The sequence below is a fragment of the Microbacterium sp. USHLN272 genome, from assembly GCF_037149655.1.
Classification (GTDB): Bacteria; Actinomycetota; Actinomycetes; order Actinomycetales; family Microbacteriaceae; genus Microbacterium; species Microbacterium galbinum.
This window is the reverse complement of the sequence record NZ_JBBCRA010000001.1, coordinates 2,707,597-2,762,025: the sequence shown is the minus strand read 5'-3', so window position 1 is coordinate 2,762,025 and position 54,429 is coordinate 2,707,597. Positions and strand designations below refer to the sequence as shown.

Here is a 54,429-nt window from a genome sequence, read left to right as displayed (position 1 = left end):
TACCGATCGCGCCGACCGAGGCGCCGATCACGGCGGACGGCTTGCCCGCGAAGCTGTTCTGGCCCCACGGGCGGCTCGCGGTGTCGAGCGCGTTCTTCAGCACGCCCGGCACCGAGCGGTTGTACTCGGGGGTGATGACGATGATCGCATCGGAGGCCTCGATCGCCTTCTTGAACGACGCGGCCTCGGCCGGGATCGCACCGTCGTTGTCGGCCGAGTAGAAGGGCAGGTCGACGAGCGGGATCTCGGTGAGGTTGAGGCCCGCCTGCGGCGCGAGCTTCACGAGCGCCTTCGACAGGCGGCGGTTGATCGAGGTCGAGGAGATGCTGCCGACGAGGAAGCCGACGTCGTACGTGGTGGTCATGAGGGGTCCTTCCCAATTACATGCAATTGCATGAACATGAAACCACGTCCGCGGCATCCGCATTCCCGAATCGTCCGAACAGGATCGCCCAGTAGATTTGCTCACATGCGCTCCCGCCCCACCTCCGCTCTCACGATCGCTGTGCTGACGGTCGCCGCGCTCACGGGGTGCACCACCACGGACGCTCCGGCATCCGGATCCTTCAGCGCGCCACCCGCCGGCGCCGCGCCCGACTACCAGCTGGGCGGCGCCTACGCACCGGCATCCGGGGTCGGGATCGTCGGGCGCGATCGCGCGGCCGAGCCCGCCGACGGCGTGTACTCGATCTGCTACGTCAACGGATTCCAGACGCAGCCCGGCGAACTCGACCTCTGGGACGACGACCTGCTGCTGCAGCGCGACGGCGCACCGGTCTTCGACCCGGACTGGCCCGATGAGGCTCTCGTCGACACCTCGACGCCCGCGCAGCGCGAGCGCATCGCCGCCCTCGTCACCCCGTGGATCGAGGGATGCGCGGATGCCGGGTTCGACGCGGTCGAGTTCGACAACCTCGACTCGTACACCCGGTCCGACGGCGCCCTCACCCTCGAGGGGAACCTCGCCCTCGCGGCGCTGCTCGTCGACGCCGCGCACGGCGCCGGTCTCGCCGCCGGGCAGAAGAACGCCGCCGAGGATGCCGCGATGCTGCGCGACGAGGCAGGATTCGACTTCGCCGTGACCGAGGAGTGCGCCGCCTACGAGGAGTGCTCGGCGTACACCGATGTCTACGGCGAGGCGGTGATCGACATCGAGTACAGCGACGAGCTGCCCCGCACCTTCGCCGAGATGTGCGCCGACGACGAGTCGCCCGCCTCGATGGTGCTGCGCGACCGGAACCTCGTGACCCCCGACGACGAGGCGTACGTGTTCGAGACCTGCGCCGGCTGATCTCTTCGGTGCGGGCGGACCTCTTCGGTGCCGGCTGATCTCTTCGCTGCGGGCCGCGCCGATACGGTGGGGGCATGCCCACGGATGCACGCGTGATCGCGATCCTCGAAGAACTGCCCGACCTCGCAGATGCCGGCGAACAGGACGGACGCCGGTGGTTCGCCCGCTGGAACGAGGGGGCGGTTCGGCTGCTCGACGATCAGCTGAGCGAGGTGAACGGCCGGGCTCTCGCGCTCACCGACGAGGTGCGTGTGCGCGCGGCATCCGCGCTCGATCGCCTGGTGCTCACCGCCGGTGGCGACACCGTCCTCGTCGGCGACGACACCGTCACGGTCGCGGGCCTCTCGATCGACGCCGCCGCGTTCGTCGGCGATCTCGTCGTCGCCACCGCGCCGGGTGACGACGGCGGGCATCGGGTGCTGCTGCTCGACCACGCGACGGGGGCGCTGCTCGATGAGCAGGCCGTCGACGCCGACGATGCGATGGCCGTCGTGCACCGGCATCCGATCGATCCGATCGCCGTGATCGAGCTGGCGATGGGGCAGGACGGATGCCTCGCCCTCCGCGTCGATGTCGATGTCGATGCCTCCGCTCCGACGGGGCCGCAGCTGCGGCTGACCGAGATCCTCTCAGGACACGACCCGGTGATCGCCGGCTTCCGCCCCGCCGGGGACCGGCTGCTGATGGCTCCGTACCCGAGCGATCCCGAGACCGCCCGGGTGTTCGCGTGGCCGTCACTCGACGAGATCGGTCAGGTGTCGGCCGCCGACATCGATGCGGAGTACGGTTTCGGACTCGCCGCCTGCTGGGTCGACGACGACCGGGCGGCGCTCGTCGCACCGGAGGACGCGCTCGTGCTCACCGGTCCGGCGCTCGACTCCGCCGTGCGGGTCGACCTGTCGCAGCTGCTCGGCGACGACGCGGAGATCGAATCGCTCACCCCTCTCGCCCCCGGCCGCATCGCCGCGGGTGTCTGGACCCCGGACGGGCGATCGACACGGGTGATCGAGTTCGCGGCCCCGCGCGAATGAGACGAGCGACACCCTTTCGTCCGCCTGTCAACGGGCGGGTGCCGATCGAGACGATGCGCGAGGCTGGGCATCCGCCCGGATCGACCGGCGGCCCGTCGACGAGAGGACACCCCATGAGCGACCCGAAAGCGTACCCCGACGACAGCGGCCCCTACGACGCCGCCGCGGATGCCGCCGCCGAACCCGCCGACGACGGCAAGGTCTTCACGGCCGACGAGGGCTCCGATCACGGCGCCCCGCACGACGGGGAGCAGGATCCGCTCGATCAGAGCGACAGCCTCGAGCGCTGAGACGCGCATCTCGCTGAACCCCGCGCCGCGCTGAACGCCGCGCCGCGCTGAGTCCCGCACCTCGTCGAAACCCACCGGACGCGACGAGACCCACCGAGCACGTCGGTGGGTCTCGATGCGTCCGAGCGGCACCGCGAGGGTGCCGAGGGTCAGATACGGTCGTCCTCGACGACCGTCGTCGTGCCACGGGTGCGACCGCGGCGGGAGACCATGACGATGATTCCGATGATGGCCGTGATCGCTCCGGCGGCCATGAGGATGTAGCCGACGAGGTCGAGGTTCACCCAGTCCAGCTGCACGTTCAGTGCGAACGCGAGGATCGCGCCGATCACGAAGAGGACGATTCCGGTTCCGATGCTCATGAGAGTGCTCCTTCCGGCATCCGACGATGCCGTCGCGCCTCATGCTCCCGGAATACCCCGGGCTCCGGAAAGGCCTTGACTTCGGCGCAGGCGTCGGGGTGCCCCGCGACGACGGCGCCGGATCCACGGAGACCGCGGCTCACCCGTCTTCGCGCCCGAGCATCCGGAAGTGCCGTTCCAGCATGGTCCGCGCGCGAGCACCCGCATCGGAGTCCGTGCTCCACAGCAGACGCAGCGCGAGCCCGTCGAGCAGCGCGTGGAGACGGTCGCCCTCGAAGGCGGCGTCGACCGACGCGGGCACCTCGCCCGCGCGCACGAGTTCTGCGATGGCGGCGTCGCACACCCGCCGCACCCCGCCGCTGAGCTCGCGCACCGAGGGAGCCAGCGAGCCGTCGGTCAGCGCCAGGCTGCCCAGCTGGAGCTGGACCATCAGCTCGGTGCGCCGCACCTCGTCGAGAGGGAGGAGTTCCTCCAGCATCGCGATCACGCGGCGCCCACCGTCGCCGTCGAGTCGCCGCAGGCGATCGGCGACAGCGGAGCGGATCCCGTCCAGGCAGAACGACCGCAGGGCCGCCTGCGTCGGGAAGGCGCGGCGGAGGGATGCCGTCGCGAGCCCCGCCTCCTCGGCGACCTTCCGCACCGAGAGCGCGACGAGGCCGTCCCGCGCGAGCACGCGCATCGCCGCCTCGCCGATCTCACGGTCGCGCTGGGCGTGGTCGATCAGCTTGGGCATGTCCTCACCGTACCGGGGCGGCCTCCGCGGGCGCCTTCTTCGGCCAGAGCGTGTAGCTGACGGCCCAGATCACGTCGACCGCCAGGACGATGCCGAGGATCCGGAAGAACCCGACCAACTCGGCCGTGCGGTCGGGAGCCGCCACGATGGCGATGAGTCCCCCGAGGATCGCGGCCGCGATGGCGACCGCGAGCACGGTGCGCGCCACGTCCTTCCAGCAGGCCACCGTGTACGCTGCCCCCGTGAGCGGAGCACGGCGCGGTGCCCCGCGGAACCGCGTCGCGAACTTCGCGTCCAGCCACGCGATCATCCGATGCCCGTAGGCGATCGAGATGCCGATGTAGAGGGCGGCGAGACCGTGGTGCCAGGATGCCGTCGCCCCGCCGAGGAGGTCGACCGTGACGAGCGTCAGGAGCACGAGATCGATGAGCGGTGCGGCGACGAGGAATCCGACGCCGAGCCTCGGCCGGCGCAGCGGGTACCGCGCGACGAGGCCGGCGACGATCGCGACCCAGAACGCGATCTCGCAGGCGATGATGGCGACGAGGATCACCGGCGCGGACCCGGGGTGCGTGTGCTCATGGCATTAAGTTAGCACAGTCGTACTAAAACGTCGGCAGGCAGGTGCCGGTGCCGCATCGACGCCTGACGCCTAGGCTCGGCGGGGCGCGGCGGTGGAGGCCCGCACGATGAGCTGCGAGCTGAGCGTCGCGGCCTCTCCGACCACGGCGCCCGCGATCGCCTGCAACAGCAGGTCGACGCCGAGGGCGCCGCTGCGCTCGATCGGCATCTGCACGGTGGTGAGGCCCGGGGTCACGGCGCCGGCGAGATCGATGTCGTCGATGCCGACCAGGCTCACGTCGTCGGGGCAGGTGAGCCCGAGGTCGAGGAGTCCCGCCTCGAGGCCGATCGCGACGAGGTCGTTGTAGGCGACGACGGCGGTCGCTCCGCTGGCCGCGGCGAGCGCGGCGGCGGCGCGGCCTCCCTGGATCGACGCCTCGTGGTGGCTGAGCCGGGTGAGACGGATGCCGTGGCGATCGCACGCGCGCTCGATGGTGTCGTATCGACGGGCGTCCGCCCACGAACCGCGGGGACCGGAGGCGTAGGCGATGTGCTCATGCCCGAGCGCGAAGAGGTGCTCGATCGCCTGCGCGGGGCCGTGCTCGGCATCCATGAGCACGCTGGGGATGCCGTCGATCTGCCGGTTGACGACGACCGACGGGGTGCCACCGATGAGGGCTGTGACATCGGCATCGGGGAGGCGGGGAGAGCAGAGCAGGATGCCGTCGAGCTTGCGGGCCTGCTCGATCTGCTCGCGCTCGCGGCGCAGGTCCTCGTCGGCGTCGAAGAGCACGATGCGATGCCGCCCGTGCCACGCCTGACCCTGGACGGCCTTGAGGAGCTTGCCGTAGACGGGGTTGGCGACGTCGGGCACGATCACACCGAAGGTGCGGGTGGCGGTGCCCGCCTGGGGGTTCGCGTAGCCCAGGTCGGCGGCCGCCTCGAGCACGCGTTCGCGGGTGGAGGGGGCGAGACGGTCGGGTTCTCCGAAGGCGCGCGATGCCGTGGCGATCGACACGCCTGCGCGCTTCGCCACGTCCGTCAATGTCGCTGCCACGTCCACCCCTCCGGTTGCCGCAATCCTATGGCACGATCCTCGTCATGAAACTGGCTTGACAAGTTTGTACAACTCATACACACTGCTTTACATGACGATCAACGCCGATCTCCGGATCCTGAGCCGCGCCACCCCCGCGGCCACCGCTCCGCTGGTCACCCCCTCCGGCACCGGCATCCTGCACCTGGGTCTCGGCAGCTTCCACCGGGCGCACCAGGCGATGTACACGGCCGCCGCCATCGCCCACGACGGCGGGGACTGGGGCATCATCGGCGCCGCCTCCCGCTCACGCACCGTCGTCGACGCGATGCACGCGCAGGACTTCCTCTACTCGGTCGCCACCATCTCTCCCGCGGGAACGAGCCTCGCGATCCCCGGTGTGCACACCGACGCCTTCGTCGCCGGCGACGAGCCCGAGCGCGTGGTCGGCCACATCGCCGACGCCGGCATCCGCATCGTCACGCTCACCGTCACCGAGAACGGCTACAGCTACTCCCCCGCCACCGAGCACCTCGACCTCGACGACGAGACCGTGCGCGCCGATCTGCGGGGCGGCGCGCCGCGGTCGACGATCGGCCAGCTCGCCCGCGGCCTCCAGGCCCGCGCCCGTGCCGGCGCCGAGCCGATCTCGATCCTCAGCTGCGACAACCTCGCCGCGAACGGCAAGCACACCGAGAAGCTCGTGCGCGAGTTCCTGCAGGCTCTGCCCGACGGCGAAGCGTCCGACGCCCTCGACTACATAGACCGCGCCGTCACCTTCCCCTCGAGCATGGTCGACCGGATCGTGCCGTCGACCACCGCGCGACTGCGCGACGAGGTCGCCGGCCTCCTCGGTGCGGTCGACGGCATCCCCGTGCCGGGCGAGCCGTTCACGATGTGGGCGATCGAAGACGCCTTCGCCGGCGGACGCCCCGCCTGGGAGGCCGGCGGTGCCGTCTTCACCTCCGAGGTCGCCCGCTACGAGCAGATGAAAGTGCGTCTGCTCAACGGCACGCACTCGCTCATCGCCTACCTCGGCGCGCTCCGCGGAGTCGGCACGATCCCCGAGGCGATCGGCATCGACCGGATCGCGGATGCCGCGCGCGGCGTCATGCGCAGCGAATACGAGCCGTCGGTCGACGTGCCCACCGGTGTCGACATCCGCGCCTACGAGGCCGAGCTGTTCGAGCGCTGGGGCAACAGCGCGCTCGGACACCAGACCCGCCAGGTCGGATCGGACGGCTCGGTGAAGCTGCGCCAGCGCATCCCGGAGCCCGCACTCCTCGCGCTCGGGCAGGGGCGGATGCCGCACCTCATCGCACTCACCGTCGCCGGCTACCTGTCGTGCCACGCCCCGCTCGGCGGTTTCGACCCCGGCGTGCACGCGGCCGCGATGACCGACCCCGCGCGCGAGCACCTCGCCGCGCTGGCCGCGGGCGCACGCGACGGCGTCGACCTCGCCCGCCGCGTGATCGTCGACCAGCGCCTGTTCGGCAGCGAACTCGCCCACCAGGAGGCCTTCGCCGCACGCGTCGGCGAACTGGTCGACACGATCCGCCGCAGCGGCGTCGACGCTGCGATCGCCGACGCCCTCTCCGCCGCGGAAGAGGGCAAGCTCGACAACGACACGAACGCCACGAAGGAGGCCCGCCGATGAAGTCGCTCGTCATCCACGGCAAGGAAGACATCCGCTGGGACGACCGGGAGATCCCGGAGCCCGGTGCGGGCGAGGTGCGACTGCGCGTCGGCTTCGTGGGCATCTGCGGATCCGACCTGCACTACTACTTCCACGGCGCCAACGGCGAGTACACGATCCGCGAGCCCCTGGTGCCCGGACACGAGCTCTCGGGCGTCGTCGACCTCGACCCCTCCGGTCGCCTCGCCCCGGGCACTCCGGTGACGGTGCACCCCGCCCGCTACGGAGCATCCGTCCCCGGCCTCGAGGACCGCCCGCACCTGCGCCCCGGCGGCGACTACCTCGGCAGCGCCGCGGCGAACCCGCACCGTCAGGGCGGGGCGTCCGAGTACCTGATCGTCGAGGAGCACATGATCCGCGTGCTGCCCGACGGCCTGCCGCTCGAGCGCGCCGCACTCGCCGAGCCCCTGGCCGTCGCGCTGCACGCCGTGGGTCTCGCGGGCGATGTCAGCGGCAAGCGCGTGCTCGTGATCGGCGCTGGGCCCATCGGGCTGCTGGTGGTCGCCGCGGCCGTGCACGCTGGTGCCGGCGTCGTCGGCGCGAGCGACGTGCGCACCGAGCCCCTCGACCGCGCGCAGGCGCTCGGCGCGACCGAGGTCGCCCTCGTCGGCCGCGACACGATCGAGAACGAGTCGTACGACGTCGTCTTCGAGTGCTCGGGCGTGGGCGTCGCCCTCACCCAGGCCGTGCGCGCCACCCGTCGCACCGGAACGATCGTGCAGGTCGGCATGCTCCCGAACTCCGACATCGGCGTGAACCTCGCGCCGCTGCTCGCCAAGGAGCTCACGATCCGCGGCGCGTTCCGCTTCTCGACCGAGATCGACGACGCCGTGCGCATGCTCGCGGAGTCGGATGCTCTCGACCCCGTGATCTCGCACGTGCTCCCGGCATCCGATGCCGTGAACGCGTTCACGATCGCCCGCGACTCCTCCGCCTCCGCGAAGGTGCTGCTCGCCCTCTAGCGCTCTCTCCCGTTACCCGCGGCTCCGCCGCATCCGACACCCCCCTTTCTGGTCCGAAGGAGTACCTCCCATGTCAGACGCCACCACGACGGCCCCGGCCGCCGATCCCACCGCGAAGAGGTCGGTGCGCGACCTCGTCCGCGCCGCCATCTCGGGGTGGCTCGGCACCGCGCTCGAGTTCATGGACTACCAGCTGTACTCGCTGGCAGCCGCGCTCGTCTTCGCCGATCTGTTCTTCTCGTCCGAGAACCCCGCCGTCGCGGTCGTCGCCGCGATGGCCACCTACGGCGTCGGCTACGTCGCCCGCCCCGTCGGCGCGTTCTTCTTCGCCCGCCTCGGCGACAAGACCGGCCGCACCAAGGTGCTCTTCTACACGATCCTGCTCATGGGTCTCGCGACGACGCTCATCGGTTTCCTGCCGACGTACTCGCAGGTGGGCGTGCTCGCGCCGATCCTGCTCGTGCTCCTGCGCATCGCCCAGGGCTTCGGTGCGGGAGCCGAGATCTCCGGCGCCGGCGTCATGCTCGCCGAGTACGCCCCGGCCAAACGCCGCGGCATCATCGCCTCGCTCGTCGCCCTCGGCACGAACTGCGGCACGCTGCTCGCGTCGGGCATCTGGGCGATCCTGCTCGTCGCCTACAGCGAGGACGAGGTCATCGACTGGGCTTGGCGCATCCCGTTCATCGCCAGCGCGGTCATCATGCTGTTCGCCATCTGGGTGCGCTTCAACCTCAAGGAGACCCCGGTCTTCGAGGAGCGCGACGACGTCGTCGACGGCAAGGCCCTGTCCCGCGAGGAGACGATCCAGCTCGCCACCGAGACCGGAGACATCCGCACGCTCGAGGCGATGCAGCGCAAGCCGTGGAAGGCCTTCTCGATCGCCCTGCTGCTGCGCTTCGGTCAGGCCGGCAACTCCGGCATGATCCAGACGTACCTCATCAGCTACATCACCGTCGTGCTGCTGCTCGACCGCTCGATCGGCGTCAACGCCGTGATCGTCTCGTCGCTCGTCGCCTTCATCACGGTGCCGCTGTCGGGCTGGCTCGGTGACCGCTTCGGCCGCAAGCGCATGTACATGGTGTGGGCGATCATCGCCCTGATCGTCATCGTTCCGACGATGCTCATGATCAGCAGCAAGGACACCACGCAGGTCTTCATCGGCTACGTGGTGCTGCACAACCTCGCGGTGATGAGCTTCGCCTCGCTCGAGAACCTCACGCTCCCCGAGCTGTTCGGAGCCCGCAACCGCTACACCTACACCGCGATGGCCCGTGAGATCGCGGCGATCATCGCGACCGGCGCCGGACCCGTCATCGCCGCCGCGTGGGTCTCGGCCGTCACCGGTTCGTTCATCCCGATCATCATCATGCTCGTGTTCTTCACGCTCTGCGCGCTCGTCGCGTCGATCTGGATGCCCGAGGTCGCCGGTCGCGATCTGACCGATCCGCGCGACGCGATCTGATCGCACCGCGCACCACGACCCGGGGTGCGGCCGAGACCTTCGGCCGCACCCCGCACCACACCTATCACGCCCCCGCACGACACCCCGCTTCACCAGGAGAACCGAGAACGCCATGACCATCGAGCTCGTCGACGTCAACATCACCAGCCCCGGACGCAACTTCGTCACGCTCAAGATCACGACCTCCGACGGCATCACCGGCCTCGGTGATGCGACCCTCAACGGGCGTGAGCTCGCGGTCGCCTCGTACCTCGCCGACCACGTCGCCTCGATGCTCGTCGGCCGCGACGAGGATCGCATCGAAGACACCTGGCAGTACCTCTACCGCGGGCCGTACTGGCGCCGCGGCCCGGTCACGATGGCCGCGATCGCCGCGGTCGACATGGCCCTGTGGGACATCAAGGCCAAGAAGGCCGGCATGCCCCTGTACCAGCTGCTCGGCGGAGCCAGCCGCGAGGGCGTGCGCGTCTACGCCCACGCCTCCGGCACCGACTACGCCGCCCTCAAGAACGCGATCACCGGCTACGAGGAGCTCGGCTACACGGCCGTGCGGGTGCAGACCGGTGTGCCCGGTCTCGGCCAGATCTACGGCGTCTCGTCGTCGGGCCCGGGCGTGCGCTACGACTACGAGCCCGCCAAGCGCTCGGGCGACCGCCCCAGCGAGGAGCGGTGGGACACCCGCAACTACCTGAACCACATGCCCGGCGTCTTCGCCAGCATCCGCGAGGACTTCGGCTCCGACCTGCGCATCCTGCACGACGGGCACCACCGCATGACCCCGATCGAGGCGGCGCGCTTCGCGAAGGACATCGAGCCCTACGACCTGTTCTGGCTCGAGGACTGCACCCCCGGTGAGGACCAGACAGCCCTGCGCCTGGTGCGCCAGCACTCCACGACGCCGCTCGCGATCGGCGAGGTCTTCAACTCGGTGTACGACTACCAGACCCTCATCACCGAGCGTCTGATCGACTACGTGCGCTCGGCCGTCACCCACACCGGCGGCATCACCGCCATGAAGAAGCTCCTCGACTTCGCCGCGATCTACGGCATCAAGTCCGGCATCCACGGCCCGACCGACATCTCGCCGGTCGGCATGGCCGCAGCGCTGCACCTCGACCTCGCGATCCACAACTTCGGGATCCAGGAGTACATGCCGCACAACGCCCAGACGCTCGAGGTCTTCCAGACCTCGTTCACCTTCGACAAGGGCTTCCTGCACCCGGGCGACAACCCCGGCCTGGGCGTCGAGCTCGACGAGGATGCCGCGGCGGGCCACGAGTACACCAAGGCGTACCTGCCGGTGAACCGTCTGCTCGACGGCACCGTCCACGACTGGTGACGCGTTCATGACGGGCGACGATCGCGGGGTGGTCACGCTCGGCGAGAGCATGGCGCTGATGCGCGCCACCGAGATCGGTTCGCTCCGGCACGCCAGCGCGATGGCGCTCGGCGTCGGAGGAGCCGAGAGCAACGTGGCCATCGGGCTGCGCCGGCTCGGGGCATCCGTCTCGTGGCTCGGTCGGGTCGGCGACGACTCGCTCGGCGACCGGGTGCTGCGCGAGATCCGCGCCGAGGGCGTCGACGTGCACGGCATCGTGGACGCGGATGCCCCGACCGGACTCATGGTGAAGGAACGGCCGTCCGCGGCATCCACCGCCGTGCACTACTACCGCGCGGGCTCGGCCGGATCGCGACTGCACCCCGACGACCTGCCCGCGGAGTGGGTCGAGCGCGCGGCGATCCTGCACGTCACCGGCATCACCCCGCTGCTGTCGAGCTCGGCGCGCGAGACGCTGCGGGTCGCGGTCGACCGCGCGACGGCCGCCGGGGTGGCCGTGAGCGTCGACATCAACTACCGCTCGGCTCTGGCCCCGGTCGCCGAGGCGGGTCCCCTCCTGCGGGAACTCGCGGAGCGCGCCGACCTCGTCTTCGGCGGCGCCGAGGAGTTCGCGGTGCTGTACCCCGAGGCATCCGAGACGGACGCGGCAGGACTGCTGCACGCCGCGGGCGTCGAGCACGTCGTGCTGAAGCAGGGCCCGGACGGCGCGACGGTCTTCACGCCCGACGGCACCTGCGCCGGCCCCGGCTTCACGATCGACGTGATCGACACGGTCGGTGCAGGTGACGCGTTCGTGGCGGGGTATCTCAGCGCGCGGCTCGAAGGACTCGACATCGCCGGCACTCTCCGGCGCGCCAATGCCTGCGGTGCGATCGCCTGCCTCGTGCCGGGCGATTGGGAGGCCGCCCCGACGATGCGCGACCTCGGGCGGTTCCTCGACGGCGGGGGCGACCCCGTCCGTCGCTGAGCAGACCTCAGCCCGCGGATTCCTCGGGCGTCTCGAGCATCTCGTCGACGAGGCTGATGCCGCCCGAGGAGTTCGCCGACATCATCAGCTGCTCGATCCACTTCAGGTTCAGCTGCGGCGCCTCGGAGTCGTCGAAAGTGAAGCGCAGCGGGATCGACGGGTGCAGCCAGATCGTCGACCGCCCGTTCTCGTCGCCGTCGCTGTGCCGCCACGACAGCGTGAAGCTCTCGTTGCGGCGCAGCTTCGTGGCGATCGCCACCTTGAGGTGCGCGAGCGCGCGGTCCTCGATGCGGATCGGGGAATCGGAGCCGCCGTAGTGCAATGAACCCATGGTCGAAACGATAGTCGCGGTCGCACGACGTCGGCCGGAGCGACGGCTACCAACGGCATCCGAGTCGCGCAACCCCCTCAGGATCGGCCGGGATCGGGTCTACCGTCGAGCGCATGGACGAGCCGAGGACGAACACGAGAGCACGCATCGACATCGATGGCCGCGAGTTCCTCCTGGACGGCGACCGCGACCTGTTGGAGCTCATGGGGCGTATCGAAGCCGCGGCCCGATCGGAGCCCACGTTCGTCGACATCTCCGATCGCAACGGGCTGGTGAGCGTGCTGGTCTCGCCGGGCGCTCGCGTCGTCATCTCGGTCGAGCACGTGAGCTCGGTCGCGCTCGTGGAGGAGGCTCCCGTGCACCCGATCGCCGACTGGGATCTCTGAGATCAGTTGATGATCTCGGCGCGCTCGTCGCCCTGCAGCGCCGCGAGCTTGCGCCGCCACTCGGCGAGCGCCTCGGGCGCCGACCGCACCCAGTCGTCGACCTCGCGCACGACCCGCAACGGGGCGGCGCTGCGATAGGAGCGAGTGGGGTTGCCCGGGAACTTCTTGTCGGTGACGTTGGGGTCGTTCTCGAACTCCCCGGTCGGCTCGACCTCGTACACACGGGGAGCACGGTCGCCGGGGGCGAGCTCGGCTGCAAGACCCGCGCCGTTCGGCATCGCCGTGAAGTAGATGTGGTTCATGACGATCTCGGGGCGATAGTTCGAGGGGAACCCCGCGGTCAGCAGATCGCCCGGCCGCAGATCGGCCTTCGTGCCGTGGAAGAACGGTCCGTCGTCGAGTGCGTCGCTCACGCCGACAGCCTATGCCGGAGCTCTCGCCCACCGATCGTGACAACCGTCAGCGCCCGACGGCGACGATGACGGCTCCGATCGCGACGGCCGCGCCGACGACGACCGCGCCGAGGGGGAGGACGTGCGAGAACCTCTCGCCGCGCCCGACCGAGCCCGGATAACGACGCGTCGCCTCGGATGGGGTGAGCGGATCCGCGATCGTGACGGGAGCCCATCCGCACCTCGCGAGGTCCGCGACGACGGCCGCATCACGCGGGGTGAACGTCGCGACCACCGCACCCTCCCTCCGCAGGACGACCCGTGGTCTCGGCGCCGTCGCCACGCGTGACGGCAGGATCAGGTCGGCGAGCACCACGACCTCGTCCACGTCCGCGATCTCCACGACCCTGCGACGGCCCCACACCCGCCGGATCACGAGGCCGTGCGCATCGACCGTCGCCTCGACGAAGGGCACGGTGAGGACGGCACCGACGACCCACAGCACGGCGGCGATGCCGCCGATCGCCAGAAGGATGCCCAGCCCACCGGCATCCGATCCCGTGCTCCGCCACGCCACACCTGCCCCGACGAGCGCGGCGACGCACACCGCCCCCGTGATCGCGAGGAAGACACGACCAGCCAGCACCGACACGGGCACCGTCCTCTCTGCGGACGACCCGATCGCCGAGGCATCCGTCCTCACCAGCATGACGGATGCCCCGCACTCATCGCTGCGGCAGCTCGACCGTCTCGTTCTCGCCCTCGTAGGGCTCGCCGGTGATCTTGGACTTCACGAAGCTGAACAGCGAGGCGATCTTCCCGCCCGGGCTGTCCCAGTACTCGGCGGATTCGGCGGTGAACTTCAGCAGGCCCACCTCGGGGTCGTCCGGCCCGTTCGTGAACCAGGCTTCGACCGTGGGGCTCCAGAGCTCGCGCACCTTCGCCGGGTCGTCGACCAGCTCCGCGGTGCCCGAGAGCGACACCCACGAGTCGTTCGAGCTGAGCGAGACGCCCACCCGCTCGTCGGCCTGCGCGTCGAGCACGAGCGTGGCGCTCTTCGACACGAGGAACCACAGGTCGCCGTCGAACTCGGCCTCCTGCACGGTGAGCGGATGCGAGACGAGTCGCCCCTCGGCGTTGCGCGTGGTGAACATCGCGAAGCGGAAGTCCTTGAGGAGCTCGGCGACCCGCTGGACGGGTGTGGTGTCGGTCATGAGAGTGTCCCTTCTGCGCTGTCCGCGGCCGGTTCCGGCGACGTCCCGCCATCATCGACCGAGGGGATGCCATGAGCGGAGGGGGTTGCGGCCGAACGTCGGGAGAGCTAGCCGCTCTGACAGAATGAAGGGGACGCATACGCGACCACGAGAGGACCGCCGGGCTGAGATGAGCGAGTCGGCAGCGGATGCTCTGCAGGAGAGTCTGGACGCGGCGCGTTCCCACGGCGACTGGACCGGGGTCGTCGGCCTCCTGGGCGCCCGATGGAGCGAGCTGTATCAAAGCCACCCGCAGCTGCTCATCGACACGATCACGTCTCTGCCTGCCGACGTGATGGACGCGAATCCACGCCTCCGCCTCGCCGAGGAGCATCTGCGTCGCTCGTCGACCCGGCAGCGGACGACCCGCGCGTACTCGGACATCCTGACCGACGATCCCAACGCGCCGCCGCTCGACCGACTCGCCGCGCTGACCGGCCGCCTCGCGGTCGCGCGCACCGAGGGACGACTGGCCGATGCGGCCGCTGCGGCCGACCTCGCCGTCGCCACTCTGCGCGGCGTGCCTGTCGAAGTCGTTCCCACGTTCGCCAACGCCCTGCCCGAGCTGCACTACCACTGGGGCCTGACGTACTTCCTCGCCAGCCGCTTCGACGAGGCACTCGAGCAGTTCGCGCGCAGCCACGACTGGGCGAGGTCGGTCGACAATCTGCTGGTGCGCACGACGGCCGGCGGTGTGAGCGCGCTCATCCACGCCCTGCACGGCCGCGATCGCGACGCGCAGCACTGGCTGGACCGGCTTCCCGAGACGCCGGACGACGCATGGTGGGCGACGGATGCCCCGACCGCGGCGCATCTCGCCGACGCCCTGCTGCACATCGACCGGCTCGACACCGACACCGCCCGCGAGATCCTCGACGGAATCGACATCCGCGTGGCCCCGTCGCTCGACCTCTGGGGACCGTACTTCGCGCTGCGCGCCTTCATCGTGACGGAACGACGCGACGAGGCCCAGGTGCTGCTCTCCGAGTTCGACTCGTTCGTCGCGGGGCTGGCTCCGGAGTACGCCCGGGTGCCCGTCAATGCCGAGTACACGCGCCTCGTGCGCTACCTGCTGCTCCAGCTCCTGCACCAGCCCGAGCGCGCGGCCCGCGAACTGGGCATCGACACTCTCGATGCGCGCGCGAGCATCGTCGTGCAGACGGGTGCGGCGTTGCACGCGCGCCGCGCACTGCGACACGAGAAGGCCGCCGCGGCACGGCGACTGATCACGCCCCTTCTGCAGGCGTCGAGCGCGCGACCGCGGGTCGTCATCGCCGCGCTCGCTCTGGCCGCGGAGACAGCGGGGGCTGCGCAGCGCACGGACCTGCTGCAGCGCGCGGTCGCCCTGGCGACGTGGAACTCGGTGTACTCCGCGTTCCCCCCGGCATCCGTCGAGGTGCGCCGTGAACTCGCCGACCTGCTCGACGAGAAGGGCGAGCCCGAGATCGCGGCCCGCCTGCGCGGGGTGTCCGAGACGCTGTCGGTCGCCGGGACCGATGCCCTCACAAGACGGGAAGCCGCCGTCGTGGCGTCGGCGCTGGCCGGGCTCTCGAACACCGAGATCGCCGCGAAGCAGCACGTGAGCGTCAACACGGTCAAGTCGCAGCTGCGCGGCGCGTTCCGCAAGCTCGAGGTCTCGAGCCGTCAGGAGCTGATCGAGCTGTTCCAGCTCGGACGCTGAGCCGGGACGAACGCTGAGCCGGGACGGATGCTGAGCCGGGACGGATGCTGAGCCGGGGCGGACGCTGAGCCGGGACTCAGGTGCACGGGATAGCGTCGACGGGTACGACCACCGCGATCCCCGACACCTGAGGACACGATGAGCCGCATCGCCCCCGCCCTGGAAGCATCCGCCCCCGCCTACGACGGTTTCGTCGGGTGGGTGCTGAGCCTCATCGAATCGCTTGGGGAGGTGGGCGTCGGCATCGCGATCCTCATCGAGACGTTCGTGCCACCGATCCCCTCGGAGGCGATCCTGCCGGTCGCCGGGTTCCTCGCGTACGAGGGCCGGATGAGCGCGTGGGGCGCGTGGGCGGCGGCCACTCTCGGCGTGCTCGTCGGCGCACTGATCTGGTACGCGATCGGCGCCGCGGTCGGGCGCGACCGCACGCGTCGGATCGTCGGGCGCATCCCGCTGCTCGACTACGACGACTTCGACAAGGCCGAGGCGTTCTTCGCCCGCTGGGGCGGCGGGGCGGTGCTCTTCGGACGCTGCGTGCCGCTCGTGCGATCGTTCATCTCGATCCCCGCGGGCATCGAGCGCATGCCGCTGTGGAAGTTCACGCTCTACACGCTGATCGGTTCAGGCGTCTGGAACGCGATCTGGATCGGTCTCGGCTTCGCGTTCGGCCCGGCCATCAAGCCGGTGCTCGAGGAGTGGAGCGGCCTCATCTCGAACATCGCCGTCGGGGCGATCGCGATGCTGGTGCTGGCCTTCATCGCCGTGCGCATCCGGCGGCGGCTGCGCGAGGGCGCGACGCGACGGATGCCGCAGCCCGACGCCGACTGAGCCCTCCCCGAGTGAGCCCTCCCCGAGCGCACCCTCCCCGAGTGCATCGATCGGTGCGAAATGTCGGTCATGGCGCCTCTTCGCCGACGTTTCGCACCGATCGATGCACTGCGGGTCAGGCCTCGGCGGTGCGGGCGGCGCGCTTCGCGTCCTGGAACACCCGGATCGCCTCGTAGCGCTCCGCCGAACGCGCCTGGCGCTTGGCGGCCTGCTCCTGACGGTTCTTCGGGGGCGCCGAGGTGACGAGTCCGTCGAGCAGATTCCGCACCGAGCGCTCGATCTCGGCGATCGCCCGGTCGAACACCTCCCGGTTCGCCCGCGACGGGGCGTTCGTCCCCGAGATCTTGCGCACGAACTGCAGCGCGGCGTCGTGGCATTCGTCGTCGGATGCCGGGGGCTCGAGGTTGTTCAGGGGGATGATGTTGCGGCACATGCCAGCCAGGCTAGATCGCTGAGCGGCGGAGTCAAGGGGTGGCGGCGCGGCCACGGCATCCCGCGCATCCGACGCGCCCACCCGTTCGCACGGGTCTACCCCTCCGAACGGGTGGTTAGCCGCGCGCGATCGCCGCGAGCTCGACCCGCGAGGTGGCCCCGGACTTGCGCAGCAGGTTCGAGACGTGGAACTTCACGGTGTTCTCGCTGACGCTGAGCGTGTGAGCGATCTCGCGGTTGCGTCGACCGGCGGCGATCAGCCGCAGAACGTCGCGCTCACGGGGACTGGCGTCGATCGCGGCGGGCAGGTCGCCGGCATCCGCGGGTGGGTCGAGGGGCAGGCGGATGCCGACCTCCGACCCCCAGCCCGGGGTCGCCGACACCGAGAAATCGCCGGCGAGGGCCGACACCTGCTCGCCGATCGAGCGCAGCGTGTCGTCGTGGGTGGTGAGGTCGCCGCGGCCGTCGTCACGGATGCCGATGAGCAGGTTGAGGCCGTCGCAGTCCCACTGGATGCGCACGCGCCGGGTGTCGCCGCGGTCGACGATCGCCAGCACGGTGCTGCGCACGATGGCTCGTGCGGAGTGCGCGATGTCGCCGGGGAGAGCACGCCCGTTGGCGGGCGGTTCGACGAACTGCACGTCGAGCTCGCTGTACCGCACGAGTGGGCGCAGGTCTCCACGCAGCCGTTCGAACGCCCCGGTGACCGGCTCGAGGCCCGCCCCCTGCTCGTCGTTCAGAGTGCGCAGCCCCACGAGGGCACCGGCGGCGACATCGACAGCGATCGTGCGCGCCGCCCGGTCGTCGAGGCGGGTCGAGCGCAGCGTCGCGAGCAGGGACTCGAGCGTGAGCGCGTACCGGTCGCGCTGCTCGGCGAGCGCGCGGGAGTGATCGGCGGTCAGGCGGCGCGACGTGGACTGCGCGGTGCGGTCGGTGCGGTCGGTGGCGCTCATGGGCACCCACTCTATCCCGCCCCCTCCTTTCAGGTAGGGGGAACGGTCCCGAGGCAGGAGCGCCCGACGATCGGATGCTGGCGAGGCTGGGTACATGCCCCTCACCGCCACCATCTCCCCGGGAGCGGCGATCTCCCTCGTCGCCAACGAGCTCCTGCACGCCGCCGAGCGCACGAGCGTCGCGAACGCACGACAGCTCGACGACCTCGCCGCCCTCCTCACCGACGCCGACCGCGTCTTCGTGATGGGCGCGGGCCGCTCGGGACTCGCTCTGCGCATGACGGCGATGCGCCTCATGCACCTCGGCCTCGAGGTGCACGTGGTCGGCGACACCACCACGCCGGCCATCGCGGCGGGCGACGTGCTGCTCACCGCGAGCGGCTCGGGCACCACGGAGTCCATCGTGCGCGCGGCCACCCGCGCCTCCGAGATCGGCGCACGCGTCGGCGTGATCACCACCGCCGAGTCGTCGCCCCTCTCCGACCTCGCCGACGTGCGCGTGCGGGTGCCTGCGGCGCAGAAGCTCGACCGCAGCGCCGAGGCGTCCGCTCAGTACGCGGGCGGCCTGTTCGAGCAGATCGTCGTCGTGATCGGCGACGGGCTCTTCCACGCGCTCTGGCAGCGCCAGGGATCGAGCGCCGACGAGCTGTGGCCGCGGCACGCGAACCTCGAGTGACCCGCACCGCCCCTCACCCCTCGAACCATCCCCAGAAGAACGGAACACCCATGAAACTGCAGTTCGCCATCGACACCCTCAGCACCGAGAAGGCCCTGGAGCTGGCCGCGGCCGCCGCGGCGCACGTCGACATCCTCGAGCTCGGCACGCCCCTCATCAAGAGCGAGGGCCTGTCGGCGATCACCGCGCTCAAGGAGGCGCACCCCGACAAGGTCATCTTCGCCGACCTCAAGACGATGGATGCCGGCGAGCTCGAGGCCGACATCGCCTTCGGCGCGGGCGCCGACCTCGTGACCGTGCTCGGCGCCGCCGACGACAGCACCATCGCCGGCGCCGTGAAGGCCGCGAAGAAGCACGGAAAGGGCATCGTCGTGGACCTGATCGGCGTCGCCGACAAGGCCGCCCGCGCCCAGCAGGTCATCGGCCTCGGCGCGGAGTTCGTCGAGATGCACGCCGGCCTCGACGAGCAGGCGCAGGAGGGCTACTCCCTCGACAGCCTCCTCACCGACGGCGCGGCATCCGGCGTCGCGTTCTCGGTCGCGGGTGGCGTGAATGCGTCGAGCATCGCCGCGGTGCAGGCATCCGGTGCGCAGGTCGCCGTCGCCGGCAGCGCGATCTACAGCGCCGACAACGTCGGCGACGCGGCGGCAGCGCTGCGCGCGGCGATCGTCTGACGGTCTCCCCACCCCTCGCGCGCCCTCTTCCGAGCGCATCGATCGGTGCGAAATGTCGACTTCCAGTCCCCAGAATCGACGTTTCGCACCGATCGATGCATTTCCGGATGCCGTCGGGCCAAGAAACAGCGCCGGATGCCGTCGGGCCTCGAAACAGCGAGCGGGATGCCGCCGGGCCTCGACGTGCGCGCGTCAGGCCTCCGAGCGCGAGTCCTCGAGCGACGGGTAGTCGGTGTAGCCCTCGGCGGTCGAACCGTAGAACAGCTCGGGGCGGGGCTCGTTGAGCTCGGCGCGCGTGCGCCAGCGCTCGACGAGATCGGGGTTGGCGATCACGGGGCGCCCGGCGGCCACGGCATCCGCCCATCCCTCGTCGACGAGTTCCACGGCCTCCTCGCGCGTGGTCGGGGTCGCGAAACCGGAGTTGACGATGAGCGGGGCCTTCGACGCCGCCCGGATCGCCTGCACCAGATCGGCGCGCGGGTCGGCGTTGAGCACGTCGACGAACGCGAGTCCGAGGGCGGCGAGACCGTTCGCGACGGCGGTGTAGGTCGCCCGCACGTCGGCGTCGTCCTCTTCGAGCACGCCCTGGATGTTGTGCTGGGGAGAGAGACGGATGCCGGTGCGCTCCGCGCCCACCGCCGCGGCGACGGCGCGGGTCACCTCGACGGCGAAGCGCGCACGGTTCTCGGGGGATCCGCCGTAGGAGTCGTCGCGCACGTTCGACACCGGCGAGAGGAACTCGTGCACGAGGTAGCCGTTGGCGCCGTGCACCTCGACCCCGTCGAAGCCGGCCGCGATCGCGTTGCGCGCCGCCTGGGCGAACTGCTCGATGACCACGGGGATCTCGTCGAGGGTCAGCGCGTGCGCGACGGGCAGGTCGACCTTGCCCTCGGGCGTGCGGGTCTGGCCCGGAGCGGCGAGCGCACTGGGGCCGACGACACGGTCCTCGCCCGAGATGAGCGGGTGCGAGACGCGTCCGCCGTGCATGAGCTGCATGACGATCGTGCCGCCGGCCGCGTGCACGGCGTCGGCGACCCGACGCCAGCCCTCGATCTGGGCGGGCGTCACGACGCCCGGCTGACCGGGGTACGACTTGCCCTCGGCCGCGGGCCACACACCCTCACTGATGATCAGGCCCTGGCCCGCGCGCTGGCGGTAGTACTCCACCATCGTGTCGGTGGGCACGCCGGCGTCATCTGCGCGCGTGCGGGTCAGCGGCGCCATGACGACGCGGTTGGACAGGTTCAGGGCACCGAAGACGGCGGGATCGAAAAGACTCACACCGGGAGTCAAGAGGCGTCGGCCCCTCCGTATTCCCGATGGCGGTTCCCGATGGCGGTGCCCGATAGCGGCGGGATCGGCGGGCGTCAACCCGATGCGCCACTCCGCGCCGCCCGCCTACCGTGGGACGAGACGATCACGCCGAGGATCTCGACGACGATCGGCACCACGGGAGACGGGAACCGATGCAACCGCCGCGCACGCTGACCACCTCGATCGTGATCCCGGTGAAGGACGACGCGGATCTCCTCGCCCTCTGCCTCGCCGCCCTCGCCGGTCAGACGACGCAGGCGGACGAGATCGTCGTGGTCGACAACGCATCCAGCGACGCATCCGCCGTCGTCGCCCGCGCGGCCGGTGCCCGCGTGATCACCTGCGCCGACCCCGGCATCGGCGCCGCCGCGGCCGCCGGGTACGACGCGGCGACCGGCGATCTGATCCTTCGCCTGGATGCCGACTGCGTCCCGGGCGCGGGATGGGTGGACGAGGTCTCGCGCGCTTTCGCCGCCGCGCACGACGTCGCCGCGTTCACCGGTCGGGCGCACTTCACCGACGGCCCGAGCGCTCTCCGCGCTCCCCTGGCCGCGCTGTACCTCGGCGCCTACGCGGCCGTGACCGGGCTGGCGCTCGGACACCGCCCCCTGTTCGGTTCGAACCTCGCATTCCGCCGCGACGCCTGGCTCGCGGTGCGCGACGAGGTGCACCGCCAGGACCCCGAGGTGCACGATGACCTCGACCTCGCCTTCCACCTCGGCGAGAGACACCGCATCCGCGCGCTCCCCGGACTGTCGATGGGCATGTCGATGCGCCCGTTCACCGGCGGCCACTTCGGCCGGCGCGTGCACCGCGGCATGCGCAGCGTGCTCGTGCACTGGCCGCACGACTTCCCGCCGCTGCGGTGGGGACGGATGCTCGCCCATCGCACCCGCCGACGCACGTCGTCGCTCCGCGGGAGCCGCCGATGAACGCCGACGCGACGCTCATCGGCCCGACCGCCCCGCCGGAGCTGCACGTGATGACGCTCAACGTGCGCCGCGCGATGGAGGGGCCGCTGATCGCGCGCGCCGATCGCTGGAGCACGCGTGCTCCCGCCGTGCATGCGCTCCTCGCCTCGGAGCGCCCGACGCTACTGGGGCTGCAGGAGGCGCTGCCCCGCGTGATGCCGTCGATCCGGAGAGCGCTCGGCGACGGCTACCGGTCGCTGGGACGCGGACGCGGACGCGGGGGAACGGGAGAGGGCACGCCGCTGCTCTACGACGGCACGCGCCTGCAGCTCGTCGACGGCGGCCAGCGGGCGCTGTCCGACCGCCCCGACGTGCCGGGGTCGACCGGGTGGGGCAACGCCATCCCGCGCATCGCCGTGTGGGCCGAGTTCGTCGACCGCTCGACCGGAGCGCGCCTGCTCGCCGTGAACACGCACCTCGACCCGTTCTCGCGGCGATCGCGGCGCCGATCGGCCGCGGACATCGCCGCCTTCGTCCAGGAGCGGGGCATCCCCGCCGTCGTGACGGGCGATCTCAACGCCGATGTCCGCTCGGCCTCGGTGCGCGCGCTGTTCGACGGAGAACGGCTGACCGATGCCCGGGCCGTCGCCGACGTGCACCTCTCCCCGCAGTGGGGGACCTACACGCATTACCGACGCCCCCGGGTCGGGCGCCGCATCGACGCGATCGCGGTCACACCCGGCGTGCAGGTGCGCGCGGTGGGGGCGAACGCGTGCACCTTCGACGGGGTGCATCCGTCCGACCACCTCGCGGTGCAGGCGGTGATCCGCGTCGGCGCCGTCGACGCGAGCAGTGCGAGGAGAACGACACGATGAAGGAAGACTTCCTACGCCCGCCGCGCACCGCGGCGGAATGGGCGGCCGACGGCCTGCGCGTCGTGGGGGTGCTGGCGGTGATCGCCGCGGCGGTGTGGCTGAAGCCCACCGATGCGGGCATCGCCGCCCTCACGCTGCCCGCCCTCATGCTGCCGCGGATGCTCGGACTGCGGCCCTGGTTCGACGTCGTGACGTGCGTCGTGGTGCTGGTCGCCGCGTGGAGCAACGTCCTCGACCTCTACCGCACGATCACGGGGTGGGATCTGCTCCTGCATGGCGTGTGCACCGGCGTGCTCGCGATCGTGCTGGCCGTCGTGATCGAGCGCACCGGGGTCGCCGCACTCACCCGCGACGCCGGGGTGCGACCGCGCACGCCGCTCGTGATGCTGCCCCTGCTCGCCCTCGCCATCAGCGCGGTGTGGGAGATGATCGAGTGGGTGGGATGGGCCTTCCTCAGCGACGACATCTTCGTCACCTACCAGGACACGATCGGCGACATGGTCCTCGGCGGAGTCGGCGGCGTCCTCGCCGGTGCGCTTCTCGCCTGGACTCGGGTGGAGCGGAGGGGCGCGCCGACCGTCGCAGCGTGAGGAACCACCGCAGCGTCCTCAGGACCCCCCGCACCGCGCCGCTGCGCACGTGAGGATCGTCCCCTCGAACGAGCTCGGCGCGGTCGACGCCGACCGACGCGCACCGACCGCGAGGAGCGGACGATCCCGGTCGTCGACGGAGAGAGCGAATCCGCCGGTGGATCCGGCACCCGAGGGACCGAGGCCCGTGAGCGGGACCGCCGTGCGATCGCGGCACGCCTCGTCGTCGCACGAGACGAGCGCGACGTTCGCGTCGCGGTCGATCGTGCCGATGAGCGGGCGCCCGCTCGTGTCGATCACGAAGGCGGGAATGTGCAGGAAGGCGAGGTGCTGCGCGACTTCCGTGACCACGGCATCGGCGCACACTTCGTCTGCGCACGAGAAGAGCCGCAACACGTCACTCCCCCGGGCACGCGACAGGATCACGGGGGATCCATCGGCTCCGCGCTCCACCTGGGCGCCGTAGGCGAAGTCGAAGTCGTGCTGGGCCTGGTCCGCCGTCGCATCCCCACCCGACGCATCCCCACCCGACGCATCCAGCGTCTCGACGGTCCACGCGCCGTCGACCGTCGCGGTCAGGAGACGGAGCGGACTCCCGTATCCGTCGGCCTCGCGCTGCACGAGCGTCACGGCGGCGGATCCGCCGTCCTCCGCGGCCACGACGTCGAGCGTGGTCGCATTCGTCGTGCTCAGGGCCCACTCGACCGAGAGCTCGGTGCGGGCACTGCTCGAGCATTCGGCATCCGCGCAGAAGTCCAGCGCCAGCGTGGCGTCGTCGCCACTCCCCGGCGGGCGGATGACCGAGGCGATCACGGGCAGCGCACCGCGAGAGTCGACGGCCACCGCCATGCGGGACTCGTTGCTGCGCGCGAAGACGGAGTCCCCACCCTCGAACACGGCCTCGACGCTCGAGAGCGTCCGCACCTCACCCGGCAGACCGCGCTCCGGTGCGTCGTCCGATCCGCTCGCCCCGGACATCGTCGACCATTCCGCGAGTTGCTCCGTGGAGCTGTGGGTCACGCGCAGTTCGAAGCTGCCGGAGGAATCGCCGGCACCCTCGACCGGTATCCACGACGCCGAGAGCACCCCGCCGTCGTCGGCGCTCGCGATCGCGGACGGGAGGATCGACGCCATCTCCCGAACGGGACCGCACGCGTCGTCGTCGCACGCACGCACCGTCGCGTCCTCGCCGCCGAGACGCGAGAGCAGCACGCTGCCGCCCTGCCACCCGACGATCTGCGGCGACGTCCACACACGGTGCACGTCGGCGGCGGCGAACGCCGGGACCTGCCACGGATTCAGCGCGACCAGCGCACCCGCGAGGACCGCGGGAGCCAGGAGGACGGCCACGCCGGGCAGCATCCCGCCGCGGCCGGTGCGCGCGGGTGACCGCTCCGCACCCACCGCCCCCTCGTCCGGGGTGAGTGGCGCGTCGGAGCGCAGCGCGGCCCCGCGCACCGCGACCGCAGACAGGAGCACCTGGACCACGGCGGTGGAGACCAGCGCCAGCCCCGCGGTCACGACCGGAGTCCACCAGCCGGGCGGGAGCGTCGACGCCAGCCACCCGGTGACCAGCACGATGATCCCGGTCGACACGGCGGTGAAGACGAGGGCGAAGCGCGGACTACCGAGCGGCTCGGCCGCGCGCCCCTGGAACGCCCGCGGTGACCGCCATCCTGCCGCGAGCGCGGCGCCGATCGGATGCGTGCCCGCGACGAGCAGCGGCCACGCGAGCGCCAGCGGGGCGAGCACGATGACGGCGATGAGCAGCACGATCGCGGCGACGATGCCCAGCACGGGCTGGACGCTCAGGAGGATCGAGACCAGCAGGAGCACGCTCGCCGCGACGAGGGAGACCGCCGCTGCGATCGCCACGGCGCCCGGACGCCGAGCGGCGCGAGCCCACGCTGCTCGCGCCGAGAGACGGCGACCGTCGACGCGGGCGAGAAGCGCGGAGGTCGCGGCGGTGAGGCCGAAGGCCTGGGCGAGAGCCAGGACGACGGTGAACGCGGCAGCGCCCACGAACGCACTCGGGCTCGCGGCCACGAGGGCGGGAGCGTGGTTCACGATCGACAGGTCATCGGCCGCCACCGTGGTCGCGACGCCTCCGGCGACCACGGCGGCCAGTGCCGACGGTACGGCGTATGCGAGCAGCGGAGAGGGATCTCCGAACGCGAGAGACACCGCCCGCGCGGGCCCGAACATCCGCCGCGTCGTCGATGAATCCTGCATGTCGCCCCCGCTTCGTCACCGCTCACCGCGTCCGGCGAGCCTCCGAGAACCGTATCGGGGGGCCGATTCCCGCGCGATGGAGAGGAATGCCCATACGCCGGAAGATTCGGGAGGCCTCCGGAAGATCCAGGAGGCCTCCCGAACGGATGCCGCGGCTACGGCACGAGCGTGAACCTCACCTCCGTCGCGTTGCCCGCCACGTCGTGCACGGTGAGCACGTTCTCGCCGAGCACCGCTCCGAACGACCCGGGCTTCACGTTGTTCAGATCCGACCAGACGTTGTCGCTCAGGTCGGTGCCGGTGTCGTTCACCGTCACGCGGTCGATCTTGAAGGCGTCGTTCAGTTTGAACGACACCTTCGAGAAGACGCCGTCGGCGCCGATCGTGAACGCGGAGCCGGTCTTGGCCGTGACGGTGGGCGGCGTGACGTCGAGCGTGAACCGCACGGTCGTCTCGTTGCCCGCCGCGTCGCGCACGACCAGGGTGTTCGCGCCCTCCACCGCGCCGAACACCCCGGGCTTCACACCGTTGAGGTCGGACCAGGCGGCATCCGTCACGTCCTTCTCGACGCCGTTGAGCGCGAGGCCTGCGACCAGCCCCTCGTCGTGCAGCTTGAACGAGACCTTCGAGTAGACGCCGTCACGGCCCACCGTCGCCCCGGCATCCGTCTTGACCGTCACGGCCGGAGCCGTGGTGTCGGTCGCAGCCGCCGTGACCGTCAGGTCGCGCAGGCGCCCGAAGTTGTCGAACGAGCCGAAGCCCACCCGCCCCTCGGGGAACGTGGTGTCGGTCGCGGTGAGCAGCGGGGTGTCGAGTCCGTCGAGGTAGACGGCCACCTCACCCGTGTCGCAGCGCACCACGCGCACGTCGTGCCACTCCTCGTCGGTGATCGCCGGCGGGGCGCCGACCGTGCCGTCCCACTGATCGTCGACCCGCACGCGGTCGGCGTTGTTCACGGTGAAGATGCCGTTGTGCGGGTAGATCGTGTTGTCCTTCGACAGGTGCACGTACGAGTACTCCGTGTCGGACTTCCACCCGAACACGATGATGACGTCGCGGTTGTTGACCGACGCCTTCTCGTCGATGCGCACCTGGGCCGAGAGGTCGAACGACCCGAGCTCGGGCCCCTCATTCAGCACGGCGTACTCGAAGGGACGACGGATGCCGTCGTTCGGGTTCGTGCCCGCCTCGGTGAGCACGATCTGATCGCCGGGGAAGTCCCACTTCGCCGGCGTGCGCGGTGCCCAGTTCTCCTCACCCATCACGTCGGTGATCACCTGCCCGTCCGGCGTGCAGGCGGCGGGTGCCGGAGGTTCGACGGGCGGAACCGCGTAGAGCGCGTACTGCGCCGCGATCTGCTCGGCGGTCGGCACCGTGTCGAGCAGCATCACGTCGTCCATGCGACCGTGGAACGGGTTGGCCTCGCGCGTGTTCTGCGGGAAGCTGCCGCCGATCTTGATGCCCGCGGGCGTGGTGTCGCTCGTCGCGCCCCCACCCCACGGGTTCGCCGCGGTGTACCGCCCGGCGAGTTCCTCGCCGTTCATGTACAGCTTCATCTCGCCGCCGGCGAAGTCGAAGGTGGCGGCGAGATGCACCCACTGCCCCTTCTTCAGGATCTCGTCCCACGGCAGGTCGGCCGCGAACGTCCACGACCCCGCCCCGTCGACCCGGCGACCGAGGGCGACGAGCTTGAGCTCGCCGTCGACCGTGATGACCTCGAGCAGCGCGCGCACCGCATGGCCGTCGGAAGTGCCGGTGAGCACGCCCGCGAGACCGATCGCGTTGTAGACGTCGTCGGGGTTGGCGGTGCCGGAGTTCAGCGCCGGATGATCGCCGGTGGGCTTGAACCAGCCCATCACCGAGATCTCCTCGGCACCGGCGAAGTCACCGAGCGTGTCGACGCCCGCGGCGTCGTAGACCCCGGCCTTCCAGTCGTCGTTCGAGGCCGTGGTCGGGCTCATCTGCTGCGTCTGCAGCGCCTTGCCCGCCCCCGGGTACGCCCGGTCGGCGACTCGCTGCTCGACGCCGCCGTTGATCAGCGCGATGTCGGTGCCCGAGCGCCCCTGGTCGACCTCGACCGTCGGGTCGGCGCCCGGGTGATCGAAGTCGTGGTGGGTGACGACGTTCGGCGCCAGCTCCGGCAGCACGAACGGCGACGACGGGCCCGCCTCGCGGGCACCGGTGACCTTCCAGATCTTGCCGTTCGCCTTCGAGACGAGGTACAGCTCCCCGTCGGCATCCGATCCGAAGCGCAGATCGACGCGCGTGTCGCCCACCAGCTCCTGGAAGGTGGTCTCCTCGCCGTCCTCGAACACGCGCAGCTGCTCGATCGTGGCGAGATCGTCGATGTCGCCCGCGTTGCGGACCATCTCGTCGGCCTGCGTCGAGAGCACCCATCCGCGCACCAGATCGGTGAACAGGTACCGGCCCTGCAGCGCCTCGATGTCACCGTGGTAGACGAAGCCGCCGTTCACGGCCACGCCCGCGTCACCGGTCTGGCCGGGGTCGCGGTTGTGGTCGTAGGCGGCGACCGGGTAGGTGAAGCCGAACTCGGCGTCGTTCTCGGGCAGCGGGAAGATCTGCCGGTTCTCGGCGAGGAACGAGCCCTCGCGCACCGACCAGCCGAAGTTGTCGCCCGGCTCGACGGCGTAGATCGACTCGACCTGCCACTCGCCGATGTGGGCGAGGTACATGGTGTGGTCGCCCTCGGGATCCCAGCTGATGCGGTGCGGGTCGCGCAGACCCACCGCGTAGATCTCGGGCAGCGCGTCCGCGTCGTCGAGGAACGGATTGTCGGCGGGGATGCCGTATGCGCCGTTCTCGCTGTCGTCACCGGTCGGGTCGATGCGCAGCACCTTGCCCTGCGGGGTGGCGAGATCCTGCGGGTTGCCGTTTCCGACGCCGTTACCGCCGTCGCCGACGAGGATGTACAGGATGCCGTGCTCGGCGGTGCCCTCGGCGGCCGTCGGGTTGAACGCGATCTGCTGCACCGTGTGCACGCGTCCGCCGAAGGGGATGCGCATGACCTCGCGGTGCGTGCCGGAGAACGTCTCCGCCGAGGGGTCGGATGCCGTCCACTCGGTGATCACGCTGTGGAACTGCGTGTTTCCGTAGGCCGGGAAGTCCGGGGTGTCCTCGGTGAGCGCCGTGCCGCCCTCGGTGTGCACGGTGTAGAAGAGTCCGTTCTCGGCGAAGTCCGGGTGGAACTCGGCCGCGCCGAGTCCGGTGCCCAGCCCTGCGCTGTTGTGGAAGTTGTCGACGAACTCGTCACGCACGTTGAGGTACGGCACGTACTCGCCCGTCGCCTTGTCGACGAGGTACAGGATCGCGTTGTTGTCCGGCACCATCAGGCGGCCCGAGTCGTCGGGGACCTCGTCGAGGTGCGTGATGCGGTTGTGCCGAACCAGACGCGGGTCCTGCGTGGCCGGGGTCGTCGTCGACTCGGGCAGCTGGGCGAGCTCGGTGACCTCGATGCCCAGGCTCGAGAGCTCGGGGTCGGGCAGCGGGTTCAGCAGCGGCTCGGCGGGCGTCTCCCCGGGAGCACAGTCGCCCTCGTTCCCGGTGGCGATCGCGAGGTTCTCCCCCGTCGTGTCGACCGCGACGTCGTCGAGCAGCAGTCGCCCGGTGCTGGTGGCGCCGTTCTTCCAGAAGAACCGGTCGAGGTCGCCGTTCACGGCCTGACGGAAGCCGAACTGCTGCTCGGTACCCTCGGGCAGGCGGGTGATCTCGTCGTAGGCGCCGCCCTGGCTGTAGACGGCGACCTTGTCGGTGGCGTTGTCGGCGACGATCCAGACGCACTGCCAGGCGTCACGCGACCAGACGCCGGCGGACTTGAACGCGTTGCCGTCGCGGACGCGCAGCACGTCGTCGTTCTGGTTGTTCACGTATGCGCGGCTGTGCGTGTAGTCGTTCGGGGCGTCGACGTCGGTCAGGCCGAACGAGGTGTCGACGCTGCCCGTGCGCAGGAAGCGGAAGAACAGGGTGCCGGTCGTTCCGTCGGCGATCGCCGGGATCTCGCGGAACGCCTGCTGCCCGCCGCCGACCGACTCGACGACCTGGTTGTTGCCGTTGAGCGGATCGGCGACGACGCGGGGAGCAGCGGATGCCGTCCACCCGTCCTGCCCGTTCAGCGCCGTGCGCTCGTAGCCCTCGAAGTCGATCACCTCGGGGAACGTGGCATCGGCCGTCGCGGGGGTGGCGGCGAGCAGCGTGCCGATCATGGCCGCGGCGATGGCGGCCGCCCCGGCTCTCCGGTGGCGCCTCCCGCCCGGTGGTACGGCATCCGTTCGCCGGTGCGCGCTCGTCGACCGTGTGTTTCGCTTCTGCATCAGAGACCTCTCAACGTCATCGTCGTGTGGTGTCGTGCCGGTGTGGTGTCGCGCTCCTCCCCGGGGCGGCACTGCAGAGGGGAGGGCGATCAGCGGTACGGAAGCGCATGCGTAAGCGCTTTCGCAACCGCTTTCGTCGAGGCTAGCGCGCAGGCGTGGGGGAGGCAAGGGTCATCTGTGCCGAGGGCGGGGACGCTTCGACAGGCTCAGCGACCCGGCTTCACGCCACTGGGTCCCCGAGCCTGTCGAAGGGCCCCACCCCGACGCACCTACTGGGTCCCTGAGCCTGTCGAAGGGCCCACCCCGAGGTCAGCCCAGCGAGCGCGCGAGCAACGCCCCGGCGGCGTGCAGCCAGCGCGCCGGGTCCTGCATCGCGGCCTCGCCCGACCCCGCGAGCTCGGTCAGCGAGGCATGCGCGGCGAACGCCGAGGTGTCGGCATCCGCATCGATCCGCCCGGCCACGAGGAGAGCATCGACCCCGGCGTCGACCGCAGTGGCCGCGACGTACGAGGGCACCTTGCCGGCTCCCGACTGCCCGTCGAACGCGCCCTCGCCGGTGATCACGAGGGTAGGACCGACAGCGGATGCCTCGGCCAGCGCACCCGGGAGCCCCACCAGTTCGCCGACCTCGGCCGAACCGGCCACGAGTCGTGCACCCCAGGCCAGCAGGCCGAAGCCGGTGCCCCCGGCCGCGCCGGCACCCGGGGTCTCGGGATCGACGGGCAGCAGGGAGGCGAGTCGCGCGAGCGCCGCATCAGCGCGCTCGATTGCATCGCCCGCGAGCCCCTTCTGCGGGCCGAACACCGCCGCCGCCCCGAGCGGACCCACCAGTGGATTCGTCACGTCGCTGAGCACGAGAACGCCACCCGGGGGCAGAGCGCGCAGCCCGGTCAGATCGAGGGACGCGAGCTCGGCGAGCCCGCGGGCACCGACCGCGATCGGCGCCCCGGACGCATCCAGGAACCGCGCGCCCAGCGCCGTCAGCATCCCGGTCCCGCCATCGGTCGACGCACTCGACCCGATCCCGAGCACGAGGCGCGAGACCCCGGCGTCGAGGGCGGCGGCGATCGCCTGTCCGAAGCCGAGCGTGTGCGCCTCCTCCCCGATGCGCCGCTCGCCGAGCAGTTCGATGCCGCTCGTCGAGGCGAGTTCGACGACGCCCGTGCCTCCCGGGGCGTCGGGCGTCGCCGGCAGCCTCAGCCACGCGGCATCCGTGGGCGCACCGTCCGGACCCGTCACCCGCACCGGCACGCGCACCGCACCGTCGACCGCGGCGGCGAAGGCATCGACCGTGCCCTCTCCCCCGTCGGCCATCGGCCGCAGCACCACACGATCGCCGGGGCGCACCGAGCCCCACCCCGCGGCGAGCGCGGCGGCGACGTCGGCGGCACCGATCGTGCCCTTGAAGCTGTCGGGGGCGAAGACGACGGTGTGCACGCTCTCGACCCTATGCCGGTCGAGAAGGGGCCGGTCGAGAAGGGGCGGCGCGAGAGTCCGCCGGCGCGAGGAACGGCGAGACGCTGCGCCCGAACGTCTCGGCCGTGCGCCGCACGACGGCGGCCGGATCGTCGGCCCAGATGTCGGCGTGGAAGATCTCGACCTCGACGTCGCGGTCGTACCCGGTGGCGACCACGGCCTCGGTGAGGGTGCGCAGGTCGATCACGCCCTCGCCCGGATAGTGCCGGCTGAGCAGCACGTCGGCGGGCAGCGGGGTCTTCCAGTCGCACACCTGATAGGTCGCGATGCGCCCCTCGCGGCCCGCGCGGGCGATCTGGGCGAGCACGTCGGGGTCCCAGAAGATGTGGAACGTGTCGACGGCGGCGCCCACCACCTGCGCGTCGAAGTCGGCGGCGATGTCGAGCGCCAGTCCGAGCGTCGAGACCACGCAGCGGTCGGTCGCGTACATCGGATGCAGCGGCTCGATCGCGAGCGTCACTCCCGCTTCTGCGGCATAGGGCGCGAGATCACCGATCGCGTCACGCACCCGTTCGCGGGCGCCCGCGATGTCACGCGACCCCTCGGGCAGACCGCCGGCGACGAGCACCAGCACGGCGGTCGATCCGGCAGCACCGGCGGCGGCGAGCGCCGCGGTCTCGTCGATCGCGACGCGGTTGTCGTCGAGCGAAGCACGCCGGGCGTCGCCATCGGGCACCGTGAAGAACCCGCCGCGGCAGTGCGTCGTGAAGCGCAGTCCCGAGTCGGCGAGCATCGCCGCCGCGGTCTCGAGCCCCACGGCCTGCACGGGCTCGCGCCACAGGCCGATCGCCTCGATGCCGGCGTCGCGCGTGACGTCGAGGGCGGTGCGGAGGTCGGCGTGCTTGATGGTGGCCTGGTTGATCGACAGACGGGGATCGGGCGCGGTCATGCGAGCACTCCATTCATGCGAGAACACCGTTCAGATTCAGCAGCGCGTGCCAGCGGCCGGCCGCGAGGTCGGGGTTCTCCAACGCGCGCGCCTCGTTCGCGAGCTCGACGATGCGCGACAGGTGCGGCAGGCTGCGCGCGGAGTGCAGGCCGCCGACCATCTGAAACGCGGGCTGGTGACCGTTCAACCACGACATGAACGCGACCCCCGTCTTGTAGTAGAAGGTGGGTGCGGCGAAGATCTGCCGGCTCAGCGCCTCGGTCGGGCCGAGGATCTCGAGGTAGCGGCCGGGGTCGCCGGCATCCAGCGCCTGGATCGCCGCCGAGGCCGACGTCGTCAGCGCCGCGAAGGCTCCGAGCAGCGCGTCGGAGTGCCGACGCGGCTCGGCCGCCTCGCTCACGGGCTGCGCGGCGTCCGGCACGTCCGCTCCGCCGATGAGGCCGACGTAGTTGAAGTCGTCGCCGGTGAACATGCGCACGCCGTTCGGCAGGCGGTCGCGCACGGCGACCTCGGATGCCGCGTCGAGCAGGCTCATCTTGACGCCCGACACCTTGTCGGGGTTCTCGCCGATGATCTCGATCAGCACATCGGATGCCGCGCGCCAGTCGTCCGAGCCGAAATACCCCTGCAGTACGGGGTCGAAGGCGGTGCCGAGCCAGTGCAGCACGACCGGGGTCGTCGCGGCCCCCAGCACCTCGCGGTACACCCGGCGGTAGTCGTCGGCCGACCGGGCGGCGCGGGCCAGGTGGCGCGACGCCATGATCACGGGGCCGGCGCCCTGCTCCTCGGTGAAGTGCAGCTGCGTCTTGTAGGCGTCGATGACGGCATCCACCGTGATCTGCTCGTCGTCGACGTGGTCGGTGTTGACCCCGACGACGACGGCGCCGCCCTCCTCGCGGGCGACCGCGGCCGAGCGCGAGATCAGCTCTCGGGTGGCCGCGGCATCCAGTCCCATGTTGCGCTGGGCGGTGTCCATCGCGTCGGCCACGCCCAGCCCCCACGCGTAGGCGTGGCGGCGGAAGGCGAGCGTCGCATCCCAGTCGATCTCGGCGGGACGCCCCGGGGTGTTGTCTCCCGCGACCTTCGGCACGACGTGCGCCGCGGCGTAGGCCACGCGGCTCCGCAACGGGCCGTCGGGGCGGGTGTAGGCGGGCGCCTCGGACAGCTCGACCTGCGAGGTCGAGCCGTCCGGGGCGAGCAGGGTGAGCGCGCCCATGGTCGTCACCCCTCGGTGAGCGGGGTCAGTTCGATCTTGCGCCCCTCGCGCGACGACGCGAGTCCGGCCTCGGCCAGCTGCACGCCGCGGGCACCCGCCAGCAGGTCGAACGCGTAGTCGGTGCCGAGAACGTACGACTCCAGGAACTCCTCCCACTGCTGCCGGAAGCCGTTCTGGAAGACCTCGTTCGTCGGCACGCCGGCCCAGTCGGCCGCGTAGTCGTGGTCGTCGGCGAGGTCGGGGTTCCACACCGGCTTCGGGGTCGCGTTGCGGTGCTGGATCTTGGCACCGAAGAGCCCGACGACCGCCGAGCCGAGCGTGCCGTCGACGTGGAACTCGACGAGTTCGTCGCGGTTGACGCGCACGGTCCACGAGGAGTTGATCTGCGCGATCGCCCCACCCTCGAGCTCGAAGATGCCGTAGGCCGCGTCCTCCGCGGTGGCGATGTAGCGCTCGCCGTGCTCGTCCCAGCGGTCGGGGATGTGCACGGCCGCCTGCGCGTAGACGCTCTCGACCGTGCCGAACAGGTTCTCGAGCACGTAGTTCCAGTGCGGGAACATGTCGACGATGATGCCGCCGCCGTCCTCGGTGCGGTAGTTCCAGCTCGGGCGCTGCGCGGGCTGCCAGTCGCCCTCGAAGACCCAGTAGCCGAACTCGCCGCGCACCGAGAGGATGCGCCCGAAGAAGCCCGAGTCGATCAGTCGCTTGAGCTTCTGCAGACCGGGGAGGTAGAGCTTGTCGTGCACGACACCGGTCTTGACGCCGGCCTCGCGGGCGAGGCGGGCGAGTTCGAGCGACTCCTCGAGCGACTCGGCGGTCGGCTTCTCGGTGTAGATCGTCTTGCCGGCCGCGATCGCCTTGCGCAGCGCCGTGGCGCGCGCCTTCGTCACGAGGAAGTCGGCGTAGATCTCCCACTGCGGATCGGCGAGCGCCGCATCGAGATCCGTCGTGTAGTCGGCGATGCCGTGGCGCTCCGCGAGCTCGGCGAGCTTCGTCTCGCTGCGGCCGACGAGGAGCGGCCGCACCGTCACCCTCGTGCCGTCGGAGAGTTCGATGCCGCCCTCGTCGCGGATCGCGAGGATCGAGCGCACGAGGTGCTGGCGGTAGCCCATGCGTCCCGAGACGCCGTTCATGATGATGCCGATCTCGCGCGTCTTCGCGGGAGCGGATGCGGGAGCCTCGGGAGAGGCGGTGGTGGTGAGTGACATCTCGTTCCGTTCTTCCGTCAGGGTGCTGTTCATGCGAGTCAGTTGCCGGCCGCGGCGGGCTTGCCGCCGAGGTAGAGCGCGGCGAGGGTGGGGTCGGCGAGCAGTTCGGATGCCGGGCCAGAGATGTGCACGCGACCGAGGTCGAGCACACAGCCGATGTCGGCGGTCTCGAGCGCCCGTCGCGCGTTCTGCTCGACGAGCAGCACCGCGGTTCCGGCATCGCGCATGCGCACGATCTGCTCGAACACCTTCTCGGTGGTCTTGGGGTCGAGGCCCATCGACGGCTCGTCGAGGAGCACGACCTTGGGGCTCACCATGAGCGACCGGGCGAACTCGACCTGCTTCTGCTGGCCGCCCGAGAGGAGCCCGGCGAGCTGCTTCCACCGCTCCCCCACGATGGGGAAGAGGTTCTGCACGAACTCCACGCGCTCCTGGATCACCTTCTGGTCCTTGAGGGTGAAGGCGCCGAGCATCACGTTCTCGCCGACCGTCATCTCGCGGAAGACGCTGTGGCCCTGCAGCACGTGGGCGAGGCCGTGGCGCAGCATCGACTGCGGGCCCTCGCCGGTGATGTCGCGGCCGTCGACCTCGATCTTCCCCGAGCGCGGCTTGAGCATGCCGCTCGCGACCTTCAGCACGGTCGACTTGCCGGCGCCGTTCGGCCCCACGAGGCAGACCACCGATCCCGGCGGCACCTCGACGGTGAGACCGCGCAGCACGAGCGCCGCCCGGCCGTACCCGGCCTCGATGTCGCGCAGCTCGAGCAGGTTCTTCGCTTCAGACTCCAAGGTAGGCCTCCAGGACTCGCGGGTCTTGCTGGATGATCTCGGGGGTGCCCGCGGCGATCGGACGCCCGCGGTCGAACACGATCACGTGGTCGCACAGGCTCATGACCATCTCCATGTTGTGCTCGACGATGATGAAGGTCTTGCCCTCCTCATTGAGCTCGCGCACGAGGGTCGCGATGCGCCCGATGAGGGCGGGGTTCACGCCACCGGCGGGCTCGTCGAGCATGATCGTGTCGGGCTCGCCCATGAGCACTCCCGCCAACTCCAACAGCTTCTGCTGGCCGTAGCTGAGGTTGCGGGCCTCGGCGTGCTCGAGGTGATCGATGCCGACGCGCCGCAGCCAACCGCGGGCCCGCTCCAGCTCCTCCGGATCGTGCGCCGAGCGCAGCTGCTGGCGGATGCTCGTGCTGCGCACCGCGACCAGCAGGTTCTCCATCACTGTCATGCGCGGGAACACCCGGCACAGCTGGAAGCTGCGGCCGATGCCCGCACGGGCGATGCGGTCGGGCGACTTGCGGGTGATCGCCTGCCCCCGGTACCGCACCTCGCCGGAGTCCGGCTTGATCATGCCGGTCACGCAGTTGAAGAAGGTCGTCTTGCCCGAGCCGTTCGGCCCGATCAGCCCGTTGACCTTGCCCTCCTGGAAGGTGACCGTGGCGGCGTCGACCGCGGTCACGCCGCCGAACCTCTTGGTCATCTCGACGGTGCTGAGGCTGTCGAGCGTGGTGGTGGCGGCGTTCATGCTGACGTCTCCTTCGCCGCGGCATCCGCTGTTCGCTTCTCGTTCTGCTCGAGGAGCTCGCCGGCGGTCACCTCGCGGATCGAGGCCTGGTCGGATTTGCGGGTGACGAGGTTGCGCACCGCGGGGATGACGCCGTCGGGCATGAAGAGCACGACGATGCCGAGCAGGATGCCGGTGGCGATGAGGTGGAACTGCGTGTCACCGAACTCGAGCTTGAAGTACTCGAGGGCGACACCCACGACGACGGCTCCGAGGAGCGGGCCGAAGAGGTTGCGCACCCCGCCGAGCAGCGCCATGAGCACCATGTACGAACCGATGAGGATCGAGAACTGGAAGATCGGGTCGAGGTCGCCGAACCACAGGGCGTAGAGCCCGCCGCCCAGCGACACGAACAGCGCCGAGAGGATGTAGGCGATGAGCTTGTAGCGGGTGGTCGGCACGCCCAGCGACTGCGCCTTGTCCTCGTCCTCGCGGATGGACTTGAGCGCGGTGCCGAACTTCGACCGGTCGATGATCCACCACACCAGCAGCGCGAACGCGAGCAGGGCGACGAACAGGTAGAAGAACACGCGGTGGTGCTCGGGGCGCAGCATGCCGGGGAACGGACGGGGGACGTTGAGTCCCTCGGAGCCGCCGGTCACCTCGCGCCAGCTCTGGAAGACCAGCAGCATGATGAGCACGAAGGCGATCGAGACGATCACGAACGACGCTCCGCGCACCCGGAGGGCGGCGATGCCGATCGGGATCGCGATGACCGCGACGAGCAGAGCGGCGAGGATCCAGGCGACGAAGCCCGGCAGCGCCAGGTACTTGATCAGGAGCGCGGTGCCGTAGGCCCCGAGCCCGAAGTACGCGGCGTGCCCCAGGGAGATGTACCCCGTGAACCCGCCCATGAAGTTCCACCCCGTCGACAGCACGGCGTAGTTGAGGATGACGACGCCCGCCGACAGGATGTACGGGTTCGGGGCGATGGTCGGGAACGAGAGGATGAGCGCCGCGCCGATGACGAGAGCGGCGAGCTTGATCCACGTCGTCGAACGACGACGGGTGGGAGCGGGCGGAGCGATGACGACCGTCTCGGTCGCGATCGGTTCGCGGCTAGAAACGCTGGGCAAGACGACCTCCGAAGAATCCTTGCGGGCGGAACATCAGCGTGGCGAACAGGGCGACGTAGAAGATCGTCTGCGCCCACGTGGGTCCGAGGGGGAGCTGCAGCAGGCTCTGCGCGACTCCGAGGACGAGCGCCGCGATGGCCGCGCCCGGGATGCTGCCGAGACCGCCGACGACGATGATCGCCATGAGCGGTCCGATCCAGTGCCAGTGCAGCGACGGGTAGATCGTGGCGTCGAGCGAGAGCGCCGTGCCGCCGATCGCGGCGGTCGCGAGGCCGAGGCCGAAGCCGTAGCCCGCGACGCGGTCGGTGTTGATGCCGACCAGTCGCGCCGCCTCCGGATGCTGGATCGTGGCGCGCAGCGCCTGCCCGAACCGCGTGTACTTCAGCAGCACGAAGAGGCCGGCGAGCGCCACGGCCGCGAGACCGAACGCGATGAGCTTGACGACCGGCACCTGGGCGCCGAAGAAGTCGAGGCTCGCGCTGGCGTACGGCAGCGGGATGCGCCGCTGGGTGCCCGAGAAGAAGAACCCGAGCGCCCCCTCGATGATCAGCGCCACCGCGAAGGTGAGCAGCACCGACATCATGGTGAGCGTCAGGGGCTTGAGCCGCGACACCAGCAGACGCTGCATCACGACGCCGGTCACGAAGAACAGCGGCACGGTGACGACCAGGGAGATGAGCGGGTCGAGCCCGGTCTCGCGGTTGAACCACCAGGCGAGGTACGCGGCGAGGATGAGGAACGCGGAGTGCGCGATCATCACGACGCGCATGATGCCGAAGTAGAGGGTGAGGCCTGCGGCCAGGAGGGCGTAGAGCCCTCCCAGCAGCACGCCGAGGATCAGGCTTTGAAGTAGCAGTGCTCCACTCACGATGTGCGGATCACCACGTCGGCTTCGGGAAGAGGAAGTCGGTCTCCTTGACGTCCTCGGGGAGGACGATGCGGATCTCGCCGCCGACCCACTGCTGGATGAGGTGGGCGCCGGTGGGCTTGCCCGTCTCGTCCCAGCTCAGGGGGCCGACCACGGTCTCCACCTCGTTGTCACGGAGCCAGTCGATGAGCTGCTGCTGGCACTCGCCCTGTTCGGCGCAGCCGACGGCCTCGACGGCCGCGGCCACGACCTGGCCGGTCGTGTAGGCGTTCGCCTCGTCCTCGGCCGGCGGGTTGCCGTGCATCTCGGTGTACTTCTCGACGAACTCGATGTTGCTGGGGAACTGCGAGTCGGGCGAGTAGCCGGTGGGAGCGAGGATGCCCTCGGTCGCCCCGCCGATCGCCGCGGCGAACTCGGGGTTGGTCGGAGCGGTCGAGAACGCGGCGAGCTCGGGCTGGTAGTTCAGCTGCTGCAGCGCGATGATCAGGTTGACCGCGTCCTGGTACTGGGTGCCGCCGATCACGATGTCGGCATCCGACTGCGCGATCTTCGCCGCGATCGTCGAGAAGTCGGTCGTGTTGGGCGGGTAGACCTCGTCGACGAGGATCTCGACGCCGGCCTCCTCGAGCTTGTCGCGGAGACCGTAGGCGGTGCCCTGCGCGAAGGGGTCGTCCATCGCGGCGACGGCCGCCGTCTCGGGACGCTGGTCCTCGGGAAGGGCGAGCAGGTAGTCGGCGAGGTTGTTGTAGTGATCGTTCGCGATCGCGGGGGCGGCGTAGAAGAGGTTGTCGAAGCCCTGCTCGAACACCTCGGCCGCGGCTCCCGCCGGCTCGACGAAGAGCATGCCGTACTCCTGCGCGACACGCGCCGAGGGCACGACCAGGCGGGTCGAGAACGGGCCGAAGACCAGGTCGACGCCGTCCTGCGCGATGAGCGACTCGTAGTCCGAGACGACGCGGTCGGCGTTGGACTGGTCGTCGAGGATCTTCAGCTCGACCTGGCGACCGAGCAGTCCGCCGTTCTCGTTGATGATGTCTCGCCAGGCCTCGTAGCCCCGCTCGACGCCCTTGCCCGGCTCCGAGAAGTCGCCGGTGAGCGGCAGCGAGATGCCGATGACGATGGGGTCGTCCGATCCACCCCCTTCCGACTGGTCACCGGTTCCGGAACAGGCCGAAACCGTGAGGGCGGCGATCGTCAACGATCCGATCGCTGCGGCAATCCGTCGACCTTGGCGGCGTGCAGTCATGCGGGTGTCTCCTACGTCATCGTAAGCGAAAGCGCTTTCGTAAGCGCTTCCGCCACTATACTTGCGTGGAAGAACGAGAGCAACCCACAGCGCGATCAGCGTCGATTTTGCTCCAGGGGGAGGTTTTCGTGAAGCGTACAGGTACGCCGCGACTCGTGGACGTCGCCGAGGCGGCCGGGGTCTCCCTGGCGAGCGCCTCCCGCGCCATGAGCGGGGGTTCGGGCATCTCACCCGAGGTCGCCGCCCACGTGCGACGCGTCGCGCAGGAGCTCGGCTACGAACCCAACCTGCACGCTCGCGGCCTCGCGGGCGGGCTCGTGCCGACCATCGGACTGCTGGTGCACGAGATCGGCGACCCCTACTTCTCCGAGATCGCCAGCGGCGTCATCCGCAGCGCCACCCTCGAGAACCGCTCCGTGCAGATCGCCCAGGCCGACCGTACCCCCGAGAGCGAGCTCGCCCAGGTGCAGGCGCTGCTCCGGCAGAGAGTGGGGTCGATCATCATCGCCGGCTCCGGGTACGCCGACCCCGAGCACGAGCAGAAGATGACCGCCGCCCTCGCCGAGTTCGCGCTCGCCGGCGGCCGCGCCGCCGTCATCGGCCGCCACTACCTGCCGATCGACGCCGTGCTGCCCGACAACCACCGCGCCGGCGTCTCGGTCGGCGCGCACCTCGCCGCGCTCGGGCACCGCCGCATCGGCGTCGTCGCCGGCCCGCTCGAGCTCAACACCGTCGCCGATCGCATCGCCGGGCTCCGCGAGGGCATCGCGGATGCCGAGGTCGAACTCACCGTGGTGTCGAAGGAGTTCACGCGCGAGGGCGGTATCGCCGGCGCCCGCGAACTCGTCGACGGCGAATTCCGGGACCGCGACCTCACCGCGATCGTCGGCCTCAACGACGCCATGGCCATCGGCATCCTGAGCGAACTGCGCCAGCAGGGCATCCGCGTTCCCGACGATCTGTCGGTCGTCGGCTTCGACGACATCGCGGTCGCCGCCGACGTCGCCCCCGCGCTCACCACCGCTCGCATCCCGATGTTCGAGATGGGGCAGCACGCCGTCGCGCTGATCCTGCGCCCCGCGAGCGACGAAGCCCGCACCGTCAGCACCTCGCACGAGCTGATCGTGCGCGCGTCGACGGCGCCGCCGCGCGGCTGACGCCCCTCGCGCCCCGGAACTCAGCCGTGCGGCCAGCGCGGCACGACCAGCGGGCTCCCCGACTCGGGATCGGCGATCACCCGGGCGTCGAGCCCGAACACGTCGGCGACGAGCGCCTCGGTGATCACCTCACCGGGGGCGCCGGTCGCGACGACCTCGCCATCCTTCATCGCGATCACGTGATCGGCGTAGCGCGCGGCCTGGTTGAGGTCGTGCAGCACGGCGACGAGCGTGTGCCCCTGCGTGCGGTTGAGCGTGCGGCACAGTTCGAGCAGCTCGATCTGATGACTGACGTCGAGGTAGGTCGTCGGCTCGTCGAGCAGCAGGATCGGCGTCTGCTGCGCCAGCGCCACCGCCATCCACACGCGCTGCCGCTGCCCGCCCGAGAGCTCGTCGACCATCCGACCCGACAGATGACGGATGCCGGTGGCGTCCATCGCCTCGACCACGGCGGCCTCGTCCTCGGGCGACCACGGCGCGAACAGGCGCTGGTGCGGGTACCGCCCCCGCGTGACCAGATCGACGACGCGGATGCCGTCCGGCGCCACCGGTCCCTGCGGGAGGAGGCCGACCTCGCGCGCCACGTGCTTGGTGGGCAGATCGTGCAGGCTCTTGCCGTCGAGCAGCACGCTCCCCCGGGTCGGGGGCAGGAGCCGCGTCAGGCTCTTGAGCAGCGTCGACTTGCCGCAGGCGTTCGGCCCCACGATCACGGTGAACGCGCCGTCAGGGATCTCGACGGACACATCGGCGCACACGAGCTTGTCGGCGTAGCCGAGTGCGGCGCCATCGACCATCAGTCGGGTCATCTCTTCTTTCCCTCTCGCAGGAGCAGCCACAGGAAGTACAGTCCGCCGATCGACACCGTGACGATGCCGACGGGCAGGGGGGAATCGGGATGGATGCGCTGCGCCACGACATCGGCGAGGAGCAGCAGCAGCGCCCCCACGGCGGCGGTCGGGCCGAGCGCGAGGCCGTCGGAGCGCACCACCCGGCGCGCGATCTGCGGGGCCGCGAGCGCGATGAACGAGATCGGTCCGACGGTCGCCGTGGCGAGGGCGGTGAGTCCGACGCCGATCACGATCGCCGCCACCTGCACCGCGCGCACGTTCTGGCCGAGGGCGGTGGCGAACGGCATCCCGATCTGCATCAATCGCATCGGCCTGCTCAACGCCATCGCGGCGATCAGGAAGACCGCCGATCCGCCGAACGCCCCCAGGAACGTCGCCCACGAGACGCCCGACAGGTTGCCGGCACCCCACAGGCTCGCCATGATCGCGTCTTCGACGGTCGCCGTCAGCAGGATCCACACGTTCACCGAGGCGAGCATCGCGCTGACCGCGATCCCCACGATGATGAGCCGCACCCCGCGCACCGCCCCGCGCTTCGACGAGAGCAGGAACACGAGGAACGCGGTCGCCACACCCCCGGCGAGCGCCCCGGCCATGGTCTCGACCGAGCCGCCGCCGAGCAGCAGCATCACGACGATCGCGCCGGTGTACGACCCGGTCTGGAATCCGATCACGTCCGGCGAGCCCAGCGGGTTGCCGGTGAGGTTCTGGAAGATCGCGCCGCTCATCGCCAGGCACGCGCCGAGCAGCACCGCCATGAGGATGCGCGGCGCGCGCCACTCGAGCACGACCATCGAGGTGTAGGCGTCGCCCTGGCCGACGAGCGCCGTGAGCGCCTCGATCGGGGTGATCTGCGCGGAGCCCGAGAACACGGCGAAGACGGCGAGCAGCACGATCGCGATCCAGAGTCCTGCGCAGATGCGGGCCGAGCGCGCGTCGACGAGCAGGAACGGGCGGGAGCGCGGACCGATGCGGTGCACGCGTCGGCCGAAGTCGAGGTCGGTCATCGCCTCACACCTCCGAGACGCGGAAGCGCCGCACCATGTAGATGAGCACGGGTGCTCCGATGAACGCGGTCACGACACCCACCGGCACCTCACCCGCGGTGATGACGCGGCCGAGCACATCGGCGAACCCCATGACGGTCGGCGCGATGAGCACCGAGTACGCGAGGATCCACCCCTGGTGCGGGCCGACGATCATGCGCGCGAGATGCGGGGCGAGCAGCCCGAGGAAGCCGATGGGCCCGGCCGCGGCCGTCGCGCCGCCCGCGAGCAGGGCGATCGCGACGAGCACGACGAGACGGATGCGGTTCGGATGCGCACCCATCGCCACGGCGGATGCCTCGCCCAACGACAGCACGTCGAGGGAGCGCGAGCTGAGCAGGGCGATGACGAGGCCCACGACGATGAACGGCACGATCGCGAGCGTCGCCTCGAGCGGCTGCGAGGCCGTGGTGCCCGCCGACCACCCGCGCATCTTCTCGAGGATCTCGGAGTGCGTCAGCAGCACGGCCGACGAGAACCCCATGAGCACCGCGCCGAGCGCGACGCCCGACAGGGTCATGCGCACGGGGTTGCCGCGGGCGGTGCCGGTGTTGCCGATCACGAAGACGAGCACCGAGGTGATCATCGCCCCCGCGAACGACCACCACATGTACTGCGAGATGTCGGTCGTGCCGAAGAACGCGAGCCCCACGACGACGGCGAGCGAGGCGCCCGCGTTCACACCCAGGATGCCGGGGTCGGTCATGGGGTTGCGGGTGACGGCCTGCATGAGCGCTCCGGCGACGCCGAGCGCCGCCCCCGCGACGAGGATGAGCACGGTGCGCGGAACGCGCGAGAACCAGACGGTCTGCGAGATCGCGTCGGCGGGGTCGGGATGCAGGAGGGCCTGGATCACCTCGGCCGGCGGAACGGCACGAGAGCCGACGAGCATGCTGGCGGCGAGGGCTGCGACGCAGAGGATCGCGAGCGGTACGAGCCCGACCCAGCGCCGCCCGGCGGAGGAGCGGGCGGCGGAGAGGGGCGAGGAGCGGGGCGAGGGCGGGCGCGGGTCCGCCCCGGACACGAGGGTGTTCGGGGCGGGCCCGGATGCCGCGGGCTGCGGGTTCATCCGGCGGTCAGGAGACCTTCGTCGACGACGATACGAGGTCGGCGACGTCGTTCAGCCAGGCCGCGTACGTCGTGGCCGTCATGGCGCCCTTCGAGCTCCAGGCGCCGAGCTGGTCGGCCTGCACGGCGGGCAGCGCGTCCCAGAGGTCGGCGGTGAAGGAGAAGTCGTCGCCGTAGCCCTCGATGAGCAGGATGTCGGCCGGGTAGGTCGAGGCATCCTCCCAGGCGACCTGCCCCCACGGGTTGCCGGTCTCGGGGGCGTCGGCGCCGACGATGGTCGCGCCGAGTTCTTCGAGCAGTTCGGCCTGGGCGAAGCCGACGCCGGTGTACAGCATCTCCTTCGCGGGGCTGGTGAGCATGATGTTCAGACCGCTGCCGGTGATCGCCGCACTGAAGGCCTCCTTGGCGTCTTCCAGGTCGGCGTCGGACTGCACGATGGCGTCGGAGGTGACGTCGGCACCGAAGAACGCGGCGATCGTGCGGGTGTCGGCGATGCGACCGTCGATCGTCTCACTGCCAGGCAGCGGCACGAACGGGGCGACGCGAGTGATCTGCGCGTTCACGTCCTCGTCGAACCACTGCCAGCCGTCGGCGGTGCCCTGGCCGATGATCGCGTCGGGGCGCAGCTCGGCGAGCTTCTCGACGTCGATCTCGCCGTCGGTCCCGATCTTCGGGATGTCGGAGATGTCGGCATCGCCCATCACGAAGGGGTTGTCGCACTCGTAGCCGAAGAGGGCGACGGGCTCGATGCCGTACTCGTGCAGCGAGCTGTAGGCGTAGCAGTCCATCACGATGCTCTCGGGCTGCGCGGCGAAGTCGATCGACAGCCCCTCGAGCGAGGGGTGTTCGAGGGTGACGCCCTCCCCCGATTCCGGTTGTTCCGCGGTGTCTCCGGTCGAGGCGCAGGAGGCGAGGAGTAGGGCGGAGGCGGCGACGAGGGCAGCGAGAGAGGACCGGCGGAGCACGGCGAAGACCAATCTGTCGGTGGAAGGGGGAGCCCTTCGACCGTAACAAGGATTTAGTTAGGGTAGGTAATCCTAACTAAATCCTCGGGCGTGTCCCCTCGGCATCGCGCAGGCGGCCGTCCCGCCCGGGAGGCGGTGCCGGAAGCGGGCGACGAGTGCGTAGCCGAGCGCCGCCGCCCACGCGAACGGCGGGGTCACCAGCATCCGTCCGAGGAATCGCATCCACCGGCCGGGCTGCATCCGCAGCAGTGCAGCGAAGGCCCTGTGCCCGCGGAACCGCTGCTCCCCCACGACCAGCCAGACGTAGCGCGTGACGTCGTGGTTGCTCAGGCGGAGCGCATCGAGGTCGAGCCACTGCCAGGGCTCGGCGTCGGGGAAACGCGCGAGCCGTTTCTCGAGCACGCTCACCGCGGTCGTGCAGAACCCGCAGTCGCCGTCGAAGACGAGCAGGGGTCGCGAGCGCATGCCTCCGACCCCATCACAGCCCCCGCGGGTTCTCAACCCCCTGGCCTGCGAACCACCGGGCAGCGGATGGTGAGGTATGAGCCACAACCCCGATGACATCAAGCAGCCCCTCGACCATCTGCCCCCGCTCGATGAGCGCGATAAGGCCGTCGAGATCGACGAGCCCAGCTACCCGACTTCGAGCGAGCCCGCCGAGCACGGGAGCGTGTCGCCCGACACGGCCGCCGAGCCCGGCAAACCGAACCGGCACGGCGTCGACAAACTGCCGCCGACCTCGCGCTGAGACCCCCGCGATGGGCGGAGTTCTCGGCGTCGGGCGGATGTTTGTTCCCGGAATCTCCGCCCCTCACGGAGTTCTCCGCCCATCGCGGAGGCAGCGGGGAGGCGGGGCGGAGGCGAGCAGCTCCGCCTCAGGCGTCGATCACGAGCGTCGGCGACAGCGCCCGCGAGACGCACGGGTACATCGTCATCGACGCGTCGTCACCGGTGAGCGAGTCCCGATGCTCGGGGATGCCGTCGAGCACGGTCACCGCGCAGGAGCCGCAGATGCCCCGCAGACACGAGCCCTCGACCGGCACGCCCGCACTCTGCAGCGCGCCGAGCATCGAACGCTCGGCCGGCACCTCGACCGTGACGTCACTGCCCGCGCAGACCACGGTGAACGCCTCGTTCGGCCGGAACTCGCGCGGCTTCGGCTCGAAGCGCTCCACGTGCAGACTCGCACCGCCGGGCAGGGCACCCGCGAGGTCGTCGAGCGCATCGACGAAGCGCTGCGGTCCGCAGGCGTAGACCGCGGTGCCGGGCGCGAGGCCCGCGTAGAGCTCGGCCAGATCCATCCGCCCGGCTTCGGCGCCGACATGGATCGTGACGCGATCGCCGAGGGCAGCGAGATCGTCCGCGAAAGCCACGTCCTCGCGCCGACGCACCAGATACGTCATCCGCCAGTCGGCATCCTCGGCGGCCAGATGCCGCGCCATCGCCAGGATCGGCGTGATGCCGATGCCCGCCGCGAGCAGGTGGTACGCCGGAGCATCCGACAGGGTGAAGAGGTTGCGGGGCGGGCGCACCCACACCCGGCTCCCCACCCGCAGGAACGAGTGGATGTAGTGCGAGCCCCCGCGCGAGAACTCCTCGCGCAGCACGGCGATCCGATAGCCGTGCGCATCGGCGGGGTCGCCGCACAGCGAGTACTGGCGCTCGTGCCGCGTGATGAGCTGCACGTCGACGTGCGCCCCCGGCTGCCACGGCGGCAGCGCGGTGCCGTCGGGCGCGGCGAGACGGAGGCTGACGATCGAGGGCGTCTCACGGACGATCTCGCTCACGACGAGGGGGAGCATCCCCGCACGGGACCGCATTCAGTACAGGTTCCGGTAGGCGCCGGCCATCGCGTCGTCGATCACGTCGCCGACCGAGGGATCGAAGCCCGACATGCTCGCCCAGATCGTGCCCGAGGTCGGCACCTCCTCGGCGAGGTCCTGCATCTCGGCGTCCCAGAGACCCGCCCGCACGAGCGCGCGCCCGCAGTGCAGGTACACCTGCTCGGTGCGCACGACGATCGCGAGATCGGGAACCGCATGGTCCTGCTCGAGCATCGCCAGCAGCGAGGGGTCGTTCGTGACGGTCGCCGTGCCGTTGATGCGCAGCGTCTCGGTCATGCCCGGCACGAAGCACAGCAGTCCGATGTGCCCGTTGTCGATGATGTTGGTCATCGAGTCGGCGATCTTGTTGCCGAGCCGGTCGGGGATCACCAGGGTGCGCGGATCGAGCGCCCGCACGAAACCGGGATAGTCTCCGCGCGGCGAGCTGTCGCAATTGCCCGCGGCATCCGCGGTCGCCAGGCTGCAGAACGGCGAGTGCGCGAGGAAGGTCAGGCAGTTCTCGTCGAGGAAGTTCGTGATCTTCTGCGTGGTCGGCGCCTCGGGTTCACCGAGCGTCGACCTGAGGTACGCCAGATCGACGGAGGGGAAGTCGAAGCTCTCCATTCCTCCAGGCTAGCCAGGCGGATGCCGGTCGTCACCGTCGCGACGCCACAGCGTCGCCCCCACCGGCTGTGCTGAGCGCCCACCCCGATAGCGGACGAGACGGGCCTCAATCGCCGAAGGCGGCCAGCAGTTCCGAGAAGCGATCGAGGTCTTCGGCCGACCAGCGGCTCAACCGCTCGGCGAGGCGCGCCTCGTAGCGAGAGCGGGCGAGCGCGACCCGCTCCTGCGCGAGATCGGTGGCGACCAGCACACGGGCCCGGCGATCGTCGGGGTCGGGAACGCTCTCGACCAGTCCCAGCTGCTCGAGCTGGCGCACGTGACGGCTGACGGCCGACTTGTCGGTCTGCAGGCGCTCGATGATCGCGCCGGCCGAGGTCGCCTTGCCCGTCGCGATCGACGTGAGCACCTGGTATCCGAGGGGCTGCAGATCCGGATGCACGGTGGTCGCCGCCTCGCGCCAGCTCACCCGGATGCGCGCGAACAGCCGACCCAGCTCGTGCTCGACGCGCGAGACCGCCTGGTCGATGTCGACGCTCCCGGGCTGCGTGCCGGGCTGCGCCGCGGACTGCGCGGCGGGCGCGCCCTCGCGGGCGGGTTCGTCGGTCGAGGCGCTCATGATCGCCAGCCTAACGGCGGCGCACGACGAAGCCCCGCCGTCGACCGCCCGGCGGGGCTTCGTGCGTCACACCTCCGACAGCAGCCGGAAGACCTTGGATGCCGCGTGGATCTCCTCGGGCGTGAGCTCGGCGACCACCGCGCGCAGCCGCACGCCGTGGTCGCGGCGCAGCTCGGCGAGCGCCGCACAGGCCGACGGCGTCGCCGTCAGCACCCGCAGGCGCCCGTCGCGCTCGTCCGGACGGGACTCGATCAGACCGAGATCTTCGAGCATCCGCACCTGGCGGCTCACCACCGACTTGTCCATCTCGAACCGCTCCGCCAACTCGTGCGCGCTGACGGAGCCGGCTCGATCGATGAAGGTCAGCAGCTTGTACCCACCCACCTGCAGCTCGGGCGATATGCGGGCGGCGGACTCCCGCCACAGCGTCCGCGTGCGGGCGAAGATGAGGTTGAGGTGCGTCTGCAGGTCACCCAGCGCGGTCTCCGCGTCGGGCGATGCGACGGCATCCGAGCCGATCATCTCAGCCCCTCGACTCCCGGCCGTCGCGTTCGAGAACGGTCGTCACCGAACCGGTCGACGGAGCAGACGGAGAGGAGGGAGAAGCGGATGCCGTGCCCGCGATGCGGATCGCACCGGTCGACATCGTCGCACCGACCTCGGCCTCGGAGACCTCGAGCACCGACTCCTCGGCCTGCTCGCGCAGCTGCTCGGCGGCATTCTTGGTCGACAGCGGCTTGTTCTTGAGGAACGCGATCGCGATGACGGCGATGACCGCGAGCGGGATGGCGATGATGAAGGCATCCGCGATGCCGTGGCCGTAGGCCCCCTCGACGATCGCGCGGATCGTGTCGGGCAGCTGACCGACCTTCGGCACGTCACCCGAGGCGAGGTGCTGCAGCGCGTCGATCTCGCCCTGCGTCGACGGCACGAAGTCCTTCAGCGAGTCGGTCATGTACCCGGCGACGCTCGTCGAGAGCAGCGAGCCCATGACGGTGACGCCGATGGTGCCGGCGATCGTGCGGAAGAAGTTCACGTTCGACGAGGCCGCACCCAGCTGCTGCGGGGCGGTGTCGTTCTGCACGATGAGCGTGAGGTTCTGCATGACCATGCCGAGACCCGCGCCGAGCACGAACATGTACACGGCCACCAGCGGGAACGGGGTGTCGTAGCGCAGCGTCGACATCAGGCTCACGCCGATCGTGGTGAGCACGGAGCCCGTGAGCATCCATCCCTTCCACTTGCCGAAGCGGCTGACGAGCTGGCCGATGATGATCGACGCGCCCATCTGGCCGATGATCATCGGGATCGTCATGAGACCCGACTCGGTCGGCGTGGCGCCACGGGCCAGCTGGAAGTACTGGGCGAGGAACACCGAGGTGGCGAACATGGAGACGCCGATCGCGATGGACGCGATGACCGAGAGCGTGAAGGTGCGGTTGCGGAAGAGCGACATCGGCACGATCGGTTCCTTGACGAAGAACTCGACGGTGATGAACGCGGCGATCGCGACGCCGGCGATGACGGCGAGCATGATGCTGGTCGACGAGTCCCACTCGAACTGGCTGCCGCCCATCGAGACCCAGATGAGGAGGGTCGAGACGCCGACCGCGAGCAGCACGATTCCGAAGTAGTCGATCGAGACCTTGCTGTCTCGCTGCGGCTTGGGCAGGTGCAGCGTGAACTGCAGGAGCACGAGGGCGAGGAGGGCGAACGGCACGCCGACGAAGAAGTTCGAGCGCCAGCCCCACACGTCGGTGAGGAGTCCGCCGAGCAGCGGGCCGCCGATGGTGCCGAGGGCCATGATGCCGCCGACGACGCCCATGTACTTGCCGCGCTCACGCGGCGAGATGATGAGGGCGACCGCGATCATGACGAGCGACATGAGGCCGCCGACGCCGATGCCCTGGATGACGCGCACCGCGATGAGCATGTTCGTGTCGGTCGAGAATCCGGCGATCACGGTGCCGGCCGTGAAGAGGATGAGTGAGATCTGCACAAGGATCTTGCGGTCGACGAGGTCGGCCAGCTTGCCCCAGATCGGCGTGGAGACGGCGGTGGCGAGCAGGCTCGCGGTGATGACCCAGGTGTACTGGGACTGCGTGCCGCCGAGGTCGGCGATGATGACCGGCATCGAGGTCGACACGACGGTGCCCGAGAGCACGGCGACGAACATGCCGACGACGAGCCCGGAGATCGCGGTGAAGACCTCGCGCGGTGAGCGCACGGTGTCGTGCGCGGGTGAAGAGATGGTTGTCACAGGGGAACGCTCCAGCGTAGAAAGTTGATAAGTGTCAACCATACGCCGTTAGTTGCAAAAGTGCAACTGTTGACGGGAGGCAACCACCCGCCCTGCGATCTACCCCGCGGCCACCCCCAGGATCCGCTGCAGGGTGTCGGCGGTGACCCGACGCCGTACCGGGCCGTCCTCCACGGCGAGCTCCGCGATCGTCGTGCGTCCGCACCCCGTCGCCGCCGCGATCCGCCGCAACGACCAGCCGCGCGAGCGCAGGTCGCGGATGCGCGCGGCCGCCGCCCCGGAGTCGAGGGTCTCGGCCCGCGGCGCGACTCCGGCCGCGCGGGCGAGGCTGCGTCGATGCTCGGCCCGGGCCTCGGCGCACGAGACGCCGTCATCGCCGCGCGGGCACAGCCGCCGGTCGCGGCACCCCATGAAGTAACCGTTCGGGGTGCCGTGATCGATCGGCGCCCCCTCCCCCGCCGCCCGGCGCGAGACGTAGTCGTGCACGTAGCGACGACGCGACTCTGCGCAGGTCACCGCGCCCAGACGCCGGTTCGGGCACGGCTGCGGGTCGCGGCATCCGCGGGCATAGCCCCAGGGCGTGCCGTGCACCTCGCGCACACCGCCCGGCGAGACGACCACCTCGTCGACGTCGCCCGAGCGCGGCACGGGCTGATCGAGCGGCATGCGCGCCAACCGGTAGTCGCCGCGCCGCCGCAGCGCCGCCTCGGCGCACGTGAGGATGTCGGAGTCGGGCCCCATCGGGCACATCGCCCGGGTGCGGCATCCCGCTTCGTAACCGGCGACGCTGCCGTGCGGCGCCGACACCCAGACCGCGCGCCCGCTCATGACCGTCGGGCGGCCGGTTCGGCTCGGAGCACCCGTTCTGCCGCACCGATGATCTCGTCGACGCTGCGCCGCGCGTCGATCGCGAATCCGTTCTCATCGCCCGCGAGAGGCTCGAGGGTGTCGAGCTGCGAGTCGAGGAGCGCGAGCGGCATGAAGTGCTCGGAGCGCACCAGCATCCGCTGGGCGAGCACGCGCTTGGTGGTCTCGAGGTGCAGGAAGAACACCTCGGGCGCGTGCGCGCGCAGCACGTCGCGGTAGGCGACCTTGAGCGCGGAGCAGGCGATCACGAGCCCCGGCACGCGATGCCGGGCGATCTCCTCGCCGACGGCGTCGAGCCAGGGGGCGCGATCCTCGTCGGTGAGCGGGATGCCCTGCGACATCTTCTCGACGTTGGCAGACGGATGCAGGTCGTCGGCGTCTCCGAACGGCAGCCGCAGCCGGTCGGCCAGGGCGGCACCGACGGTCGACTTGCCGGAGCCGGCGACGCCCATCACCACGACGAGCGGACGGGAGGCGCTCAGCACGCTCATCACGCTCATCACGCCTTCCCGAACTGCAGCAGCACCTTGCTCGACACCGTCGGATCGGCGGCGGTCGCGAAGGCGTCGGCGGCGGAGCGCCAGCGCTTGACGTGACTGATCACGGGCGCGATGCGCAGCGTGCCGTCGGCGAGCGCCGCGATCACCTCGTCGATCTCGTCGTTGAAGCGGAAGGAGCCGAGCAGATCGAGCTCGCGGGCGATCGCGAGCGCGACCTGCACGGGCTGCGGACCGCTGGGCAACAGCCCCACCATCGCGACCACGCCGCCACGGGCGGCACCACGGATCGCGGTGTCGAGTCCCTGCGGACTGCCGGACGACTCGATCACCACGTCGGCGTCGATCGCCGCGACGTCGGCGGTATCGGGCTGTTGCAGGACGACATCGGCCCCGAGCTCCCGGGCGATGCGCAACGGGCGCTCGTGCAGATCGACGGCGGTGATGTGCCGCGCGCCTCGGGCCCGGAGCACCGCGACCGCGAGCAGTCCGATCGGACCGCATCCGACGACGAGCGCCGAGAGGTCGGAGACGTCGCCGATCCGGTTGACGGCGTGCCAGGCGACGCTGGCGGGCTCGATGAGCGCCGCCTCCCGCAGGTCGATCCCCTCGGGGAGGGTGCGCAGCATCCGCGTGGGCATCGCGACCCGGTGGGCGAACGCGCCGTCGCGGTGCGGGAAGCGCGCGGCCGAGCCGAGGTACCCGCCGCCCGCGATGTTGGGGCGGTCGATCGGATGCCGGACGTGCTCCTGCGCCGGGGTCGCGGGATGCACGGCGACGCGCGCGCCCTCCCACGGCCCGCTGCCGTCGGCGGCGGCCCGCCGGACCACGCCGACCACCTCGTGCCCGAGCACCATCGGCGCGCGCAGGATCGACTCCCCCGCGGCTCCGTGCTTCCAGTAGTGCAGGTCGGACCCGCAGATGCCGCCGTAGACGATGTCGATCACGGCCTCGTCGGGGGCGGGCACGGGCTCGGCGATCGGGTCGATGCGCAGGTCGCCGGCCTCGTGGATCACGACGGCGTGGAGCGCGGCGGCCATCAGACGACCGCCGTCATTCCGCCGTCGACGAAGACGACCTGGCCCGACACGAAGCGCGAGGCGTCCGACGAGAGCCACACCACGGCACCGCCGATGTCCTCCGGCTCGCCCCAGCGCCCGACCGGGGTGCGTCCGAGCACCCAGGAGTTGAACGCGGGGTCGTCGACGAGCGCCTGCGTGAGCTCGGTGCGGATGTACCCGGGGGCCACGCCGTTGACGCGCACGCCGCTGCCCGCCCACTCCGCCGTCATCGCCTTGGTGAGGTTGCGCAGCCCGCCCTTCGCGGCGGTGTACGCCCCGATCGTCGGGCGGGCGAGGTCGGTCTGCACCGAGCAGATGTTGACGATCGCACCGCTCCCCCGCGCCACCATCGCACGGGCGGCCGTGCGCCCGACGAGGAAGGCGCTGGTGAGGTCGGTGCGGATGACGCGCTCCCAGTTCTCGAGGCTGACCTCCAGCAGCGGCTCGCGGTGCTGCAGGCCCGCGTTGTTGACGAGGATGTCGAGGGGGCCGGCGGCCTCGATCCCGCGGATGCCGTCGATCACGGCCTCCTCGGCGGTGACGTCGAAGACAGCCGTGGAGACGGCATCCGCTCCGAAGTCCCGGGCGAGGGCGTCCGCCGTCTCGCCCACCGTGGAGGTGTCGCGCCCGTGCACGACGACGTGGGCGCCGGCCTCGAGCAGCGAGCGCGCGATCGCGAGCCCGATTCCGCGGCTGGAACCGGTGACCAGGGCGCGACGCCCGGTGAGGTCGAAGGGGGTGCTCATGGATGCTCCGTCCCGATCAGTAGAACTCGATGGTGTCGACGACGTTGCGCTGTGGCGTGCCGTCGAGGAGGCGCGTGGCGTTGTCGGCGAACAGTTCGGCGATGCGCCCGTCTTCTCGGGCGTCGAGCGCCGCGGTGTGCGGGCTCACGAGCACGTCGGGGTGCGACCACAGGGGGCTGTCCGACGGCAACGGCTCGACCTCGAACACGTCGAGCGCGGCGAAACCCACGGTTCCGGCGTCGAGCGCCTCGAGCAGGGCGGCCTCGTCGATGACCGTGCCGCGTCCGACGTTGACGAGCGTCGCGCCCGGGCGGAGCGCGGCGAAGAAGTCGCGGCCGACGAGGTGGTGCGTGGCGTCGGTGCCGGGCAGGGTCGCCACGACCGCGTCGACCTCGGGCAGCACCTCGGCGACGTCGTCCGGGTGGATGACGCGCGAGACACCCGGAACGGATGCCCCGCTGCGCGAGGTGCCGATCACCGTCGTGCCGAGGGCGGCGAGCTGGCGTGCGACGGCCTGCCCGATGCCGCCGAGACCGAGCACGAGCACCGTCTGGTCGGCGACCTGCGACATGACCCAGCGGCCGCTCCACTCGCGCTCGCGCTGCTGGCGCTGCAGCCGAGGCAGGTGCTTGGCGCCGGCGAAGACGCCGAACACCGCGAACTCGGCGAGCGCGTCGCCGTGCACACCGGCCGAGGTCGTGAAGGTCACCCGCCGCAGCTCGTCGTCGGTGAGCTGCGCGGCGCGCACCTGACCGCCACCACCGGCCGCCATCGTGTGCACCCAGCGCAGTGCCGGGTTGGCGCGCACCGTGCGGGCGAGGGCGGCGGGGTCGACGTCGGGGATGCCGTACAGCGCCTCGGCCGAGTCGATCAGCGCCTCGTAGGCGGCCTGCTGCTCGGGCGTGCGACGGAACGACGGGTCGCCGGAGAAGTCGGCGGGATGCCGCATCGGCGGCAGCAGCGTCTGATCGACGACGAGGTCGATGCGAGGCTCGCGGGCGACCAGCAGGTCGCACAGTTCGGGGGCGAGGGGCGCGGCGACGACGACGCGCAGGCGGTCGCTGGCCGTGGCGTCGCTCATCGCAGCGCCGCCACGGCTTCGGCGATCTTCTCGACCGCGGCGGTGATGGTGCCGAGGTCGGTCGCGAACGAGATGCGGAAGAAGGGCGAGCTGCCGTAGGCGGAACCCTGGATCACGGCGACGCCGGCCTGATCGAGCAGGTAGAACGTCACGTCCTGGTCGTCGGCGAGCACCTTTCCCTCGGAGGTGGTGCGGCCGATGAGTCCCGCGCAGTCGACGTAGAGGTAGAACGCGCCGTCGGGCACGAGCGGGGTGAGTCCGTCGATCGCGCGGAGACCCGCCACCGCGACGTCGCGACGCTCGCAGTACACCGGCACCGACTCGACGATGAAGTCCTGCGGACCCTCGAGCGCGGCGGCCGCGGCGGCCTGGCTGATCGACGACGGGCACGAGGAGGTCTGCGACTGCAGCGTGTTGATGGCACCGACGAGGGCGGGGTCGCCCGCCGCATACCCGAGGCGCCAGCCCGTCATCGCGTACGACTTCGAGACGCCCGACACCACGAGCACGCGGTGGCGCAGGTCGGGGGCGACCGCGGCGAGGCTCGGGGCGGGGATGCCCGTGAACGAGATCTCGCTGTAGATCTCGTCGGAGAGCACCGACACCGCGGGGTGGCGGCGCAGCACCTCGGCGAGG

At 70.7% G+C, this 54,429-nt stretch carries 57 protein-coding genes (2 of these 57 cut by a window edge); 18 read left to right on the top strand and 39 right to left on the bottom strand.

Features of this window, described 5'->3' with window-relative positions; all coding sequences use genetic code 11:
• Positions 1-364: the 5' portion of an NADPH-dependent FMN reductase gene (locus tag WFJ97_RS13275; protein ID WP_247624645.1), read on the bottom strand. Its footprint begins 206 nt before the window's first position; the window shows 364 of its 570 coding nt (coding positions 1-364); the start codon lies at positions 362-364; the stop codon falls past the left edge of the window.
• Between the two features lie 105 nt (positions 365-469).
• On the opposite strand from WFJ97_RS13275, the gene WFJ97_RS13270 reads away from it, so the two are divergent.
• The 3 genes from WFJ97_RS13270 (at position 470) to WFJ97_RS13260 (ending at position 2,612) form a co-directional block, all read left to right on the top strand.
• On the top strand, positions 470-1,291 hold the full coding sequence (locus tag WFJ97_RS13270; protein ID WP_336641833.1) for an endo alpha-1,4 polygalactosaminidase: 822 nt from the start codon (positions 470-472) through the stop codon (positions 1,289-1,291).
• Between the two features lie 74 nt (positions 1,292-1,365).
• Positions 1,366-2,322, top strand: coding sequence for a hypothetical protein (locus WFJ97_RS13265; RefSeq protein ID WP_336641832.1), 957 nt, complete (start codon positions 1,366-1,368; stop codon positions 2,320-2,322).
• Positions 2,323-2,435: 113 nt separating this feature from the next.
• Positions 2,436-2,612 (top strand): hypothetical protein, encoded by a 177-nt coding sequence (locus WFJ97_RS13260; protein WP_247956826.1) that lies wholly within the window; start codon positions 2,436-2,438, stop codon positions 2,610-2,612.
• Positions 2,613-2,761: 149 nt separating this feature from the next.
• Here WFJ97_RS13260 and WFJ97_RS13255 read toward each other — a convergent pair whose 3' ends face one another.
• The 4 genes from WFJ97_RS13255 to WFJ97_RS13240 form a co-directional block, all read right to left on the bottom strand.
• Complete coding sequence (locus WFJ97_RS13255; RefSeq protein WP_247624641.1) at positions 2,762-2,974, bottom strand: DUF6458 family protein; 213 nt, start codon at positions 2,972-2,974, stop codon at positions 2,762-2,764.
• 139 nt (positions 2,975-3,113) lie between these two features.
• Positions 3,114-3,707 carry a TetR/AcrR family transcriptional regulator gene (locus tag WFJ97_RS13250; protein WP_336641831.1) on the bottom strand — a complete coding sequence of 198 codons (594 nt, stop codon included), beginning with the start codon at positions 3,705-3,707 and terminating at the stop codon, positions 3,114-3,116.
• A gap of 4 nt (positions 3,708-3,711) precedes the next feature.
• Positions 3,712-4,260, bottom strand: coding sequence for a hypothetical protein (locus tag WFJ97_RS13245; protein WP_336641830.1), 549 nt, complete (start codon positions 4,258-4,260; stop codon positions 3,712-3,714).
• Positions 4,261-4,359: 99 nt separating this feature from the next.
• Positions 4,360-5,304, bottom strand: a complete 945-nt coding sequence (locus WFJ97_RS13240) for a LacI family DNA-binding transcriptional regulator (protein WP_336641829.1) — start codon at positions 5,302-5,304, stop codon at positions 4,360-4,362.
• A gap of 112 nt (positions 5,305-5,416) precedes the next feature.
• On the opposite strand from WFJ97_RS13240, the gene WFJ97_RS13235 reads away from it, so the two are divergent.
• The 5 genes from WFJ97_RS13235 to WFJ97_RS13215 all read left to right on the top strand — a co-directional run bounded on the left by WFJ97_RS13235 (position 5,417) and on the right by WFJ97_RS13215 (position 11,730).
• Positions 5,417-6,961, top strand: a complete 1,545-nt coding sequence (locus tag WFJ97_RS13235) for a mannitol dehydrogenase family protein (RefSeq protein ID WP_336641828.1) — start codon at positions 5,417-5,419, stop codon at positions 6,959-6,961.
• Positions 6,958-7,962 (top strand): L-idonate 5-dehydrogenase, encoded by a 1,005-nt coding sequence (locus WFJ97_RS13230; RefSeq protein ID WP_336641827.1) that lies wholly within the window; start codon positions 6,958-6,960, stop codon positions 7,960-7,962. Before WFJ97_RS13235 ends, WFJ97_RS13230 begins: the two co-directional genes overlap by 4 nt.
• A 70-nt stretch (positions 7,963-8,032) precedes the next feature.
• Positions 8,033-9,424: an MFS transporter gene (locus tag WFJ97_RS13225; protein WP_247624635.1), complete on the top strand. Its 1,392-nt coding sequence runs from the start codon at positions 8,033-8,035 to the stop codon at positions 9,422-9,424.
• Between the two features lie 112 nt (positions 9,425-9,536).
• A complete protein-coding gene (gene manD / locus WFJ97_RS13220; protein WP_247624634.1) occupies positions 9,537-10,763 on the top strand; it encodes a D-mannonate dehydratase ManD in 1,227 nt (408 codons plus the stop codon).
• 7 nt (positions 10,764-10,770) lie between these two features.
• A complete protein-coding gene (locus WFJ97_RS13215) occupies positions 10,771-11,730 on the top strand; it encodes a sugar kinase (RefSeq protein WP_336641826.1) in 960 nt (319 codons plus the stop codon).
• Between the two features lie 7 nt (positions 11,731-11,737).
• On the opposite strand, the gene WFJ97_RS13210 is transcribed toward WFJ97_RS13215, so the two are convergent.
• Complete coding sequence (locus WFJ97_RS13210; protein WP_336641825.1) at positions 11,738-12,061, bottom strand: DUF7882 family protein; 324 nt, start codon at positions 12,059-12,061, stop codon at positions 11,738-11,740.
• A 113-nt stretch (positions 12,062-12,174) separates the two neighbouring features.
• Here WFJ97_RS13210 and WFJ97_RS13205 point away from each other — a divergent pair, with 113 nt between their 5' ends.
• A complete protein-coding gene (locus tag WFJ97_RS13205) occupies positions 12,175-12,447 on the top strand; it encodes a hypothetical protein (protein WP_247624631.1) in 273 nt (90 codons plus the stop codon).
• 2 nt (positions 12,448-12,449) lie between these two features.
• On the opposite strand, the gene arr is transcribed toward WFJ97_RS13205, so the two are convergent.
• The 3 genes from arr to WFJ97_RS13190 are packed head-to-tail and all read right to left on the bottom strand — an operon-like array spanning position 12,450 to position 14,053.
• On the bottom strand, positions 12,450-12,860 hold the full coding sequence (arr, locus tag WFJ97_RS13200) for an NAD(+)--rifampin ADP-ribosyltransferase (RefSeq protein WP_247956833.1): 411 nt from the start codon (positions 12,858-12,860) through the stop codon (positions 12,450-12,452).
• A 46-nt stretch (positions 12,861-12,906) separates the two neighbouring features.
• Positions 12,907-13,548: a hypothetical protein gene (locus WFJ97_RS13195; RefSeq protein ID WP_336641824.1), complete on the bottom strand. Its 642-nt coding sequence runs from the start codon at positions 13,546-13,548 to the stop codon at positions 12,907-12,909.
• Positions 13,549-13,564: 16 nt separating this feature from the next.
• Entirely contained in the window at positions 13,565-14,053 is a 489-nt protein-coding gene (locus WFJ97_RS13190) for a pyridoxamine 5'-phosphate oxidase family protein (protein WP_247624628.1), read from the bottom strand.
• Positions 14,054-14,222: 169 nt separating this feature from the next.
• Here WFJ97_RS13190 and WFJ97_RS13185 point away from each other — a divergent pair, with 169 nt between their 5' ends.
• Together WFJ97_RS13185 and WFJ97_RS13180 are read left to right on the top strand one after the other, a co-directional pair.
• Positions 14,223-15,773, top strand: coding sequence for a helix-turn-helix transcriptional regulator (locus WFJ97_RS13185; protein ID WP_336641823.1), 1,551 nt, complete (start codon positions 14,223-14,225; stop codon positions 15,771-15,773).
• Between the two features lie 138 nt (positions 15,774-15,911).
• Positions 15,912-16,601: a DedA family protein gene (locus WFJ97_RS13180; RefSeq protein WP_336641822.1), complete on the top strand. Its 690-nt coding sequence runs from the start codon at positions 15,912-15,914 to the stop codon at positions 16,599-16,601.
• Positions 16,602-16,716: 115 nt separating this feature from the next.
• Here WFJ97_RS13180 and WFJ97_RS13175 read toward each other — a convergent pair whose 3' ends face one another.
• A complete protein-coding gene (locus WFJ97_RS13175; protein WP_336641821.1) occupies positions 16,717-17,034 on the bottom strand; it encodes a DUF2277 domain-containing protein in 318 nt (105 codons plus the stop codon).
• Between the two features lie 115 nt (positions 17,035-17,149).
• Positions 17,150-17,986 carry a helix-turn-helix transcriptional regulator gene (locus WFJ97_RS13170; protein WP_336641820.1) on the bottom strand — a complete coding sequence of 279 codons (837 nt, stop codon included), beginning with the start codon at positions 17,984-17,986 and terminating at the stop codon, positions 17,150-17,152.
• A gap of 94 nt (positions 17,987-18,080) precedes the next feature.
• Here WFJ97_RS13170 and hxlB point away from each other — a divergent pair, with 94 nt between their 5' ends.
• Both hxlB and hxlA read left to right on the top strand, forming a co-directional pair.
• Positions 18,081-18,662: a 6-phospho-3-hexuloisomerase gene (gene hxlB, locus WFJ97_RS13165; protein WP_247624624.1), complete on the top strand. Its 582-nt coding sequence runs from the start codon at positions 18,081-18,083 to the stop codon at positions 18,660-18,662.
• 50 nt (positions 18,663-18,712) lie between these two features.
• Positions 18,713-19,336 (top strand): 3-hexulose-6-phosphate synthase, encoded by a 624-nt coding sequence (gene hxlA, locus WFJ97_RS13160; RefSeq protein WP_247624623.1) that lies wholly within the window; start codon positions 18,713-18,715, stop codon positions 19,334-19,336.
• A 192-nt stretch (positions 19,337-19,528) separates the two neighbouring features.
• Here hxlA and WFJ97_RS13155 read toward each other — a convergent pair whose 3' ends face one another.
• Complete coding sequence (locus WFJ97_RS13155; RefSeq protein ID WP_336641819.1) at positions 19,529-20,617, bottom strand: alkene reductase; 1,089 nt, start codon at positions 20,615-20,617, stop codon at positions 19,529-19,531.
• A 185-nt stretch (positions 20,618-20,802) separates the two neighbouring features.
• On the opposite strand from WFJ97_RS13155, the gene WFJ97_RS13150 reads away from it, so the two are divergent.
• Genes WFJ97_RS13150 through WFJ97_RS13140 form a run of 3 tightly spaced genes read left to right on the top strand, consistent with a single transcriptional unit; the run spans position 20,803 to position 23,026 of the window.
• A complete protein-coding gene (locus WFJ97_RS13150; protein ID WP_336641818.1) occupies positions 20,803-21,582 on the top strand; it encodes a glycosyltransferase in 780 nt (259 codons plus the stop codon).
• Complete coding sequence (locus WFJ97_RS13145) at positions 21,579-22,436, top strand: endonuclease/exonuclease/phosphatase family protein (RefSeq protein ID WP_336641817.1); 858 nt, start codon at positions 21,579-21,581, stop codon at positions 22,434-22,436. The genes WFJ97_RS13150 and WFJ97_RS13145 overlap by 4 nt, the downstream gene beginning before the upstream one ends.
• Positions 22,433-23,026, top strand: a complete 594-nt coding sequence (locus WFJ97_RS13140) for a hypothetical protein (RefSeq protein WP_336641816.1) — start codon at positions 22,433-22,435, stop codon at positions 23,024-23,026. The genes WFJ97_RS13145 and WFJ97_RS13140 overlap by 4 nt, the downstream gene beginning before the upstream one ends.
• A gap of 18 nt (positions 23,027-23,044) precedes the next feature.
• On the opposite strand, the gene WFJ97_RS13135 is transcribed toward WFJ97_RS13140, so the two are convergent.
• The 11 genes from WFJ97_RS13135 to WFJ97_RS13085 form a co-directional block, all read right to left on the bottom strand.
• A complete protein-coding gene (locus tag WFJ97_RS13135) occupies positions 23,045-25,258 on the bottom strand; it encodes a hypothetical protein (protein WP_336641815.1) in 2,214 nt (737 codons plus the stop codon).
• A 155-nt stretch (positions 25,259-25,413) separates the two neighbouring features.
• A complete protein-coding gene (locus tag WFJ97_RS13130) occupies positions 25,414-29,586 on the bottom strand; it encodes a PQQ-dependent sugar dehydrogenase (protein WP_336641814.1) in 4,173 nt (1,390 codons plus the stop codon).
• Positions 29,587-29,895: 309 nt separating this feature from the next.
• Positions 29,896-31,023, bottom strand: a complete 1,128-nt coding sequence (locus WFJ97_RS13125) for a glycerate kinase (RefSeq protein WP_336641813.1) — start codon at positions 31,021-31,023, stop codon at positions 29,896-29,898.
• A 10-nt stretch (positions 31,024-31,033) separates the two neighbouring features.
• Positions 31,034-31,951 (bottom strand): sugar phosphate isomerase/epimerase family protein, encoded by a 918-nt coding sequence (locus WFJ97_RS13120; RefSeq protein ID WP_336641812.1) that lies wholly within the window; start codon positions 31,949-31,951, stop codon positions 31,034-31,036.
• A gap of 13 nt (positions 31,952-31,964) precedes the next feature.
• Positions 31,965-33,167, bottom strand: a complete 1,203-nt coding sequence (locus WFJ97_RS13115; RefSeq protein ID WP_336641811.1) for a dihydrodipicolinate synthase family protein — start codon at positions 33,165-33,167, stop codon at positions 31,965-31,967.
• Positions 33,168-33,172: 5 nt separating this feature from the next.
• Positions 33,173-34,375, bottom strand: coding sequence for a Gfo/Idh/MocA family protein (locus tag WFJ97_RS13110; RefSeq protein WP_247633913.1), 1,203 nt, complete (start codon positions 34,373-34,375; stop codon positions 33,173-33,175).
• Between the two features lie 38 nt (positions 34,376-34,413).
• Positions 34,414-35,163, bottom strand: coding sequence for an ABC transporter ATP-binding protein (locus tag WFJ97_RS13105; protein ID WP_247633912.1), 750 nt, complete (start codon positions 35,161-35,163; stop codon positions 34,414-34,416).
• Positions 35,153-35,905, bottom strand: coding sequence for an ABC transporter ATP-binding protein (locus WFJ97_RS13100; protein WP_247624611.1), 753 nt, complete (start codon positions 35,903-35,905; stop codon positions 35,153-35,155). Before WFJ97_RS13100 ends, WFJ97_RS13105 begins: the two co-directional genes overlap by 11 nt.
• A complete protein-coding gene (locus WFJ97_RS13095) occupies positions 35,902-37,020 on the bottom strand; it encodes a branched-chain amino acid ABC transporter permease (protein ID WP_247633910.1) in 1,119 nt (372 codons plus the stop codon). The genes WFJ97_RS13100 and WFJ97_RS13095 overlap by 4 nt, the downstream gene beginning before the upstream one ends.
• Positions 37,004-37,888, bottom strand: a complete 885-nt coding sequence (locus WFJ97_RS13090; RefSeq protein WP_247624609.1) for a branched-chain amino acid ABC transporter permease — start codon at positions 37,886-37,888, stop codon at positions 37,004-37,006. Before WFJ97_RS13090 ends, WFJ97_RS13095 begins: the two co-directional genes overlap by 17 nt.
• A gap of 10 nt (positions 37,889-37,898) precedes the next feature.
• Complete coding sequence (locus WFJ97_RS13085; protein ID WP_247624608.1) at positions 37,899-39,134, bottom strand: amino acid ABC transporter substrate-binding protein; 1,236 nt, start codon at positions 39,132-39,134, stop codon at positions 37,899-37,901.
• Positions 39,135-39,262: 128 nt separating this feature from the next.
• Between WFJ97_RS13085 and WFJ97_RS13080 the strand changes: the two genes are divergently transcribed.
• Complete coding sequence (locus WFJ97_RS13080) at positions 39,263-40,291, top strand: LacI family DNA-binding transcriptional regulator (protein ID WP_336641810.1); 1,029 nt, start codon at positions 39,263-39,265, stop codon at positions 40,289-40,291.
• A 20-nt stretch (positions 40,292-40,311) separates the two neighbouring features.
• Here the strand turns inward: WFJ97_RS13080 and WFJ97_RS13075 are convergent, their stop codons facing one another.
• The 5 genes from WFJ97_RS13075 to WFJ97_RS13055 all read right to left on the bottom strand — a co-directional run bounded on the left by WFJ97_RS13075 (position 40,312) and on the right by WFJ97_RS13055 (position 44,683).
• Positions 40,312-41,097, bottom strand: a complete 786-nt coding sequence (locus tag WFJ97_RS13075; protein WP_336641809.1) for an ABC transporter ATP-binding protein — start codon at positions 41,095-41,097, stop codon at positions 40,312-40,314.
• The gene (locus tag WFJ97_RS13070) at positions 41,094-42,146 is read right to left on the bottom strand and encodes a FecCD family ABC transporter permease (RefSeq protein ID WP_336641808.1); all 1,053 of its coding nucleotides are present in this window, start codon (positions 42,144-42,146) and stop codon (positions 41,094-41,096) included. The genes WFJ97_RS13075 and WFJ97_RS13070 overlap by 4 nt, the downstream gene beginning before the upstream one ends.
• Before the next feature lie 4 nt (positions 42,147-42,150).
• Positions 42,151-43,254 (bottom strand): iron chelate uptake ABC transporter family permease subunit, encoded by a 1,104-nt coding sequence (locus WFJ97_RS13065; protein ID WP_336641807.1) that lies wholly within the window; start codon positions 43,252-43,254, stop codon positions 42,151-42,153.
• 7 nt (positions 43,255-43,261) lie between these two features.
• Positions 43,262-44,218: an ABC transporter substrate-binding protein gene (locus WFJ97_RS13060; RefSeq protein WP_336641806.1), complete on the bottom strand. Its 957-nt coding sequence runs from the start codon at positions 44,216-44,218 to the stop codon at positions 43,262-43,264.
• A 72-nt stretch (positions 44,219-44,290) separates the two neighbouring features.
• Positions 44,291-44,683, bottom strand: a complete 393-nt coding sequence (locus WFJ97_RS13055) for a thiol-disulfide oxidoreductase DCC family protein (RefSeq protein ID WP_336641805.1) — start codon at positions 44,681-44,683, stop codon at positions 44,291-44,293.
• A gap of 76 nt (positions 44,684-44,759) precedes the next feature.
• Between WFJ97_RS13055 and WFJ97_RS13050 the strand changes: the two genes are divergently transcribed.
• Positions 44,760-44,966 carry a hypothetical protein gene (locus WFJ97_RS13050; RefSeq protein WP_247624601.1) on the top strand — a complete coding sequence of 69 codons (207 nt, stop codon included), beginning with the start codon at positions 44,760-44,762 and terminating at the stop codon, positions 44,964-44,966.
• A gap of 127 nt (positions 44,967-45,093) precedes the next feature.
• Here WFJ97_RS13050 and WFJ97_RS13045 read toward each other — a convergent pair whose 3' ends face one another.
• The 11 genes from WFJ97_RS13045 to WFJ97_RS12995 all read right to left on the bottom strand — a co-directional run.
• Positions 45,094-46,020, bottom strand: coding sequence for a PDR/VanB family oxidoreductase (locus WFJ97_RS13045; protein ID WP_336641804.1), 927 nt, complete (start codon positions 46,018-46,020; stop codon positions 45,094-45,096).
• A gap of 18 nt (positions 46,021-46,038) precedes the next feature.
• Complete coding sequence (locus WFJ97_RS13040; RefSeq protein ID WP_247624599.1) at positions 46,039-46,665, bottom strand: MSMEG_1061 family FMN-dependent PPOX-type flavoprotein; 627 nt, start codon at positions 46,663-46,665, stop codon at positions 46,039-46,041.
• A gap of 106 nt (positions 46,666-46,771) precedes the next feature.
• On the bottom strand, positions 46,772-47,281 hold the full coding sequence (locus WFJ97_RS13035) for a MarR family winged helix-turn-helix transcriptional regulator (RefSeq protein ID WP_336641803.1): 510 nt from the start codon (positions 47,279-47,281) through the stop codon (positions 46,772-46,774).
• A 66-nt stretch (positions 47,282-47,347) separates the two neighbouring features.
• Positions 47,348-47,803 carry a MarR family winged helix-turn-helix transcriptional regulator gene (locus WFJ97_RS13030; RefSeq protein WP_247624597.1) on the bottom strand — a complete coding sequence of 152 codons (456 nt, stop codon included), beginning with the start codon at positions 47,801-47,803 and terminating at the stop codon, positions 47,348-47,350.
• A 1-nt stretch (position 47,804) separates the two neighbouring features.
• A complete protein-coding gene (locus tag WFJ97_RS13025; protein WP_442928420.1) occupies positions 47,805-49,583 on the bottom strand; it encodes a DHA2 family efflux MFS transporter permease subunit in 1,779 nt (592 codons plus the stop codon).
• A 57-nt stretch (positions 49,584-49,640) separates the two neighbouring features.
• Positions 49,641-50,369 carry a helix-turn-helix transcriptional regulator gene (locus WFJ97_RS13020; RefSeq protein ID WP_336641801.1) on the bottom strand — a complete coding sequence of 243 codons (729 nt, stop codon included), beginning with the start codon at positions 50,367-50,369 and terminating at the stop codon, positions 49,641-49,643.
• Complete coding sequence (locus WFJ97_RS13015; RefSeq protein WP_336641800.1) at positions 50,366-50,908, bottom strand: gluconokinase; 543 nt, start codon at positions 50,906-50,908, stop codon at positions 50,366-50,368. The genes WFJ97_RS13020 and WFJ97_RS13015 overlap by 4 nt, the downstream gene beginning before the upstream one ends.
• On the bottom strand, positions 50,908-51,945 hold the full coding sequence (locus WFJ97_RS13010; RefSeq protein WP_336641799.1) for a zinc-binding dehydrogenase: 1,038 nt from the start codon (positions 51,943-51,945) through the stop codon (positions 50,908-50,910). Before WFJ97_RS13010 ends, WFJ97_RS13015 begins: the two co-directional genes overlap by 1 nt.
• Entirely contained in the window at positions 51,945-52,712 is a 768-nt protein-coding gene (locus tag WFJ97_RS13005; RefSeq protein WP_336641798.1) for a glucose 1-dehydrogenase, read from the bottom strand. The genes WFJ97_RS13010 and WFJ97_RS13005 overlap by 1 nt, the downstream gene beginning before the upstream one ends.
• Positions 52,713-52,728: 16 nt before the next feature.
• Entirely contained in the window at positions 52,729-53,793 is a 1,065-nt protein-coding gene (locus WFJ97_RS13000) for a D-2-hydroxyacid dehydrogenase (RefSeq protein WP_247624591.1), read from the bottom strand.
• Positions 53,790-54,429, bottom strand: partial view of an aspartate transaminase gene (locus WFJ97_RS12995; protein WP_336641797.1) — the 3' portion only. 593 nt of this gene lie beyond the right edge of the window; only the last 640 of its 1,233 coding nucleotides appear in the window; its start codon lies beyond the right edge, outside the window — the gene reads right to left on this strand; the stop codon is at positions 53,790-53,792. Before WFJ97_RS12995 ends, WFJ97_RS13000 begins: the two co-directional genes overlap by 4 nt.

What these genes read in the sequence shown, in the direction of transcription:
- WFJ97_RS13270 (WP_336641833.1), top strand. Translation starts at nt 470, where the DNA reads ATGCGCTCCCGCCCCACCTCCGCTCTCACGATCGCTGTGCTGACGGTC.
- WFJ97_RS13265 (WP_336641832.1), top strand. Translation starts at nt 1,366, where the DNA reads ATGCCCACGGATGCACGCGTGATCGCGATCCTCGAAGAACTGCCCGAC.
- WFJ97_RS13260 (WP_247956826.1), top strand. Translation starts at nt 2,436, where the DNA reads ATGAGCGACCCGAAAGCGTACCCCGACGACAGCGGCCCCTACGACGCC.
- WFJ97_RS13255 (WP_247624641.1), bottom strand. Translation starts at nt 2,974, where the DNA reads ATGAGCATCGGAACCGGAATCGTCCTCTTCGTGATCGGCGCGATCCTC.
- WFJ97_RS13250 (WP_336641831.1), bottom strand. Translation starts at nt 3,707, where the DNA reads ATGCCCAAGCTGATCGACCACGCCCAGCGCGACCGTGAGATCGGCGAG.
- WFJ97_RS13235 (WP_336641828.1), top strand. Translation starts at nt 5,417, where the DNA reads ATGACGATCAACGCCGATCTCCGGATCCTGAGCCGCGCCACCCCCGCG.
- WFJ97_RS13230 (WP_336641827.1), top strand. Translation starts at nt 6,958, where the DNA reads ATGAAGTCGCTCGTCATCCACGGCAAGGAAGACATCCGCTGGGACGAC.
- WFJ97_RS13225 (WP_247624635.1), top strand. Translation starts at nt 8,033, where the DNA reads ATGTCAGACGCCACCACGACGGCCCCGGCCGCCGATCCCACCGCGAAG.
- manD (WP_247624634.1), top strand. Translation starts at nt 9,537, where the DNA reads ATGACCATCGAGCTCGTCGACGTCAACATCACCAGCCCCGGACGCAAC.
- WFJ97_RS13215 (WP_336641826.1), top strand. Translation starts at nt 10,771, where the DNA reads ATGACGGGCGACGATCGCGGGGTGGTCACGCTCGGCGAGAGCATGGCG.
- WFJ97_RS13210 (WP_336641825.1), bottom strand. Translation starts at nt 12,061, where the DNA reads ATGGGTTCATTGCACTACGGCGGCTCCGATTCCCCGATCCGCATCGAG.
- WFJ97_RS13205 (WP_247624631.1), top strand. Translation starts at nt 12,175, where the DNA reads ATGGACGAGCCGAGGACGAACACGAGAGCACGCATCGACATCGATGGC.
- WFJ97_RS13195 (WP_336641824.1), bottom strand. Translation starts at nt 13,548, where the DNA reads ATGCTGGTGAGGACGGATGCCTCGGCGATCGGGTCGTCCGCAGAGAGG.
- WFJ97_RS13190 (WP_247624628.1), bottom strand. Translation starts at nt 14,053, where the DNA reads ATGACCGACACCACACCCGTCCAGCGGGTCGCCGAGCTCCTCAAGGAC.
- WFJ97_RS13185 (WP_336641823.1), top strand. Translation starts at nt 14,223, where the DNA reads ATGAGCGAGTCGGCAGCGGATGCTCTGCAGGAGAGTCTGGACGCGGCG.
- WFJ97_RS13180 (WP_336641822.1), top strand. Translation starts at nt 15,912, where the DNA reads ATGAGCCGCATCGCCCCCGCCCTGGAAGCATCCGCCCCCGCCTACGAC.
- WFJ97_RS13175 (WP_336641821.1), bottom strand. Translation starts at nt 17,034, where the DNA reads ATGTGCCGCAACATCATCCCCCTGAACAACCTCGAGCCCCCGGCATCC.
- WFJ97_RS13170 (WP_336641820.1), bottom strand. Translation starts at nt 17,986, where the DNA reads ATGAGCGCCACCGACCGCACCGACCGCACCGCGCAGTCCACGTCGCGC.
- hxlB (WP_247624624.1), top strand. Translation starts at nt 18,081, where the DNA reads ATGCCCCTCACCGCCACCATCTCCCCGGGAGCGGCGATCTCCCTCGTC.
- hxlA (WP_247624623.1), top strand. Translation starts at nt 18,713, where the DNA reads ATGAAACTGCAGTTCGCCATCGACACCCTCAGCACCGAGAAGGCCCTG.
- WFJ97_RS13150 (WP_336641818.1), top strand. Translation starts at nt 20,803, where the DNA reads ATGCAACCGCCGCGCACGCTGACCACCTCGATCGTGATCCCGGTGAAG.
- WFJ97_RS13145 (WP_336641817.1), top strand. Translation starts at nt 21,579, where the DNA reads ATGAACGCCGACGCGACGCTCATCGGCCCGACCGCCCCGCCGGAGCTG.
- WFJ97_RS13140 (WP_336641816.1), top strand. Translation starts at nt 22,433, where the DNA reads ATGAAGGAAGACTTCCTACGCCCGCCGCGCACCGCGGCGGAATGGGCG.
- WFJ97_RS13135 (WP_336641815.1), bottom strand. Translation starts at nt 25,258, where the DNA reads ATGCAGGATTCATCGACGACGCGGCGGATGTTCGGGCCCGCGCGGGCG.
- WFJ97_RS13130 (WP_336641814.1), bottom strand. Translation starts at nt 29,586, where the DNA reads ATGCAGAAGCGAAACACACGGTCGACGAGCGCGCACCGGCGAACGGAT.
- WFJ97_RS13120 (WP_336641812.1), bottom strand. Translation starts at nt 31,951, where the DNA reads ATGACCGCGCCCGATCCCCGTCTGTCGATCAACCAGGCCACCATCAAG.
- WFJ97_RS13115 (WP_336641811.1), bottom strand. Translation starts at nt 33,167, where the DNA reads ATGGGCGCGCTCACCCTGCTCGCCCCGGACGGCTCGACCTCGCAGGTC.
- WFJ97_RS13110 (WP_247633913.1), bottom strand. Translation starts at nt 34,375, where the DNA reads ATGTCACTCACCACCACCGCCTCTCCCGAGGCTCCCGCATCCGCTCCC.
- WFJ97_RS13100 (WP_247624611.1), bottom strand. Translation starts at nt 35,905, where the DNA reads ATGAACGCCGCCACCACCACGCTCGACAGCCTCAGCACCGTCGAGATG.
- WFJ97_RS13085 (WP_247624608.1), bottom strand. Translation starts at nt 39,134, where the DNA reads ATGACTGCACGCCGCCAAGGTCGACGGATTGCCGCAGCGATCGGATCG.
- WFJ97_RS13075 (WP_336641809.1), bottom strand. Translation starts at nt 41,097, where the DNA reads ATGACCCGACTGATGGTCGATGGCGCCGCACTCGGCTACGCCGACAAG.
- WFJ97_RS13070 (WP_336641808.1), bottom strand. Translation starts at nt 42,146, where the DNA reads ATGACCGACCTCGACTTCGGCCGACGCGTGCACCGCATCGGTCCGCGC.
- WFJ97_RS13065 (WP_336641807.1), bottom strand. Translation starts at nt 43,254, where the DNA reads ATGAACCCGCAGCCCGCGGCATCCGGGCCCGCCCCGAACACCCTCGTG.
- WFJ97_RS13055 (WP_336641805.1), bottom strand. Translation starts at nt 44,683, where the DNA reads ATGCGCTCGCGACCCCTGCTCGTCTTCGACGGCGACTGCGGGTTCTGC.
- WFJ97_RS13050 (WP_247624601.1), top strand. Translation starts at nt 44,760, where the DNA reads ATGAGCCACAACCCCGATGACATCAAGCAGCCCCTCGACCATCTGCCC.
- WFJ97_RS13045 (WP_336641804.1), bottom strand. Translation starts at nt 46,020, where the DNA reads ATGCTCCCCCTCGTCGTGAGCGAGATCGTCCGTGAGACGCCCTCGATC.
- WFJ97_RS13040 (WP_247624599.1), bottom strand. Translation starts at nt 46,665, where the DNA reads ATGGAGAGCTTCGACTTCCCCTCCGTCGATCTGGCGTACCTCAGGTCG.
- WFJ97_RS13035 (WP_336641803.1), bottom strand. Translation starts at nt 47,281, where the DNA reads ATGAGCGCCTCGACCGACGAACCCGCCCGCGAGGGCGCGCCCGCCGCG.
- WFJ97_RS13030 (WP_247624597.1), bottom strand. Translation starts at nt 47,803, where the DNA reads ATGATCGGCTCGGATGCCGTCGCATCGCCCGACGCGGAGACCGCGCTG.
- WFJ97_RS13025 (WP_442928420.1), bottom strand. Translation starts at nt 49,583, where the DNA reads ATGGTTGACACTTATCAACTTTCTACGCTGGAGCGTTCCCCTGTGACA.
- WFJ97_RS13020 (WP_336641801.1), bottom strand. Translation starts at nt 50,369, where the DNA reads ATGAGCGGGCGCGCGGTCTGGGTGTCGGCGCCGCACGGCAGCGTCGCC.
- WFJ97_RS13015 (WP_336641800.1), bottom strand. Translation starts at nt 50,908, where the DNA reads ATGAGCGTGATGAGCGTGCTGAGCGCCTCCCGTCCGCTCGTCGTGGTG.
- WFJ97_RS13010 (WP_336641799.1), bottom strand. Translation starts at nt 51,945, where the DNA reads ATGGCCGCCGCGCTCCACGCCGTCGTGATCCACGAGGCCGGCGACCTG.
- WFJ97_RS13005 (WP_336641798.1), bottom strand. Translation starts at nt 52,712, where the DNA reads ATGAGCACCCCCTTCGACCTCACCGGGCGTCGCGCCCTGGTCACCGGT.
- WFJ97_RS13000 (WP_247624591.1), bottom strand. Translation starts at nt 53,793, where the DNA reads ATGAGCGACGCCACGGCCAGCGACCGCCTGCGCGTCGTCGTCGCCGCG.